Here is a 57671-nt window from a genome sequence, read left to right as displayed (position 1 = left end):
TGGACAGCGCCCACCCCGATACGGCGCCCACCCCGGTAGTCACCCCGAACGGAGTGCCCGGCCCCCAGTCCGTGACCGGTGATACCACCGCGCGCGGCTTCGTGCTATATGTCGCACTGGATGAGGGAATCGCTGCCACCTGCGGCACCACGTTGACCAAGCTGGCCCAGGACGTCAGGGCCTACGTTCGGTCCGTCGTCCCAGAGGCCCAAAGCCACGCTGCTGTGGCGCTGGCACCCGCCGACGCCGTGGGAAGCGATATCGACGTCGTCCGGCAGGCTCTCGGCGACCCCACAGTTACCCGGCGCGTCCCCGCTCAGGCGGCCCAGCCTGCCGCACCGCGACCCACGGGTGTCCTTATCGACCTGTCCCGGCGAGAGGTTCACCTCGACGGCGACACGCTCAACCTCACTTTCAAGGAGTTCGAACTCCTCAACTACCTGGTCGAAAACGCGACCCGGACAGTTGGCCGTGAGGAACTTCTCAGTGGGTTGTGGCGCAATGCCGAAGAGGTGCCCAACGAGCGCACCATCGACGTCCACATTCGCCGTCTTCGCTCCAAGCTGGGGCGGCTCGCGAACACCGTCCGAACGGTCAGGGGGCAGGGCTACCGGTTCTACGAGCACCCTGAAGTCATCGTCTGGGCCGCCCCCGAATACTCCATCTAGTCGGGTCAGCGCCTAATCGCCGCCGCCAGCCGATAGCAAAACCGCCACCAGGGGTACCAAACCGCAGCGGCAAGTGCTAACCTGTGGCAATCTCATCATCGGGGTGACTGTTGGGAGTCAGTCGCCCTCAAGATGAGATGGGCCGGGTAACCAGTGGCTGCAGAAGCGGAAGACTATACGATTCCCTGCGCCCTGGCGGGTGTTCGGGATGGTGTGTGACGAGGCGGTAGTAGTTGCCAGTTCCCATTTCCACACTCGCCACATTGGGGATAGGTATGACTGGGGACAGAACCCGCGGCCAGTTGCTTTCGCAACTGGAGGTGCTGCTTCGTCGCGGAGTGTCGGTGGTCGTCGAAGGCCAATTCGGTTCCGGAAAAACGGAGTCCCTGAAGATCGCTGCCCGGTCGCTTGAGTCCGACCGAACCATTGTGCGCCTCCGCGGAACCCCCCGAGGCACCAAGACCGCATACCTGGCGCTCGCAGACCTGGTCAGGGTCCGTCCAGGCACGGTCCCACACCCGGCCGTGATGTTCGCCCAGCTCGCCCAGCGGCTGAGGAAGCTGGCCGTTGAACGCCCGGTGATCCTCCTGATCGACAATTTCGATTTCCTCGACCCGCAGAGCAGGGCCATGTGCACCATGCTGCTGGAAATGCCCTCGGTAACCCTCCTGGTCTCCTGCAACCGGGTCGAGGACACCCCCGAACTTCGCGCGGCCGTCAACAGCCGCACCATGGAAGCCCTCACCCTTTCCTCGCTATCGGTTGCCGAGGGTAGGGAGGTTATCGAGCGCTTCCTCGGGGGCGAGGTCTCGACTTCGGTTGTTAACTCGCTGCACGCCCATTCCAGAGGCAATGCAAGGATTCTGACCATGCTCGCCGCGCATGGTCGCGAGAACGGCAACATTGCACACGTCGACGGACTCTGGCGCACCACCGCCCACTACGCCGAGCCCTTCACCAGTAGCTCATTGCGCAGCGGCCTGGCGGTGCTGCAATCGCGGCTGAACGCCGATGAACGCGCCGCATTGGAAGTACTTGCTGCGGCCGGATCAGTCCACATTGATGTGCTGGCACGCCACTGCGATATGCGGGCACTCGAACACCTGCAGCGCGAAGGCATGGTGGACGCCCGCGACGGCGGAAACACCTACTGGCTGCATAGCAAAGGGCTGGCCCACATTCTGCGGCAGACTCTGGGGGACGCCAGAAGCCGTCAGATCTGGACCGAAATCGTGGAGCCCGGGATGGCCCTCCGAGGGGTACGCCCACCGGGCGCGAACATTGTTTGGGCGCTCCAACGCGGAATCGAGGTCAATGACACGGCCCTCCTGAACGCCGCCGACGACGCGATGCGCGCCTATTCCCCCCGCATCGCCCTCGATCTGGTTTCCGCCGTGAAACGGAAGACTGAACTCTCGGCCCGGGTGCAAGCGGAAGCCCACTGGTTCCTCGGGCAGGTGGAGGAGGGCCGGCGTGCCCTGGATGGTCAGGCCGACGCGCCGGAGGCGTCGACCGCACCGGCCGTCGATGACGCGGCAATCAGCCAACTGGTCCGGTCTGTCTTCGCGGCCGATGATGTGGCCTGGGATGAGGACCCGGAGCAGCTGACCGAGGACCCGCTGCGGCAGCTGCTGATTCACCGGCGGACCGGCAACTACCCCGCCCTGTTGTACGTCTTCCGCGCGAACAGTTTTCCTTCGGGTTCGGACGCCCGCTACCTGGTCACAATGCTGGCCGCGGAGGCCTATGCCGCGTGTGGAGACTCGGCGCGGGCACGACTCATGACCATCGAATGCGGGCTCGTGGCTGGGAGCGTCCGGTCCGCCGTCGTGCGTGAACTTGGTGAAACCGCCCACTACCGGGTGCTGTTCCTCAACGGCGAGTGGCGGGTGCTCACTGACATGCTCTCCCAGCACGTACTGCGACGGCCAGGCCGCTTGTTGTTTGGCGAACAGTCGACCCTGTCGCTCCCACGCCTGATCTCCCGAGAGTCGCGGGACGGCGTCATCGCCGGAGATCGTAGTGCGGCGCGTCCCGCTGACCTGTTCGCCTGGTTTATCCAACGGTCGGCGGACCTGTTCGCCCTGCAAGGCTCAGGCCGTTCACCGGCCACCGGGTTGCAGGAATTGGCGGGGGACAGGAAGCTCACCGGCCTGTTTGGGCTGCAGCTGTTCGCGCTGGGTTCCCTGGTGCTCTTGCAGGGGGAAGGCGACACGGAGGCTGCCCTCGCTGACCATTTCAACGAACTGGACCTCAAGCGCCTCGAACGGTGCGCCCGAAACACGTCGGGCCCACTGGCTCGGCAGTTGGGGCTCCTCGCCGAAGGTCTGCTGGCCGGCGATCCAGCTACCCTCGTCCGGGCAGCGCAGGTCGCCGCCCGCCACGGAAACGTCGGACTGTCGGCCGTGGCCGCCACTCTCGCCTCGCGGGCTGCTGGCAGGATCAAACAACCCGAGGTCCAGCGGGCTGCGCAGGTACTGGTGCCTGGTTCGGATTCCCGCCCCACCATGCCTGAGGACACCTCGATGCTGACCCGCCGAGAGCGTCAGGTGGTTGATCTCGCTATGTCCCGCAGCAAGAACTCGGAGATCGCCGCAGTCCTTGGCATTTCACCGCGGACAGCCGAACGCCACCTTCAAAACGCCTACCGCAAACTGGGTGTCTCCACCCGCGAGCAGTTGCGGCTCGTGCTGCAGTCACCGGATGGCGCCGCCGAATCGGGCGGTGCGTGAAGAGGGTGTCCCCCGCCGGCAAGCTGACACGGAGCATCCTCGACGAGGTACTCCACGCCGCGGGACGGGAACTCGTCACCGCCCGCTCTGGGGGGCTGCTCCTCACGACGTCGACGGTTTTCGGCGGGGACTTCCTCCTCACGCGCGTTCTTGCGTCCGCCGATCCCTTTTATACGGTCAGTGTGCAGGGAACGGAGTCGTTTTCGGATGTTCCGTACGCGCCGCTGGCACCCTTGCTCCAGGATTCTCCGGACATCGACTTCGAGTCGGAGCTGGACGTCCTCTCCGCGGTTCGCGATCGGATCCAGCGACTGACTGGGGGGCGGAGCTGTGTTGTGGTGGTGCGTGGACCGGAGCATCTCGATTCGGCGAGTATCGCCCTGTTGACTAGGCTCGCCGAGTCGCCCTCGGTCGGCTTGCTGATCCGGAGCGGCCCCCGCAGCAAGCTACCGCTGGACCTGGAACTCGTCCTTGCTGACGGTTTTATCGAGGAGGTTCACATCCCGGTGCTGACCGCCGCCGACGTCAGGGAGTACTTCGATTCCATCCTGGGAGCCACCCTCCCGATGTTGTCCAGCACCCTGGTCTGCGACGTCATCGGTGGGAGTCCGGTCCTGCTGGAAATGGTGACCCGGGACGGCGAACTGAAGGACCTGATCCAACTGCGCGACGGCGTCTGGATCCTGCCGCGTGAACTCAGCCTGACCGACCGGATGGCCGAGCGCATTTTCAGCCTGATCGCCGATTATGCTCCGGAGGAGACCGACGTTCTCCTGACTGTTGCGCTCGCCCACCAGATACCGGTCGAGGTGGCGGTCCACTTTTGGGGGGTGGACCCGGTCAACGCCTTGTTGCTGGAGGGTGCGCTCTCCAGGGAAGAAGATGCCGGGACGATCTGGCTGCGCGCGGCGCCGCCCATCCTCGGCGCAGCTATCCGGCACCAGGTTGAACCTTTCCGGTCCCGACGGCTCTGGGAGAACGTCCACGAGCACCTCACCGACCTCACGAACACCCCGGGCATCATCCACCGGGTGCTGTGGAAACTGTCAGTCGGGGTCACCGTCGACGACCATGAGGTGCTGACCGCTGCCACGATGGCGAACCGCCTCGACCAGCCAGACACGGCGGAACTCCTGCTCCGCCGGCTACCGTCCGATGTTGCAGCGGACCACTCCGGCGTCTTTGCAGCTGCAGAGGTGCAGCGTGCACGCACCGAGTTCTATAACGGCCGAACCGACCTCGCCCTGGCGCGCCTCCGACGGCTCGTTCTCAGCGATCCCGGATCCGAGGTCCTGATCTCGGTGATCCACTTCATCTTTCAAATTAATCTCGCCACGGGGTTGGGAGCATCCGCACTCTCCGAGGCGATCCGGCGTCACACAGCGACTGGCCCGGCGGGCAAGGCCTACGAAAGCACCCTGATCGTGCGGCTGGGCCGCGAGCTGCAGCAGCTCACCGCCGGAATCATCCCCAAGAACCCGGTGGTCGAAGCAACCGGGGTGCCGCAGGATCCCCGGGAAGCGCTTTGCTGGCATCTCGTCTCGGGTGAGCTGCTCTACCGGCGCGGCGACCTCCTGGGCGCAGCAGCAGAACTGGACCTCGCGCTGGACCTGGTGCTCGATCATGAGCACCTGCGCAACCATGGCGGATACATCGTGACCCGGCTGATGTTCCTGCTGGCCGGAGGCGGCTTCTGGGACGAGCTGGCGGCACTCCAAACCAAGGTGACGGCCCGCCGGGCTCCCTGGATCAAGCGGTTCACCGGGTTTTGGGAGCTGGTTGAGGGGCTGACAGCGCTCCGGAGGGGACGGCCCCTGACCGCACTCGCGCACTTCAGGACAGCTGTTGTGGTTCTCCGGGCACGCGACATCAAGCAGTTCAGGCCCCTCGCCGCCGCGCTTGCTACCTATACGGCGTGGCTTATCGGCGATCCGAGTCTGAGCGATTTCGTGGGGGAGTACCGGAGGCTTACCCACCTCGGACCGCCGGAACGCCGGATGCTCGCCGAAGCCTACATGGCCGTGGTGGGTGAGGCTCCGGCCAGCGCCTCAACGCGTCAGCGCGGACTGATCCCGGTTGAGGCAGCAAATCCGCAGATTCGCGCCGAGCTGAGTGTCCTGCGGGTGCAGATCGGCGCCGATGACGCCGTCGACGTCGCCATCGAACGTACCGCTGGACTTTCTGATCCGCGCGCCCAAAGCCTTCACACAGTGCTGACCGCGCTCGCCTCCGGAAGCGTGAGCGAGCTGGTTGACGCAGCAGAGTTTTGCCTCGACCGGGGGCAGGACCTGTTGGTTCCGGTCTGTCTGGGGGTCCTGCTGACCCAGTCGCCGGGATCGAACAGCAAGGTGGTGCGTAGTGCCTCGAAGCTGCTCGCTCGGCTCGACCCCGAACTTCAGCGGCTACACCCCCAGCTGGCGTCGCTGCGTCACGCCACCCGCCTCACCTCGCGTGAGGCAACCATCGCCGCTGACGTCGCTGCCGGGAAGACCGCCAAGCAGATCGCCAAGCAATACGGAGTGTCGATCAGGACGGTCGACGGGCACGTGGAAAGCGTCCTCACAAAGCTGGGATTGTCGTCCCGGAAGGACATCGGAAAGCGTTCACCGTAGCGGCGGATCCAGAAAAGGAAAAAACTACGTAGCGTCTTCGAAAAGTCGGGTAGTACCTGCGTAGTGATGGTAAGCGGTTCGCAGCCTATGTTGATTACAGGGAAGAAATTCCCAGGTCGGTGCAGACACCAGCACTGAAGCTTAGAGCCGGAGGCGGCGGAGGGACTCCCCAACGAACCTCGCCGCCTCTGCCTCCGCCAGTGTGGAGGGCAGCATCGACCGAAGCGGAACACCGACCGCTGACCCACAGATCGGAGCGGTTTCCCGGGGCGAGAGCCGGGAAGCCGCTCTTTCTGTTGGATCCCTGGAAGTGGCGATCCGAGGTGCGTCACCCTGGCGGGGAAACACCATAGACTTCAGGCCATGGCATCTCACCACCTCAAACGGCTCATGCTGCTGCGGCACGCCAAATCGGACTGGCCGCGCAACGTCGAAGACTTTGAGCGTCCGCTCAGCACCCGCGGGCACCGTGATGCACCGTTGCCCGGGCTCTGGATGGTGGAAAACGACTCCGTCCCGGACCTTATTCTGTGCTCGTCCGCCCTGCGCACGCGGCAGACCTGCACCTGGGTCTGTAAGGAGCTCGGTGATAAGGCGCCGACCCCCAAACTTGAGGACCGGCTGTACTCGGCGTCTGCGGCAGCGATCCTGGCGTTGATCAACCACGTTCCCGAGACGGTCACCAGCCTTCTGGTGATCAGCCATCTGCCCGGAGTCCAGGAACTCGCCATGCGGCTGGCCTCGGTGGATTCGGACGAGGAAGCGGTGATGGACATGGCGACCCACTACCCGACGTCGGGCCTGTCAGTCCTGCAGCACGACCGACGCTGGGCGGAGCTGGATGGCCGGGACGCCGTGATGACCAACTTCGTGGTGCAGCGGGCCTAGAGGCCGTACTTCTCCAGCAGGCGTAGCCAGACTTCGCTGATGGTCGGGTAGGCCGGCACAGCGTGCCACAACCGGTCCAGTGGGACTTCCCCAGCGATCGCAATGGTCGCGGCATGCAGTAATTCAGCGACGTCCGGGCCGGCGAAGGTCATCCCGACCAGGACTTTACGATCCTCGTCCACCACCATCTGCGCCCACCCCTGATAGTTGTCGGCGTGGAGCGCGGACCCGGCCACCGCAATCTCCAGCGATGTCTCGCTGACGTTGAGGCCCGCGTCCTGCGCCTGCTCCAGGGTTCGCCCCGCCATCGCGATTTCGGGGTCCGTGAAGACCACCTGCGGGACGGCGTACTGATCAGCGGAGGCGGCGTAGGCGCTCCAGTCCTCGACGGCGTCCTTGAGGGTGCCAGCCGCACGGGCGGCGATCGCCGAACCGGTGATCCTTGCCTCGTATTTACCCTGGTGGGTCAGCAGGACCTTGCCCGCGGCGTCGCCGACGGCATACAGCCAGTCGACCCCCTGTACCCGGCCCGACGGGTCGATGACGAGCTTCTTCGGGTCAAGACCGAAATCCTCCAGGCCGAGGCCGGCCAGGGCAGGGGACCGACCGGTGGATACCAGTAGCTTCTCGGCGGTCACTGTCTCGCCACCTTCAAGGTGTACGGTCACCGAGCCGTTGTCCTGCTGCCTCACCGATTCGGTTGCAGTGTCAGTCCTGATGTCGATGCCGTCACTCTCAAGCCCCAGACGCACCAGTTTGCTGGCCGGGGCGGGGTAATTGGAGAGGAGGCCGCTGCGGGCAATAATCGTCACCGCCGAGCCGAGCCGGGCGAAGGCTTGTGCCAGTTCGGTGCCCGCGACACCGCCACCAAGGACGGCGAGGGACGTGGGGATCCGGGGTGTCGAGGTGGCTTCGCGGGTTCCCCAGAACTCAACCGTGTCCAGACCGTCGACCGGTGGGATGGTGGGCGTGGAGCCGGTCGCCAATACCACTGCAACCCGGGCGGCCAGGGGGGTGACGTCGTCGTCGTGATGCACCTCGACCGAACGCTCACCCGTGAGGCGTGCTGTGCCGCGGACCAGGGTGATTCCGCTGTCCTTCACCCAGTCGGCCTGCGACGAATCGTCCCAGTTGGATGTGAATTTGGTGCGACGATCCAGCACCTGCCCTGTGTCGAGGGAGCCGGTGACTGCTTCCCGGGAGCCGGCCACCGCCGAGGCGGCCTTTAGCGCCGTGCCGGGGCGCAGTAAGGCCTTGGACGGCATGCAGGCCCAGTAGGAGCATTCGCCGCCGACCAACTCAGCCTCGACCAGCGCCGCTGAGAGTCCCGCCCGCACCACGCGATCAGCCACATTCTCGCCGACAGCGCCAGCACCGATCACAATTACGTCAAAATCCCTGGAGTCGTTCATGCCTTGAGCTTTTCACTGCCGGTGCGCCGGGGCAACCTTTGCCTGGCAGTTATCCAAAAGCCGGCACGCAAAAGCCTGGGCAAAAGAAAACACCCCCGGCCGAAGCCAGGGGCGTTTTCTTTTTTGCTGGTGAAGCACTGTGCGCGCGAAGGGACTCGAACCCCCAACCTCCTGATCCGTAGTCAGGTGCTCTATCCATTGAGCTACGCACGCAATCTGGTCAACTTCGGCGATATGTTCAACGCATTCCTGCGTCAGTCACGCCGTTCTTGACCTTGGATAACTTTACAGCTATTGCTGAGTTACGCCTAATTCGGGGGGAAGGTAGAAGCTTTTGGGCCAGCCACCGCGACATGCGCGACCGCTCGGACTAGACCGGTCTACGTGACCTTAATCACATTGCGGGGTATTGACAGCATCTCAACACCGTGGATTCTAGGGAAATACCGTCGCAAACCCCATCCCGAGCCCGTTGATGGTGCAAGGGCTGGGAGTGACATGGACCATAGCATCGTTACACCACCCACCCAACGAAGGGACATGTTATGGGCGATCCTTTGCGCCAACTGGTTGAAGACAAGAACCTGAAGGCAACCGATCAGAGCGGCATGCCCGTAGTGCACGTCGGCGGGTTGCAAACCCCGGCACCGACCACACACCCAGCTTTAGTCGCGTGGGTGCAGGAGGTTGCCGACATGGTTCAGCCTGACCGGGTGTATTGGGTCGACGGTTCCGAGGCCGAAAACAAGGCGCTGACCGACGAGCTGGTGGACGCCGGAACCCTGCGTCGGCTTAACCCTGAAACGTTCCCCAACTCGTTTGCGGCCTTTTCGGACCCCGCGGATGTGGCTCGTGTGGAGGAGCAGACCTTCATCTGCTCCGAAAACGAGCGCGACGCTGGGTTCACCAATAACTGGATGGACCCCAGTCAGATGAAGGAGAAGCTGCGAGGCCTCTTCACCGGATCGATGCGCGGGCGCACCATGTACGTGATCCCTTTTGTAATGGGTCACCTCGATGCGGTGAATCCCAAATTCGGCGTTGAAATCACTGATAGCGCTTACGTAGTCACCTCGATGCGCATCATGGCGAACATCGGCACCGAGGTGCTGGAGCGGATGACCGAGCTCAACGCCGAGTACGTGCCGGCGCTGCACTCCCTGGGTGCGCCCCTCGCCGATGGTGAGGCTGACGTTCCCTGGCCCTGCAACTCGGAAAAGTGGATTGTCCATTTCCCGGAAGAGCGCTCAATCTGGTCGTTTGGATCCGGTTACGGCGGCAACGCCCTGCTGGGCAAGAAGTGCTATGCCCTGCGGATCGCCTCGGTGATGGCCCGTGATGAGGGCTGGCTGGCTGAGCACATGCTCATCCTCAAGCTCACGTCACCGGAGAACAAGACCTACTACGTCTCCGCAGCGTTCCCCTCGGCCTGCGGTAAGACCAACCTCGCCCTGCTCGACCCAACTATCGAAGGGTGGAAGGTCGAGACGCTGGGCGATGACATCACCTGGATGCGGTTCGGTGATGAGGGTGAGCTGCGTGCGATCAACCCCGAAGCCGGATTGTTCGGTGTGGCACCGGGTACGGGCTGGCTGACCAATCCGAACGCGATGCGCGCCATCGCCAAGGGTAATTCAGTCTTCACCAACGTTGCGCTGACTGACGATGGCGGAGTCTGGTGGGAAGGAATGACCGCTGAGGTGCCCGAGCACCTGACCGACTGGCAGGGGAACGACTGGACGCCGTCGTCGGACAAGACGGCGGCCCACCCGAATGCGCGGTTCTGCACGCCGATCGACCAGATCGACATGCTTGCCGACGAGTTCAACGACCCCAATGGCGTCGAGATCTCGGCCATCCTGTTTGGCGGCCGCAGGAAAACCACGGTGCCGCTGGTTACCCAGTCGCGCGACTGGGCCAACGGAATCTTTATGGGGTCAACCCTGTCGTCCGAGACGACGGCCGCCGCCGCTGGCGAGGTGGGTCGAGTTCGCCGCGATCCGATGGCGATGCTTCCGTTTATCGGGTACGACGCCGGTGACTACCTACGCCACTGGATCACCCTGAGCAGCAAGGCAGATCAGGAGCGACTGCCGAAAATCTTCCTGGTGAACTGGTTCCGGCGGACCGCCGACGGAGGCTTCGCCTGGCCGGGCTTCGGCGAGAATTCGCGGGTGATGAAATGGGTGATCGAACGGCTCGAGGGTACCGCCGATGCCGTCGAGACGCCCATTGGCTATGTGCCGACCGGCGCATCACTTGACCTCACGGGGCTGGATATGACGCCAGAAGAGGTGGACGCCGCGGTGCGGGTGGATCCCGAGGAGTGGGCGGCCGAGCTGCAGGGTATCGAGGAGTGGTACTCGCGGTTCGGGGAGTCACTGCCGTCCGAGCTGGAGGATCAGCTGAAGGGCCTCAAGGAGCGATTCGGGGTCTAACTTTGGTAGACCATGCACCTAGTAGACAAGTCGACTAGGTGCATGGTCATACTTTTGTATGATCCTTTCTCACGTCATTCTGGGCCTGCTCGCCGTTGCCCCAATGACGGGCTATGACCTAAAAAAACGATTCGACACGAGTGTCAACCATTTCTGGTCTGCCGACAAAGCGCAGATCTACCGCACCCTGAGCAGGCTGGTCACCGACGGCCTTGCTGAGGTGAAGATCGTGCGGCAGATTGGCCTGCCGGACCGTCAGGAGCACCACATCACCGAGGCCGGTAGAGCCACACTCGGCGAGTGGCTCGTATCTGCACCCGACGCCCACCGGGAACGGGACCCCTTTCTGGCCCGGATCTTTTTTTCGGGCACGCTTCAGCGAAGCGAGATTCTTGCGTTGACTGCGCAACGCAGAATGACCGCGGAGTCGTTGCTGAATGAGTTGTTGGCTCAGCTGGCACCAGGCGAGAGCGCCCCACAGACCCGGGCGGAGTACATGAGATTCGCAACGCTCCGGAACGGTATCAGTCATGTCCGCGCCGAGCTGGAATGGCTGGACGAAGTCGAAAAGGATTTGCCATGACGGCGCTCCAGTTCCCGGTCCTCCACCCGGCGCGAGGCAACGCCTCCGCGTCAGTCGTTTTTCTGCATGGCGGGAACGTCGCGAACTGGATGTGGCAACCTCAAGTCGAAGCGTTCAATGACTATCAGGTCATCACCCCGGACCTCCCCGGCTTCGGCGCCCGAACTGGCGAGCGGTGGATAAGCCTGGATCACGCTGCGGACGAGGTGGCTGAGTTGATCAGGGCAAAAGCCGACGGTCCAGTGCATCTGGTGGGGCTTTCCCTTGGAGGTGTCGTGGCGCTCCGTCTGTTGGCGAGGCATCCACGCCTGGTAACCAGCTCGCTGGTCAGTGGGGTGCCAGCTCTCGGCGTCGACGGCGTCACGGGCGCCCTGGCCCGAGTGCAGCTTCGATGTTGGGACTATAAATGGTTCTGGCAGTTGCAGGCGCGGGCTTTCAGGCTCCCGGCGGATAGCTATGGCGTGTTTGTGGAACACGGCCTGAGGATGCAGAGCGCCAACGCTCATCGGATGCTGGGTGAAGTGTTCGCAGGCGGCCTGCCGCCCGGGTTGGTTGAGTACCGCGGGCGGCTGCTGGCGCTCGCCGGCGGCAAGGAACCCCGGGCCATATGCGATGCGCTGAAGGTGATCGCCCGGACCGTTCCCCACGGCGTGGCTGCGGTTGTCCCGGGAATGCACCATGTCTGGAATGTCGAGGACCCTCCTCTATTCAATGAGGTCGTGCGTCAGTGGATCAACGGGTCGGTGCACGCTGGCCTTAACGTCCCGGACACGACCGCCCGGTAGGCCCTTCTACTGCCGGACCTGCCCCAAGACCTCGTCGGTCAGGGTCCCGAGAATCTGCGGGTCGATCGCTTCGGCATTCAGGCGCAGGTAAGGCTCCGTGTTCGAGGCGCGGAGGTTGAACCACCAGGACCCGTCATCAGCCGTGAAGGTGAGCCCGTCGAGCTCGTCAACGGTGACACCGTCGTTGCCAAACTCCTCGCGGACGCGGGCAACAGCGGCCGGGACGTCATCCAGGCGCGAGTTGATCTCGCCGGAGGAAAAGTACGGCTCGTACTCGCGGCCGAGGTCGGAGAGGGGGCCGGGCTGCTCGCCCAGCGCCGCGAGGACATGCATGGCAGCCAACATCCCGGTATCAGCGTTCCAGAAGTCCTTGAAGTAGTAGTGGGCTGAGTGCTCTCCGCCGAAAACGGCGCCCTCCTCGGCCATCACTGCCTTGATGAACGAGTGTCCCACCCGGGTGCGGACCGGCCGTCCACCCAGCCGTTCGATCAGCTCGGGCACGGCCCGGGACGTAATGAGGTTATGGATGACGACCGGGGCGCTCACGCCGGCGGCCTGGGCGCGCACTATTTCTCGGCGTGCCACCATCGCGGTGACGGCACTCGGCGACACCGGATTCCCAAGTTCGTCAATGACGAAGCAGCGGTCGGCGTCGCCGTCGAACGCAATCCCGATGTCCGCCTGATTGCTGAGCACTGCTGCCTGCAGGTCCAGGAGGTTCGCCGGTTCCAGTGGGTTGGCCGGGTGGTTTGGGAACGACCCGTCGAGCTCGAAGTACAGGGGGACGATGTCGAGGGGGAGGTTCGGAAGCAGCGTATCGCCCAGGACGGCGGGAGTGGTCAGCCCGCCCATGCCGTTGCCGGCGTCGACGACCACCTTCAGCGGGCGCGATCCTGACAGATCCACGAGGGAGCGCAGGTATTCGGCGTACCCGCGAAGCACGTCGCGGACCCCGATGGTGCCGGTTCGTTCCGCCGCGGGGATGTCACCGGTGTTCAGGTATCGCTCGGCGAGAGCCTGAATCTCTACCAGCCCCGTCTCGGAGGAGACGGGTACTGCGCCGGGACGGCACATCTTCATCCCGTTGTACTCAGCCGGATTATGGCTGGCGGTAAAGGTGACTCCCGCAGCGTCGAGGGTGCCACTGGCGTAATAGAGTTCGTCGGTCGAAATGAGGTCGAGGAGGACGACGTCGGCTCCGCGCCGGGTGGCGCCCTTTGCGAAGGCGTTACTGAACTCCGGTGAGGACGGCCGCATATCGCCTCCAACCAGGACAGTGCCGCCAGCGAGATCGAGTACGTCAACGAACGCAGCGCCTACCGCCTCGACAATTTCGGAGGTGATGCTCTCGCCGACGATGCCGCGCACGTCATAGGCCTTGAAGGACGCTGAAAGGTCAAAGGATTTAGTCACGGACAGAGTCTAACCGCTGGCTCCCTCCGGACAAGGGCTGTGGAGGCCAGGTCAACGGGGTTTCCCACAACCGCAGTCCCCGCAGGCACGGCTGTCAGCGGGGACTGCGATACTAGGCTCATGGTCGACACCACCACACTTCATGATCAGGCAGCGGTTATTCTGCGGACCCTCGTTGGACGAGAGGACGCCGAGTTCCACGACGGCCAGTTCGAGGCGATCGAGGCCCTGGTGGACGGTGGCCGCAGGGCCCTCGTGGTCCAGCGCACGGGGTGGGGGAAGTCGGCCGTCTACTTCGTCGCGAGCCTGCTCCTGCGCGCCCGGGGGGCGGGACCAACATTGATTGTGTCCCCACTGCTCGCGCTGATGCGGGACCAGGTCGCGGCTGCGGCGCGTGCCGGGGTGCGTGCCGAAGCGATCAACTCGGCCAACCAGACGGACTGGCAGGAGATCACCGACAAACTCGACAACAACTCGGTCGACGTTCTTCTGGTGTCACCGGAGCGGCTGAATAACCCGGCGTTCCGGGAACGCCACCTGCCCGAATTGATCCGACGCACCGGGCTCCTGGTCATCGACGAGGCACACTGCATCTCCGACTGGGGGCATGATTTCCGCCCCGACTACCGCAGGTTGCGTGACCTGATCACCCAATTGCCGGCGGGTGTGCCAGTTCTGGCGACGACGGCGACCGCCAACTCGAGGGTAGTCAGCGACGTCGAGGAACAGCTGGGGACTGACGGCACCGAAGTATTCACCCTGCGAGGCAAGCTTGCCCGCGATTCTCTGAGGCTGGGAGTCCTCCGGCTACCGAGCCCCCGGTCTCGCCTCGCGTGGCTGTTGACCCACCTTGATGACCTCCCGGGCAGCGGGATCATCTATGCACTGACCGTTTCGGCCGCCGAGGACACGGCACACCTGTTGCGGGCGAACGGCCATCAGGTCCTGGCGTATACCGGCCGGACCGACCCGGCCGAACGGGAGTCGGCTGAGGCCGCGTTGAAGAACAATGAGGTCAAGGCCCTGATTGCGACCAGCGCACTGGGGATGGGGTTCGACAAGCCGGACCTCGGATTCGTGGTCCACCTGGGGGCGCCCTCATCACCGGTGGCCTACTACCAGCAGGTGGGGCGTGCGGGCCGTGGCACCCCCAACGCCGACGTCCTGCTCCTGCCGGGCACTGAGGACCGCGAAATCTGGGAGTACTTCGCCACGTCCTCGATGCCATCGGAGGAGAAGGCAACCCGGGTGCTCGAGGCACTGCAGCCCGGCGCGGTCCTTTCCACGCCGGCTTTGGAAGCCCGGGTGAATCTTAAACGCACCCCTCTGGAACTGCTGTTGAAGGTCCTTGACGTGGACGGCGCGGTCCGGAAGGTACAGGGCGGCTGGGAAAGTACCGGCGCGCAGTGGGTCTACGACAGCGAACGGTATGGGCGGATCGCCAAGGCGCGGATCGCCGAACAGAAGTCCATGTTGGACTATGAGAACACCACACAGTGCCGGATGGAGTACCTTGCGGCAGCACTCGATGATCCGACAGCTGCGCCGTGTGGGCGGTGTGACAACTGTGCGGGCGCGTGGTTCTCGGATGAAGTGGCGCATGATGCCTCAGACAGCGCCCAGAAGGCGCTCAGCAGGGTGGGCGTCGAACTTGACCCGCGGGGTCAATGGCCCAGCGGGATGGACAAGCTGTCGGTCCCGGTCAAGGGACGGATTCCGGCTGGCCAGGCCAACGCGGAGGGCCGGGCGCTGGCCCGACTGACAGATCTAGGGTGGGGGAGTCGGCTGCGAGAACTGCTGGCTGACACGGCCGAAGATCAGCCGCTGGGCCCGCTGGCCATCGAAGCCTGCGTCTCGGTGCTCGCACAGTGGGGCTGGGAGACGCGCCCCGTGGCCGTGGTCAGTGTGCCGTCGCGTCGTCGACCGTTGCTGGTCCAGTCGCTGGCCGAGAGTCTCGCCAAGGTGGGCCGTATCCCGTATCTCGGTGCCCTGCAGACACCGCACGGCTGGCCCAGCGGGGCTCCGGGCGGCAACAGCGCATTCCGGCTTGCAGCAGTCTGGGATCGTTTCGCAGTCCCCGAGGAGGGGCGAGACTGGTTTGCCGCAAACCCGGGCCCGGTCCTGCTCGTGGACGATCTTGCAGACAGCCGGTGGACCATTACCGTCGCCGGTAAGGCGTTGCGGGACGCCGGCGCCCAGGAAGTGCTGCCGTTTGTCCTCGCCCTGAAGGCCTGACCCCGCCGGGGCATTCCAGCACAGGGCTGACCCGGCCGGGGCATTCCCGTACGGGGCCCGGGCAAAAGAAAGCACCCCCAACCGAGGCCGGGGGTGCTTTCTGAAAAACGCGGAGACGGGGGGATTTGAACCCCCGGTAGGCTTTAGGCCCACACTTCATTAGCAGTGAAGCCCATTCGGCCGCTCTGGCACGTCTCCAGCGGCTATTACTAGCCACCCAAGGCTACCTGTAAGACGCGGGCAAGAGCAAAACCGCCGGCAGCTATAGACCGCCGGTCAGCGCCTTCCACAAAAACTCCTGCGACATTACGTGCATGCGGGCCGCCTGCCGGTTATCCGATGCGCCGGCATGGCCACCCTCCAGCGCTTCGTGGAACCACACATTGTCAATCGACAGAGCCTTCATCCGGGCCGCCATTTTCCGTGCCTGCACCGGCCCAACCCGGTCATCGCTCGTCGCCGTCCAGATCAGGGTGCGCGGATAGTCGACCCCCGACCGTAGCTGGTGGTACGGGGAAAAGGTCTGGACGTACTCCCACTCCTCGGGCTTATCGGGGTCACCGTATTCGGCGATCCAGGAGTAGCCCGCCGACAGCTTCGTGTAACGACGCATGTCCAGCAGCGGCACACCGCAGGAGATAGCCCCGAACAGGTGTGGGTAGTGCGTGAGCATGTTCCCCACCAGCAGACCGCCGTTACTGCGTCCGGTGCAGCCGAGGAACTCTGGTCGAGTGACGCCGCGTGCCACCAGGTCCTCGGCGATCGCCGCGAAATCTTCGTAGGCCCGATGCCGGTTGGCGTGGAGGGCCGCCCGGTGCCAGGCCGGCCCGTACTCACCACCCCCGCGGATGTTCGCCAGCACGTACACCCCGTGCCTGCCGCTTTCGGTGGTCCGCTCCAACCATCCTCGTCCGATCACTCCCGAGTAGGCGGGAACCATCGCGTGCTCAAACCCGCCGTAGCCGGACAGGAGGGTGGGGTTTTCCCCGTCGAGTGCCAGCTCCGTCGACGCGACCTGAAAGTAGGGGACCCGGGTCCCATCCTTGGACACCGCGAAGTGCTGCTCAACCGTGAACCCGTTGTCATTGAAGAACGACGGCGTCGCCTTGACCTGTTCGTGCGCGCCGCCCACCGTGCCGCGCAGCAGGGTCGTCGGGGTCAGGAACCCGCTGGCCAGCAGCCAGTAGTCATTCCCGTCGACGTCGTCCTCGTCATCAACGGCGAAGGCGTCAACCGAATGCAGGGGCGGGCACGCATCAAGCACCTCCAACCGCCAATGTTCAGAGGGTTTCAGGACACGAATCTCCGAGGACACGTCACTGAGCAGATTCACCAGCAGATAGTCCCGCGTCCAGCTCCAGGACTGCAACGACGTCTGCGCGTCGGGCTGGAACAGGACGGTCAACGATCGGTCGCCGGCCAGGAAGGAGTCAAGATCGACGCCGAGCAGAGACCCCGAGGCGAACACCGTCCCGTCCACCTCCCAATCGGTGCGCGGCCGCAGGATCAACCACTGCCGGTGCAGTGAAACGTTCACATCGTCGGGCACATCCAGTCGGACCCACTCGCCGTTGTTGCGAAAGTGCGTGCGGCTCGAGTAGAAGTCGATTGTGTCAACGGCGATGTCCCGCTCGAAGCCCGGTGTCTGATCCCTCATCACCACCGCCATCATGTGGTGCTCGGGGATGTCGAAGTACAGCTCAGCGTCAGCCAGGGACTGCCCACGCTGCAGCGTGCGCACCGTCCGCGGATAGGAACTGGTGGTCATTGACCCTGGCCCGAAGTCGGTGGCCAGATGCAGTGCATCTGGCCCGGCCCAGCTGATCCGACTTTTGGCTGCGGGAATGTCGAAGCCATCGGCGACGAAGGTCCGGGAGACGACGTCGAATTCGCGGAACCGTCGGGCGTCACCACCGTCAGGGGAAACAGCGATCAGGGCCCGCTGATACGGCTCGCCGTCGGCGGGCCGGAGGAACATCGCCCCGCCCCACACCCATTCGACGCCTTCGTCGGCGCTGAGCCGGTCAAGGTCCAGCAGCACCTCCCACTGAGGCGATGCGGAGTTGTAGCTGTCCCAGTCGGTGCGCCGCCACAGCCCCTTCGGGTGTTCTTCATCGCGCCAGAAGTTGTAGTAGTGCCCGCCCCGTTTGGAAACCATCGGGATCCGGTCAGTGGAGTCGAGCACCTCCAGGACCCTGCGCTCCATGTCCAGAAAGTCGCCGGTGACGAGCTCTTGCTCGGTAACAGCGTTCTCGGCGTGAACCCACTGGAGGGGTGACTCACCGTAAATGTCTTCGAGCCAGAGGAACTCGTCGTGGTCGGGGATCGGACCGGAGTGCTGGTCTGTGGTGGAGGTCATATTTCCATCCTATGCACGCCTTTCCGCTGCACCCATTCCGGCACCGCCGCGCAGGTCCGGGCCCTCGACGCCGCCAGCCTGGTTCCTTCCCGTCCTGGCCCAGCGGATACCCTTATCGAATGCGCATGGGTCGGAGTCTTCGGGTAGCTGTGGTGGGTGCTGGCCCCCGCGGCACCTCGGTGCTGGAACGACTTATTTCCCAGTGGGAGGCCCATCCGCCCGACCAACGCCAACAGCTCGACATCCATGTCATCGACCCGGAAAGCCCCGGCCCGGGCCATGTCTGGCGGCCGGTCCAGTCCCGACTCTTCCTGATGAACACTCCGTCGCTGTTCCCCACGGTGGTGCCCGTAGGGGCTCCGGACCATGGGTTGGTCCCGTCAGTCGTGGGGTACTCGTTTGACGACTGGCGTGTCCTGGTGACGTCCGACCCGGTCCCCACGCTTTCCAATGCCGACCGCGAAGAGCTGTCGGACCTCGGAAGCTCCGGTTTCCCCAGCCGTGCCTTGTACGGCAGGTATCTGGAGTGGATCTATCAGCAGCTGGTCGACCGTTGCGGTGACGGCGCCACGATCACCCACCACGCCACCGACGCAAGGGAAATCTCCCGGGTGGCTCCCGGTTACCGTCTCCGGTTAGGCGACGATTCGGTGCTGGCAGCGGACGCAGTGGTGCTGGCGCTGGGACATGTTCCCTCGCAGCTCAGCCCCGAACAGGAGACGCTAAGGGACGGCGCCGCACGGTACAGCCTCAAATACTGGCCGCCCGCCGTCCCCGCCGACATCAACTGGGCAAAACTGCCTGCCAAAAAGCCGGTCCTGGTCCGGGGCCTGGGCCTGAACTTTTTCGACGCCATGATCCAGCTGACCGAAGGACGCGGCGGTCGGTTCACCCCCGACGAGGGTGGGAAACTGAGCTACCAGCCGAGCGGCAGCGAACCGCAGATCATTGCTGCCTCCCGGCGAGGGGTGCCGTACCGGGCGAAGGCACAACTGGATAGTTACCTCCCTCGCAGCGTGACCTTGCGCTATTGCACGCTACCGGCGCTGCAAACGTTCGCCGACCAGGGAATCACACCTGGCTTCGACCACGATATCTGGCCGCTGCTGCACCGTGACGTGGTGACTGCCTACTACTCCACGCTGGTGCGGGTGGCCGGCGCGGACCTGGTGGCCAACCCGGACGGATTCCTGGAGAGAGTTCACACCGCTATCGCCGTGAGCGGCCCGGAATGGACTGCTGCGCTGGACGCGGTCCTCGCCAGCGAGCTGCCCCCCGTTCACCACCTCGATGTTGAGCGGCTGTCTCACCCGTTCGCTGGGCGCAGGTTCGCCAGCGCCCAGGATTACCAGGAAGCGGTGCTTGACTACCTCGACGCCGATGTTGCCGAGTCCTTCAGGGGCGAAGATAGCCCGCTGAAGATGGCGATCGGCGCCATGAATGCTGGCCGTACTGTGATCAAACAGGTGGTCGCCGACGGCGGGCTGACCGATCAGGCCTGGCTGACCGAGCTCAGGGGATGGTTCGAACCCCTGGTGGAGGGCGTGGCCAGCGGTCCGCCAGCGATCAGGATCGCCCAACTGGCTGCCCTGGCACGGGCGGGCGTGGTGCGGTTCATCGGGCCCAACCCCCAGTTCGTTGTCGACGTCGACACCGAACGATTTGAAGCGTCGTCACCGTGGGTGGAGGGTGCCGGGGTAGCAGCGAGCTACCTGGTCGACGCGATGATGCCGCCCAACCGCGCCGCCACCACCCTGTCCCCGCTGCTGCGCCAACTACTCGGCGACGGTCTGGTCCGGCCCAAAATGATGATGGCGACCGACGGCGCGCCGGTCAGCGCGCCGGGACTTGACGTCACGCTGCCCCCCTACCGGGCAATTGACGGCTCGGGTCGCGCGCACCAGCACCTGTACGTGGTGGGTTTGCAGCTCGCTTCGGTCCAGTGGGGGACAGCAATTGCGGCCCAGGCTCACACGTCGCCTGCTGCCGGTAGCCGGACGCTCCGGGACGCCGATGACATCGCCACGGCCATCCTCGCGATCACATAGTTAACCGGAACGGCGGGCCCCGTGAGGGACCCGCCGCCGGTCTGGCTAGGTTGTCGGACTAGAGGCCTGCGGCATACCTGCCGCAGGCTCCAACCTCGTCGTCGAACCGGTTGACGAATGCTGCCATCGCGTCACGCGCCACGGGGGTGACTGGACGGTAGGTGCCGTCTCTCCAGCCCTCGGAGATCCCGGCATCCTTCAGCCAGGAGATCTCCTTCTCGAACATCGTTCCAACGGGTACGTCAGAGAACGGCGCACCCTTGGGGTTTACATAGCTCATCGCTTCCGCATCGAGGCAAACCTCGCTGGCGAGACGCATCATGAATGCTGCCATCGCGTCCCTGTTGACCGGGGTCACCGGACGGAAGGTCCGGGTGCCGTCGGTCTCAGGCCAGCCGGTCGACAGGCCGGAGGTGTGCATCCACATGATCGCTTCGAAGTGCTCAACCCGGTCCGCTTCGTCAGCGGGGAAGGCTACGTCGCTGAATGGCGACTCCTCGGGAAGCTCGAACTCTGGTTCCCCGGCCAAGCGGTACAGGAACGCCGCCATCGCGTCGCGGTTGATGCTCGCGAGTGGACGGTACGAACGGGTTCCGTCGGCTTCCAGCCAGCCGGTGGAGAGACCGTTTTCTGCCATCCACTCGATGTGGTCCTGGTGTTCGTTGCCTTCGACGTCGGTGAACTCGGCGATTTCGACGCCGATGGGCAGGCGTACCTCGGTGCCGGAGTCGGGTGCGGTCAGGTAGAACGTCGCGCCGAGGGCGTCGGCGGGAACGGTGAACGCGATCCGTGCTGCTCCGTCAGTTACGTCGAACGTGCTGATCTCCGCTGGCTCACCGTCGCCGATGGAGTAGGACAGGACGATGCTGGTGTTGGTGGGGCTGCCCAGGGACGTCAGGTCCAGTTTGGAGACGTCGAAGCTGACCTCCTGGCCGAGAACCACGTTCGTGGGTGCGCCCTGAACCTGCACCGCGCGGCGGTCGAAGGTCGGTGAGAGCGGGCTGTTGGCTTCGATGTAGTCGAACCATGCTTCCCGGTCAACCAGACCCGAGTCTAGGGTATCGGCGCCTTCGTTGAAGACCACGAAATCGTCGCCGCCCTGGATCAGGAAGTTGAAAGTGCCAACCCGGTAGTCACGGGTTGGCTCAAGTGGCGCCCCGTCGATGGTTACTGAAGTGATCCGGGAGCCTTCGGCCGCCTGGGCATCGTAGGTGTAAGTGACATTGTCAGACAGCCCCAGGTGCAGGAAGTTGGTGCGGACGCCGCCCTCGCGGGGCCACTGCTGCTCCAGCAGTTCGGCGAACTGGGCGCCGGTCAGCGTGGTGGTCGCCAGGTTGTTCAGGAAGGGCAATACCGCGTTGGCTTCAGCGACTGTGATGTCGCCGTTCTCGTCGTAGTACAGCTCGGCACGGAGCCCACCGGGGTTGGCGACGCCGATTTCGGCTCCGCCGCGCAGATCCGACTGCAGTGACGACAGCAGCGAGCCAGCGACCAGATTGCCCAGCGTGGATTCCGATCCGCGGTCATCACGCGAATCACCGGTGAACGCGGTGGTGATGTCCTCGGTGACCTTCCCGAGGACAACGCTGCCGAGCTCGTCGGCAGTCGCAATCGCTTCGTTGACGATCGTCTGGACCTCTGCCACCCGTGGGTAGTCGGCGACCAGCTCGGCGTCGTCGATCCCTGTGCGGGGTACGTTGCGGGCCTCATACTCGACGACGTCGCCGGTGAGGGTGTCGACGGTCAGCTCGATCTGACCGATGAACTCGCCATAGGAACCGGTCTGGACGATCGGACGGGTTTCGCCGGCCTCGCCGGGAACTGGAGCGTCTGAGGCGTAGAACGAGTGGGTGTGCCCGTTAAAGATTGCGTCCACCAGTGGTGTGGTCCCATTGACGATCGCATCGAATTCGCTGCCCGGGATAACTTCGGGAAGGGCTGCCGAGTCTTCGCTCGATCCGTCAGCACCCGCATGGTACTCCGCGACGATGACGTCGGCCAGGTCGCCGTCCTCGATCTCCTGCGCCACACGGTTGACGGCCTCGACGGGATCCCCAAAGTCGATGGTCTCGATGCCGCCGGGGCTCACCAGGGTAGGTGTTTCCTGGGTGACAGCCCCGATGACAGCTACTTCGATGCCATCCACTGTGAAGACTTCGTACTCATCCAACGCCGGTTCCTGGGTGCCCTTGGTGTAGACGTTGGCGCCCAGGTAGGAGAAGTCTGCGATTGGTTCAACACGCTCGGTGAGGTCCGCGAATCCGCCGTCGAATTCGTGGTTGCCGACCGCCGAGGCGCGCAACTCCAGCGCGTTGAGCACGTCGATCGTTGGAACGTCGCGCTGCGATGAGGAGGCGTACAGCGACGCCCCAATATTGTCACCGGCCGAGATGAAGAGCGTGTTCTCCGCGCCGGCCTCAGCCCTCAACTGTTCGACGGTGCCAGCGAACTTCACCGTGTTGCGGTCGATGCGTCCGTGGAAATCGTTGATGTTGAGAAGACTGATCTCGGTGGTGACGCCGGGGGCTTTGACTTCGACGTCGGTCTGTTGCGTCGCATAGGCGGGTAGTGCGGCTATCGGGGAGGCGAGTAGCCCCACCGCTAGCGTGGCACCAAGCCCGCCCTTCCATGACGAATGTTTCATCCGCTAGTTCTCCTTGGCTTTGGCTGTTGACAGCCGCGAGTGAGTCCGCCTGTGTGTGAAACACGGGCCTGGTGGCTCGAAAAATATGCTGAATGTGATCCAACTGACCTTTTGAGTCAAACCGAGCCAACCAGACCATCGTGAACGAGAGGTGACTAAAAGTGAAGAGCAGGGGGCCAGCCTTTAACGAAAGTTGGCCCCGGTTCGAAGCCGGGGCCAACTTTTCCAGGGCGGAACGCGCCGCAGGACTTACCTGCCGCAGGATCCAAACGTGTCGTCGAACCGGTTCACGAAGGCTGCCATCGCGTCGCGGGCCACCGGGGTGACCGGGCGGTAGGTGCCGTCGCCCCAGCCCTCGGAAATCCCGGCGTCCTTCATCCAGGAGATTTCCTCCTCGAACATCATGCCCTCAGGCACGTCCGTGAACGGGGGGCCGCTGGGGTCGACATACTCGATGGCTTCCTCGTTCAGGCAGGTCTGCCCGGCGAAGCGCTTCAGGAATGCTGCCATCGCGTCCCGGTTGACCGGGGTCACCGGGCGGAAGGTCCGGGTGCCATCGGTCTCTGGCCAGCCAGTGGAAAGCCCCGATTCGTGCATCCACATGATCGCGTCGAAGTGCTCAACCCGGTCAGCTTCATCGGCGGGGAAGGCTACGTCGCTGAACGGTGATTCGTTTGGAAGTTCGAACTCAGGTTCCCCGGCCAGCCGGTAGAGGAACGCGGCCATCGCGTCGCGGTTGATGCTTGCCAACGGGCGGTAGGTCCGGGTGCCATCGGCTTCCAGCCAGCCGGTGGAAAGGCCGTTTTCTGCCATCCACTCGATGTGGTCCTGGTGTTCGTTGTCCTCAATATCGGTGAACTCAATGACTTCGTCCAGATCCAGACCGACAATTACTGGATCGTGGTCGCTGGCGCGGTACTGGTCAGCGGTGTAATAGTTCACCGGGGTGTAGTTGAACCGGCTGTACTCGAGCGCCACCGATTCGACCGCATTGATATTCCAGATGTCGACGCCGGTGACAGTTGCATCGGCTTCAGGTGAGGCGAGGATGTGATCCAGTGATCCTGACTGTCCACCAAAGACGTAGGAGTACTTCCCGGTGTCGGCGCCCTGGTTGATGTACCCGGCCTCGTAGAACACCTGCATGGGGTCTTCAGCCGTGTAGGAGTTGAAGTCACCCGTGAGGAAAACCTTATCGGTGCCAGCTTCGGCCTGCATCGTGTCGGCGAAGTCCACGAGAGCTGCTGCCTGCTTTACGCGGTCAGGGTTTGAAGCTCCCTGCCCGTCGCCCTGGTCTTCATTCTCCCCGGAACCGGAGCCCTTCGACTTGAAGTGGTTCACGATCGCAAGGAACTTCGTCGACTCGCCGCCGCCAGCGACCTGGAAGGCTTGCGCTAGCGGCTTTCGGGCGTTCGAGAACGCGACGTCGTCATCGAGGATGACTGAATCACCGACGGTCTCTACCGCGGCGGGCTTGTAAATGAAGGCGTTGCGGATGACGTCTTCGTTGGCGGGCACCTCGGCGGGGGAGGGGACGAAGTCCCAGACCCCCGGCTCAACTTCGTTCAGGGCCGTGGTCAACGAAGCGAGCGCCTCGTCACGATCCTTGCCGAAGGCCGCCGAGTTCTCGATTTCTTCCAGCGAGACCATGTCGGCGTCAAGGTTGGTCAGCGCATCAACGATCTTGGCTTCCTGGCGCTCAAGACTTTCAGTGTTGGCAGCACCGCGAGCGTCACAGCCGCCCCGGACCGTGATGGGGTTGCCAGCGCGGTCGTTGTAGTAGGTGCACCCGGTCAGCTCATCACCGGTAGTGCTGAAGTAGTTCAACACGTTGAACGAGGCAATCTTGATGTCGCCGCCCACTTCCACTGGGGTGGCCGGCCGTTCGCCTGCGAAGGTGACTGGCTGAACTTCATCGGCATTATCAGGGGTGAGGTGTGTCACCGGCTGGAATCGCCATACGCCGAAGTCGAAGTCGACGATGACGTCGGAGACAAAGGTCGCTGACCCGTTGACCCGGACTGGATTCTCGACCGTCAGGTAGGGCAGGGCGCGGTCCATGTTCCGGACGAAGTCGATCGTGGCGCCGTCGTCGAGAGTGACTCCGCGGGCGCTGTTGTCTGCCTGAACGGCCGCGTTCTCCGGGGTGCCGGGAGGGGCAATTTCGGTGGGCTGAACCAGGGCGTCGGTGCCGAAGGCCAGATCAATTTCGCCGTAGCGGTTCAGGTCATAGTTGTCCGTAACGGTGAAGTCGCCGGTCGGCCTGACGAGCATGCTCTCCAGCACTTCACGCTCGGCGTTGGTTGCCGGCCAGGGCGTGATGAGGGACTTGACCTCCTCGGCTGGCTCGGTCAGCACGGTGGCCGCACCGGCCACTACCTCGATCTGGGTGACACCGAAGTTCTCCCCGGCCTCACCCGTAACCTCCACATGGTCACCGATCGCGACGTCGGCGACGGTGCCTGGGGAGTAAATGAAGATGCCGTCAGAGGCGGCACCCGCTTCGCCGCCGGTGCCTTCTGTCTGGATCACGTAGCCGTCAATGCCACCGGTGGGATAGGCGGCGGTAACAACGCCCCGGGTGGTGACCGTTTCACCCGCCAGCGGTGTGGCAGTTCCGGTGCCCTGAATCTCGTTGATGGGAACAACGTCGCCGGCGACCGGCGGTTTTGGCTCCGGTTCGGGTTCAAAGCTGCCCGTCTCGCCGTCAGCGTTCGTCGGTGTGACCGCCTCGCTGAGGGTGAAGTCGGCTGAGTTGTCGTCGGTGTCGACGAAGCCTGTCCGATTCAATGACCGGGGGTCGGAGTTGCTGTCGGGTTTGGGCGCAACAGCTGTTTCGAACGTGTTCGAGGACCCGTACCCCAACAGGTCTTCGATCGCAGGGTTGCCGGTCACCGAACCGGTGGCCAGCGGATTCAGGGCCGCGGAGTCATTCGACAGGATCAGGGTGCCGCCGCCCCCGGCGAAGCTGGCGCCTATCGTCGCGTCCACCTCAGGCAGCGCGACACCGTTGTCGGCGTTGCTGGATCCGCCGACCAGGTAATGGCCATTAGCCGGAATGGTGCCGGTCAGCGGTGCAACACCGGTTGGTGCGGCAGACCCACTGGCGGACCGGTACTGCAGGGACCAGCCGCTGATGTCCACCGGCTGATCTGTGGTGTTGTGGAGTTCAACAAACTTGTTCAGATACGGGGCATTGGCGCTTCCCCCGTTCACATAGGCCTCGTTGATCACGATGCCGTTCGGTGCCGCGTAGGCGGGAAGCACGGCTACCGGCGAGGCGAGCAGCCCCATCGTTAGCGCAGCACCAAGCCCGCCCTTCCATGACGAATGTTTCATCCGCTAGATCTCCTTGACTTTGGCTGATGACAGCCGCGAGTGAGTCCGCCCGTGTGTGGAACACGAGCCTGATGGCTCGAAAAAAGTGCTGAATGTGATCCAGCCGACCTTTTGGGCCACGCTCGAGCCAACCAGACCATCGTGAACGAGAGGTTGCGGAAAGTGAAGGGCAAGCGAGTCAGGCGTTAACGAGTGTTGGCCCCGGGAGGAAACCGGGGCCAACACTTTCTACGGGCGGAAGGTAAGAGATTCGAACTCTTGGTACGGGGTTACCGCACACTGGTTTTCAAGACCAGCTCCATCGGCCGCTCGGACAACCTTCCCAAGTGAGTAGTGTTTCACGTAGCTTCCAGTTCAACCAAAAAACCGTTTCCAGTGGAGGACCTTTTGAGAGCAGTAGTAATCACCGAACCAGGCGCACCAGAGGTGCTCAGTGTGTCGCAGGTGGCTGCGCCCCAGGCAGGGCCGGGGGAGCTGCTGATCGACGTCGTCGCCGCCGGGCTGAACCGGGCGGACGTCCAGCAGCGCAAAGGACTCTACCCTCCACCGCCGGGTGCGTCGGAGTATCCCGGGCTGGAGGTCTCGGGCAGGATTGCCGACGCCGGTGGGTCCGGTTTCTCGGTGGGTGACGAGGTGGTGGCGCTGCTGTCCGGCGGCGGGTACGCGGAGCAGGTCGCCGTCCCTGCCGGTCAGGTCCTTCTTGCGCCGTCGGGAATGGATCTGGTAGCGGCTGCGGCCCTGCCGGAGGTTGCGGCGACTGTCTACTCGAACCTGTTCCTCACCGCGCACCTTCAAGCCGGCGAGCGGGTGTTGATCCATGGGGGCGCCGGCGGAATTGGAACCATGGCCGTCCAGCTGGCGCTTGCGTTCGGGGCTATCCCGCTTGTCACTGCGGGATCGGAGGCAAAGCTCGAGGTTGCACGGGGCCTCGGCGCCGTCACCTGCATCAACTATCGGGAGCAGGACTTCGTCGCTGAAGTAGCCGCAGCCACGTCGGGTCGAGGGGCGGACGTGATTCTCGACGTCGTGGGCGCCAAGTACCTTGAGCAGAATGTTCAGGCGCTCGCCGTCGGGGGGCGCCTGGTCATCATCGGTTTGCAGGGCGGTGCCAGGGCCGAGCTGAATCTTGGTGCGCTGATGACGAAGCGCGCTTCGGTGGCCGGCACCACACTGCGTGGGCGTCCAGTGGCTGAGAAGACTGCCATCATGGCGGCGGTCCGGGACCATGTCTGGCCGCTTGTCGAGTCGGGCAAGGTCAAGGCGATGGTAGACCGCACCTTCCCGCTGGAGCGTGCGGTCGAAGCCCATCAGTACTTTGATTCCGGGGAACACACCGGGAAAGTTCTCCTCACGGTGGCTCCTCCCCACTGATCAGCAGGGATGGATGAAACGACCACTTGAATCCGCCGACTGTCTAGACCTTCCCGCTCAGCGGGCACGATCGGTGTATTTCTGTAACGGGAGGCTACTTCTCGAAGTGGGTGGTGGTTGGTGCCTGATTGGCCGAAGCCACAACCGCGCTGGCAACTTCGCGCAACTTGATGTTGCGGGCACTGGATGCGGACTTCAGGATCTCGACCGCCTCGTCCTGCGAGCACCGGTTTTGGGCCATGATGATTCCTGCCGCAAGGTCGATCACCGTGCGGGACCGCATGGCGGCTTCGAGGTGCTTGCTGGCATCGCTGAGCTGAGCCATCCGCACCGCAAGCCGCAAGGACTTGGAGGCTTCCAATGCAAAGGCTTCGGCAGCCGCGACGGCGTCGTCGTCGAACGCGTTGGTCACGGTCGAATAGAAATCGAGACCAGCCCGCGACTCGCCGCCCAGGGGGACGGGTATCCCCAACGCCGAGCGGATGCCGTGCTCGGCGACGGCGTCCCGGTAATCGGGGAACCGGGTGTCATTGGGAACATCGCGCACGTGGACCGTCACGTTTTCGCGTGCGGCCCGCAGGCACGGACCGTCGTCGAAGGCGTACTGAATCTCGTCGGTCTTCCGGGCGAGCTCGCTGCTACTGGCAACCGTCCCCATGGTGCGGGGGCGGAGGAGTGTCAGCCCACACAGCACCTCACCGGAGGCCTTCGACGTCAGCGTTTTCGCGGCCAGCTGGGTGAGCCCGGTGAGAAAAGTGCTCACGTCGTCGCTATCCATCACCATGTCCAGCAAAACGTTGTGAATATCCGACTCCACCCGCTGGGCTTCTGACATGCTGTTCTCCACTTCTTGGCGTCCTTCAACGACCCCACACCTGACGGAGTCAACTGTAATCGGTGCGAGACTCGGGCGGGTTCTGGTCGGCGATCCGGTGTTGAATAGCTGCGCCGCCCAGTCTTGCCGGGATGGGATATAGTCATAGACAGGTTGAGCAGACAGCCACGGGAACCTCTCCTCGTAAACAGGATTTCGATGGCCTTAACGCTGCACGGATTGCCCCTTCGGGCCCCGGTCAAGACACCCACATACTCCCTCTCCGCGGGCATCTCTCAGACGGCTTGTCCCTCGGCAATTCCGCGTCTGTGAGGACCGCCCTGCGTCCGGCCAGCTGGTGATGTCACCCGTTTGGCCCTGCTGCTTTGTCAGCGCCTCCTCGTATTTAGTCATCTTGGAAGGACCCCCATGACCGACACCACCCGCCTCGCTCCCGATGAGGCGTTCCCTGACGACCTGACACAGTTGGAGAGCTCCGAGGTGATGATCCTGAACAGCAGGATTCATCGCGAACTCGACGCCGAATACGTCAGGTATGGGCTACCGGACCCTGAGACCGAGGGGCGACTCGAGGAGATTACCGAGGAGCTGGATCGTCGTGAGAACCAAAGCGACCGGTCGTCGTCACCACAGGAAATCGTCGGCGACTAGCCGGGTCCTCGGCTGCAGGAAGTCCGGGGTAGCTCCACGGGGAGTCATCCGGGCCTTCCCCAGTGGCGCACCGTGAGACGATAATTCCATGAGTAAACAGCAGAGTCTTGCTCAAACAGACACCACTCCGGCCCGTCTCCTGGAGTTCGTCGATTCCCCAGCCAGACTGGCGCGCCGCTGATCGCCATGGGATTCTTCTCCGCTGCCCGACAAGGGCGCAAGGACGATGCCGAGCTCGGCACGGGCGTCTGGCGGCGTGCCCATGACCGCTTCCGCCGCGGCCTGGACCGGTATCACCAGATTCTTGAAGGCGTGGCCGACGACGAGGTCTATAACCAGCTGGCCGGACTGGCCAATGAGCTCGGGCCCCTGCTGGAACGGGTGCACACCATTTGTGTGACCGCGCAGGCGTCATCACCCAGCCAGGGGTTGGACATCCCGGGCGCGCTCACGCCAGTACACAGGGCGCTTTCGAGGGCCGGAAACTCCCTCGCGACAACGGCCGAGGCGGCCGCGATGGCGAGGCTCGACGGCGAACGCTGGGGGCTGGCATCTGCTGGCCTGGATAACGTGAAAAGGCGAGCCGACCTGGTCGAAGAAGATATTGCCGAAGCTGAACGTCAATTGGCGGCAAGCCTGAACGTCTGACAATAAAAAGGGTGCTGACGAAATAATTCGGCGTGGATAGCGGTTCACTTTAGTGACATCGCATTCATTCACACGGCGAAAGGCATTCATGACTACCTCACCGAATCTCACATTCCACGACGGCGTTAGCATCCCCCAGCTCGGCTACGGCGTATGGCAGGTCGACGACGCAACCGCGGAAGACGTCGTCGGGCGCGCCTTCAAGGCCGGGTACCGCCACATCGATACGGCGGCCGCCTACCAGAACGAAGCGGGTGTAGGCCGGGCCATTGCTGCCTCCGGTCTGGACCGCGATGAGCTCTTCATCACCACAAAGCTGTGGAACGCCGACCAGGGTTATGAGAGCACGCTTAAGGCGTTCGACGTCTCGATGGAGAAGCTTGGCCTGGAGAAGCTCGATCTTTACCTGATCCATTGGCTGCAACCGAAGCAGGGTAAGTACCTTGATACGTGGAAGGCGCTGATCGAACTGCAGAAGCAGGGGCGGGTCACTTCGATCGGGGTGTCGAACTTCACCGTCGAGGCTCTTCAGGAGATCATCGACGCAACCGGAGTCGTTCCCGTGATCAACCAGGTGGAGACGCACCCGTTCTTCAACCAGGCGGAGCTCAAGGCCTTCCATCAGGAGAAGGGCATCCTGCACGAGTCCTGGTCGCCGCTGGGTTCGGGCAAGGGGCTCCTCGAAGACCCAGCCCTGGTCGAGATCGCCTCCAAGCACAACGCCACACCGGCACAGGTTGTCCTGGCCTGGCACCTCGCGCTCGGCAACGTGGTGATCCCGAAGTCAGTCACTGAGTCTCGGATTGTCGAGAACTGGGACGCCCTGGATGTCACGCTCGACGCCGGGGACATCGACGCCATCAACGCCCTCGATAAGGGTGCCGACGGGCGTATCGGCGCGGACCCGGCAACTGCCGACTTCGCCTAACCGCCAGGCGCGTTAGCTTCACGCGCTCCGGTAAGCAACCTGGACATCGGTGTGGGAAATTCCCTCACCGGTGTCCAGGTTGCTAACGCGTGTCCGGGTTGCTCACCGGATTAAAGAAGTGGAGCCTCCTGCCAGAGTCGAACTGGCGACCTTCTCATTACGAGTGAGACGCTCTACCGACTGAGCTAAGGAGGCTGAAGCTTCAGGAGACGCGCGTGAGCACGGCCCAATCCACAAGCGTCAACTCTATAAGAGCAGCCGCGTGCAGGTCAAAAGCAGCCACGGTGGGCGCGTCAGTCGCAGCTGACACCGTCCTCGGGCAGCGTGCCGTCAACGAAATAGTCATCCACGAGGTCCCCGATGCAGTCGCCGGCCCGACCGTAGGCGGTGTGACCTTCGCCGTCCCAGGTGACGTGGACTGAGGTTTCGAGCTGATCCGCCAGCGCCAGCGACCAGTCGTAGGGCGTCGCGGGGTCTCCGGTGGTGCCGATGACCAGCATTGGTGCGGCATCGGGGGCCGACGCCGGAGCGGGCTCGAGCACCGGCCCGTACTCCCACGCGTCGCAGGTCACCCCGCCGTAGGCTAGATAGGGGCCGAAGGTCGGCGAAGCCTCGGCTAGTTCGTCGGCGTCGGCCGCCAACGCCGCGGGGTCATTGGTCATCGGGTAGTCGAGGCAGTTGATCGCGATGAACGCTGCGTTGCTGTTGGTGAGGTAGCTGCCGTCTGCTTCGCGTTCAGCACCGAGGTCTGCCAGTTGCAGCATCGCGGACGGGTCGCCCTGCAGCGCCTGGTCGAGCGCGCCGGTGAGCAGGGTCCAGTTGTTGTTGTCATACAGCGGCAGGATGAAGCCGCTGAAGAAGGTGCCGATCGTGACCAGCCGGCCGTCAGCGGCGGTCATCGGACTTTCCTCGACCGACCGGAACAGGTCCTGGATAACTGCCACGCCCTCCTCGATTCCGGCGGGAAGGGGGCAGTCGCTGGAGAGCTGGCAGTCAGCCACATAGGTGCGCAGCGCCGTCTCGAAGGCCTGGGCCTGCCCCAGCGTGATCTCTTCATTGCTTAAGGACGGGTCCACTGCGCCGTCCAGCACCAGTCGCCCGGTGTTGGCGGGGAACAGTTCGGCGTAGGCCGCACCGAGTGCCGTGCCGTAGGAGAACCCAAGGTAGTTGAGGTCCTGGTCGCCGACGGCGGCACGCAGAATGTCCAGGTCGCGGGCCGCGCTGTCGGTGTCCACGTACCCGAGCAGCTCACCGGTTCGTTCGGCGCACTGTGCGGCGAAGTCCTCGGCTTCGGCGGTGAGCGTCTCAAACGCTTCCTCGTCGGAGATCTCCGGCTCCAGATATTCCAGCCTGTCCGCTTCGCGCTCCTCGTCGGTCTGGCAGTCGACGGCCGACGATTTCCCCACCCCGCGGGGGTCGAAGCCGACGACGTCGTAAGCCTCCCGCAACCGGTCGCTGGTGACGTACGTCAGTGCGTCCTTGACGATGTTGACGCCGGACCCGCCCGGGCCGCCCGGATTGACCAGCACCGAACCCTGGGATTCGCCCGTCGCGTCGCTGCGAATCAGGGCGATATTGATCGAGTCGCGCGCAGGGTCGGCGTAATCCAGCGGGACCTGGACGGTGGCGCAGGCGAACGTCTCCTCGCACAGCTCCCAGGCCACCTCCTGGGTGTAGAAGCTTTCGAGGTCCGCGGGCACATCCCCAACGACCTCGGGGTTCACTGATTCGACCCCCGTTTCCGGACCATCGCCCGGCCCGGGGGAGAGCAGCTGGCAGCCGGACAGCGCCAGCGCGCCGGAGAGGACGACGGCGGCTGAGGCCAGACGACGGTGGGGAAAACGTCTCACGCGGTGTAATCCTTTTCGGGGAGGAGGCTGACTGCCATGGCCTCGATGGCAAGCAACGGGGCAACGTTGGTGTTAACGATCCGGTCCCGCACTTTGTTGATGGCCTCAATCCGCACCAGTGTCCCCTCGGGTGTCCCGGACCGGGCGAACGCCTCCAGCTCGGGGCGCAGCGGCTCGTTCACCAGATCGCGACCGCTGGAAACCTGCAGCATCAGCACATCCCGGTAGAAGGACGTCAGGTCGGTCAGCGCACGGTCAAAGTAGTCGTTCTTCGACCGCTTGGCCCTGCGGGTCTGGTCATCCTCCAACCGCTTGACCTGCCCCCGGATAGCCGGCGGCAGGGTGCCGCTTTCGGGCGCGCCGAGGGTAGCGAGCAGTGTGGCCTTCTCCTGGGCATCCCGCTGCTCGAAGGAGCTCTGCGCCTCGGCCTCGGCTAGTTTCACCAGGTCCGCCGCCGCCTTCATTGCCCCGGCGACGCTCTTCAGATCAAGCGGCAATCTCACGATCTGGTTCCGCCGGTCCCGGGCGCCGTCGTCGGTGGCGAGCCGTTTGGCCACGCCGATGTGGCTTTGCGCTGCCCGCGCTGCGGCTTCCGCCGTCGCCGGATCGATTCCGTCGCGGCGGACCAACAGGTCGGCCACGTCCTGCACCGGCGGCAGTCGCAGGTTGACGGCCCGGCACCGGGATCTGATGGTCACCAGCACGTCGCCGGGGCTCGGCGCGCACAGCAACCAGATAGTCCGGGGCGGCGGCTCTTCGATGGCCTTCAACAGCACATTGGTGCTGCGCTCCTGCATCCGGTCGGCGTCCTCCACGATGATGACCCGCCAGCGGCCGGTGGACGGCTTGTCCTGTGCTTTACGAACCAGTTCGCGCGCCTCATCAATGCTGATTGTCACTTTTTCGGTGGTGACGTTGGTGATGTCGGCGTGCGAGCCTGCCAGGGCGGTCCGGCATGCCCGGCACTCCCCGCAACCTCGTTCGTCCAATGCGTCCCGGTCGCAGAGCAGCGCGGCGGCGAATGCCCGTGCGGCGTTGGACCGACCCGATCCCGGTGGACCGGTGAACAGCCAGGCGTGGTTCGGTTGACCGGCAGACGCGGCGCGTTTGAGCTGCTCAACCACGGGCTCCTGACCCATCAGGAAGGTCCATACGCTCACGCCAGATGCTCCTCGACTGCTTTGAGGATGGCGTCCGCCAAGTCAGTGACCGGGTTCCGGGCCGGCAGCACCAGATATTGGGCCGGGTCGGCGGCCGCCCGTTCGAGGAACGCCCCGCGGATCAGCGCATGGAAAATGTCCGGCTCGGATTCCAGCCGGTCCTCAGCCCCGTTCTGCATCCGGCGTCCGCGCCCCTCCAACGGGTCGACGTCGAGCAGCACCGTGAGATCGGGGCGCAACCCCTCGACGGCCCACAAGTTGACCTCCAGCACGCTATCCGTCCCCAGGCCGCGCCCGGCGCCCTGATAGGCCACCGAGGAGTCGATGTATCGATCGCAGACGACGACGGCGCCCCGCTCCAGTGCGGGCAGGATCGTCTGGTGGACGTGCGCCGCCCTGGACGCGGCGAAGATGAGGGCCTCGGTCCGGGGATCAATGTCGCCCTGACCGTGATCGAGGACCAGAGAGCGGAGTTTCTCCCCAATGACCGTGCCACCAGGTTCCCGGGTGCGTATCACTTCAAGGCCGCGTTTCTGCAGCGCGGTGGCCAGCAGACCCGCCTGGGTGGACTTGCCGGCGCCGTCGCCGCCTTCGAAAGCAATGAACAGCCCGGACGTGCGGCGTGCGGATGGTGTACTCACCCGACCAGCCTATCGAGGATCACCGACACACTTGTCCTGCCGGCCGTCACCCGGCCCAGGGGAGCGGGTCACATTTCACCCGGTCGCCACGGCCAACTACCCTGAACCCATGACCCACCACGATCACCACCAGCTCGCCCCGGACACGATAGTGGTGGCCGCCGGCCGCCCCCCGCGGGAGCACGATGCCCCGGTGAACCCGCCGATCGTGCTGTCCTCTACCTTCCACGAGGCGGTGGATCCAGCGGCGGGGGACCGCATCTATGGCCGCATGTCCAACCCCACCTGGGACCCGTTCGAGGAAGCCCTCGGCAAGCTCGAGGGTGCGGCGCTGCCGGCCCTCGTGTTCAGCTCAGGCCTGGGTGCTGCTGCTGCCGCGTTGTCGCTGGTGCCGACGGACGGCAACGTTGTCATGCCCCGCCACGCCTACGCCGGGTCGCTCAGCCTCGCCGGTGATGAGGCGTCGCGCGGCCGGTTCACTGTGCAGACGGTTGACGTCGCCGACACTGACCAGGTGCTCGCCGCCCTGGCCGGCACTGACCTGCTCTGGCTGGAGAGCCCCACCAACCCCATGCTCGAAGTGGCCGACCTGCGAACCATCATCAGCGCCGCGAAAAAGGCTGGAGTCACAGTGGTGGTTGACAACACGTTCAACACGCCGCTGGTTTGCCGGCCCCTGGACTTCGGCGCCGACGTCGTGCTCCACTCGGTGACCAAGTATCTGGCAGGTCACTCCGACGTCGTCCTGGGCGCCCTGGCCACCTCCGACCCTGATCTGCAGGCGAAACTGCTCAAGCACCGCACCCTGTATGGGGCCATTGCCGGACCGTTTGAGGTCTGGCTGGCGCTCCGCGGGCTACGTACGCTGGCCCTCCGGGTTGAACGGTCCCAGGCCACGGCCCTGTACCTTGCGCGCAAACTCCAGTCCCATCCGGCCCTGACCAGGGTTCGGTTCCCCGGACTACCCGAAGATCCCGGGCACCAGCGCGCCGCCGACCAGCTGAACGGCTTCGGCTCAATTATCAGCATCGAACTGGCAGATGTGGCAGCAGCCGAGGCCCTGGTCTCGGCGGTGCGCCTGTGGCTGCCAGCAACTTCCCTGGGCGGCGTCGAATCATTGATCGAACGACGACGGCGGCAGACCGGCGAGCCGGTGACCGTGCCGGAATCCCTGGTGCGGCTCTCGGTTGGGATCGAAAACCCCGAGGACCTCTGGGCGGATCTGGAGCAGGCCCTGGCCGGGCTGGGAGAACTCGACGGTTCCACCCGATAAGCTGGACCCGTGAACATCGCTTATGACATTCGGAACTATCTGTACCTGGCGCTCGGGTTGGTGGCGGTTGGTATTGAGATCTGGGCTCTTGTCGATTGCGTGAGGCGGCCCGCCGCGAACTTTGAGGCCACGATGAAGCGCACCAAGGGCTTCTGGACCGCGATGACCGGTGGGGCTGCCGCCGTTGGCGTGCTGACGGTCCTCGTGACCGCATCCGGGCTCTTCGGCCTGCTGCAGATCGTCGCAGTGATTGCGGCGTGCGTCTACCTCGCAGACGTGAAACCGGCCGTCTCCGAGGTGCGGGGTGGCAGCGGTCCCTACGGCCCCTGGTAACCCACCGCCAGTAACAGAAGTGCACGACGGATGAACCTGAGCCTCCCATACGGCAGACTAAACCCATGACTTCCTACAAAGTGATCCTGCTCCGCCACGGCCAAAGTGAGTGGAACGAGAAAAACCTCTTCACCGGGTGGGTTGATGTGCCGCTCACCGAACAGGGCCGTGCCGAAGCCATCCGGGGCGGTGAACTGCTCGTCGAGGCCGGGCTTCTCCCCGACATCGTTTACACCTCACGGCAAAAGCGGGCCATCATCACGGCCAACCTCGCTCTCGAAGCCGCTGACCGCAGCTGGATTGACGTCAAACGCCACTGGCGGCTCAACGAACGCCATTACGGAGCCCTGCAGGGCAAGGACAAGGCGCAGACGCTCGCCGAGTTCGGTGAAGGCCAGTTCATGGAGTGGCGACGCTCTTATGACACCCCGCCGCCGCCCATCGAGGACAGCAGCGAGTTCTCCCAGGCCAACGACCCGCGCTACGCGGACCTCGGCGACGCCGTTCCCCGCACCGAATGTCTCAAGGACGTCCTCGACCGGTTCCTCCCATACTGGGAATCTGATATCGCCCCCGACATCAAAGCGGGCAAGACGGTCCTCATCGCAGCTCACGGAAATTCCCTGCGCGCGCTGGTGAAGCACCTCGACGGCATCAGCGACGCCGACATCGCGTCGCTGAACATCCCCACCGGCATCCCGCTGATCTACGAGCTGGACGAAAACCTGGTGCCAGTCAAGGCCGGCGGCACCTACCTCGACGCTGACGCCGCAGCCGCAGCGATTGAAGCCGTCGCCAACCAGGGCAAGCACTAACAGTCAACCAACGACGACGACGGCCGGTCCCCCTCACGGGGCCGGCCGTCGTCGTTCAGGCCTGGGGGCTAACCCGGCGATATGTCGTTTTAGATCAGTGGTGCGCTGGGCTGCCATTCACCGGTCACCAGGTAGGTGACCTTACGTGCAACCGAGACGCCATGATCGGCGAATCGTTCGAAGTACCGGCTGGCCAGGGTCACATCGACAGTGATGGGAGCTGAAACATCCCATTCGGGTGAGGCGAGGGCCTTGAACACGCCAGCGTGCAGTTCGTTGATCCGCGCATTGTGGGCATAGATTTCGTTGCTCAGCTGGAGGTTGCGGGTCTCCAGCAGATGCTTCACCTTAATGGCGATCTGCTGATCCAGCTGGGCCATCTCCTCGAAGGTGGGTCGGATCGCCGCCGGAATTACGTGGTCCGGGTACCGGAGCCGGGCAAGCTGTGCCACGTGGCGGGCCAGATCCCCCATGCGTTCCAGCGAGGCGCTCATTCGAAGCGCCCCCACGATCATCCGCAGGTCGCTCGCAACCGGGCCCTGCAGGGCGAGAATGTCGATCGCGCGCTCGTCGAGGTCGTTCTGGAGGAAATCAATGCGTGCGTCGGCTGCGATCACATCCTGGGCAAGTTCGGTGTCAGCGGTTTCAAACGCGATGGTTGCTTTGTCCATCGCGTTCGCAACCAGCTGCGATATTTCGATGAGCTGTTCACCTATCTGGTGAAGCTCTGCCTGAAAAACCTTCCGCACGGGAGGCATCCTTTCCATAGAGATGACTGCGTACGTCTATGCACAGTCCCACACAGCACATTCTCAGTTGGTGATGAACTGTTATGCACCTTTGAGTGAACGTTAGTTGAACCACTTCCCTATTGCCACCGGAAGACTCAACCCCACACCAAAGGTGCGCATAAGCTAGGCATGTGGATCCCGTTCTTCTTATTCTGATCGCTGGGCTGGTGGGCGTCGCCGTGGGCACCTTCGGCATGGCTGCCTTCAGGCTGAGCGAAATCCAGCGGCGTTCCCTGCTCTTCGTGGACGAGCCGACCCTTCCCGAAGGGGCAGCGGAGGTGCTGTCGATTATTGGCCGGGCTTATGTGGTGGTGGATGCCATCGACGGTGTGGTGCGAGCCAGCCCCGCGGCGTACGCCTTCGGCCTGGTGCGCGGCCACACGGTGGTCCACGCCGAGCTGCTCGAACTGACGGCACGGGTGCGCCGGGACGGTGTGATCGAGCAGAAACAGCTTGAACTACCCCGCGGACCGCTGGGGCAGGGCACCATTATCGTGCTCGCCCGGGTGGCTTCACTGGGCGAAGAGTACGTCCTGATCCTCGCCGATGACCGCACGGAAATCACCCGCACCGAGGAAATCCGCAACGACTTCGTGGCCAACGTGTCACACGAGCTCAAGACGCCCGTTGGCGCCATTTCACTGCTCGCTGAGGCCCTGGACGACGCGGCCGAAGACCAGGAAGCGGTCCGGCGGTTCGCCCGCCGAATGCACAAGGAATCGGCCCGGTTGTCGGCCCTGGTCCAGGACATCATTGAACTCTCACGGCTGCAGGGCGCCGACGTCGTGCGGCGCGGTCGCCCTGTGGATATCAACACGGTGATCGCCGAGGCGGTGGACCGAAACCGGCTGCCGGCAGAAAGCAAGCAGATCGACATTGTGGTGGGAGGGCGGATCAACGAGCCCGTCTACGGCGACCCGGATCTGTTGATGACCGCCTTCCGCAACCTGATCGACAACGCCATCCGGTACTCACCCGAGCGCACCCGGGTCGGGGTCGGTCTGCGGTCCCGCGACGGACTCGCCGAAATCTCGGTCACCGATCAAGGAATCGGCATCACCGCTGAGGAGCAGGAACGGGTGTTCGAGCGGTTCTATCGGATCGACGCAGCCCGATCCCGTCAGACAGGGGGCACCGGACTGGGGCTCAGTATTGTCAAGCATGTGGTCTCGAACCACGGTGGCGAGGTGACCGTCTGGTCCCAGAACGGCCAGGGTAGTACCTTTACCGTCCGTCTCCCCGAAATGGAGGCCGACGCCGAAACGGCGGAGGAGCGTGTTGTCTCCGGCGACAGGCGAAGCGCCAAATCGCCAGGTAAGCCAGGCGGAAAATCCGATGAGAAGCCGGGCGGAAGCTCCGCCCATGAACAAGGAGTGAGCGTTTGACCCGCATCCTGATCGTGGAGGACGAAGAGTCCTTCAGTGACCCCCTGTCCTATCTGCTCGGCAGGGAAGGGTTCGAGGTGGCGGTGGTGGGAGACGGGATAGAGGCCATCGTCGAATTCGACCGGGCCGGCGCCGATCTGGTGCTGCTTGACCTGCAGCTACCAGGCCAGTCCGGCACCGAGGTCTGCCGGCAGCTGCGCCAGCGTTCAAGTGTTCCGGTCATCATGCTCACCGCCAAGGACGCCGAGATCGACAAGGTGGTTGGCCTGGAGCTTGGCGCCGATGATTACGTCACCAAGCCTTATTCGTCCCGTGAGCTCGTGGCAAGGATTCGCGCTGTCCTCCGCCGGCAGGCCGAACCCGAAGAACTTATTTCCAGCACCGTGCAGTCGGGCCCCGTGCGGATGGATATTGAACGGCACACGGTCAGTGTCAACGGTGATCCGGTATCCATGCCGCTGAAAGAGTTCGAACTGTTGGAGATGCTCCTGCGCAATGCGGGCAGGGTGCTGACCAGGGGCCAACTCATTGATCGGGTCTGGGGTTCGGACTACGTCGGCGACACCAAGACCCTCGACGTGCACGTCAAACGGCTCCGGGGAAAGATCGAAACCGACCCGTCGAACCCAAGCCACCTGGTGACAGTGCGTGGCCTGGGCTACAAATACGAGTCCTGAGGGTTACTCTTCCTCTTCGCCGGTCTCTTCCGGCGTTGGGGTGGGCTCAGGGGTGTAACCACCCGGGACGTACTCCCGGTATTCCGCGAGGGTCCCGTCCAGGACAGGCACCCGCAGCTCGACGCTCTCCGAGTTGACGACAAAGTTCAGATCTACCAGGGCGCCGGGGATTTCGCTGACGCCCTCGAGCACTCCGTCATCGGTGGTCTCGTCTTCAAAGACCCATTTGCCCTCTGCGGGGACAGTGACGTCGACCGACGAGTTTTCGCCCTCGATGGTGAGCTGCACCGCTGAGTCTGAGGGATTGAACACCGTTCCGAGGATGGTGCCCGGCTCCCCTTCTTCGGAGGTGATGATCAGGATGTTGCGGAGTTCAAGCGGGCCCACCTCGTCGACGATCCCATCCGATGCTGCGTACTGGATGGTGGTGGCTTGCTCGCTCGTCACGCTGCAACCGGTGGCACCAAGGACAGCGACCAGAGCCGCACCGGCAGCCAGGCTTCGCTTCGCCCGGATGTGCTGCAGGGGATTGATTCGGTCACTCTTCACAGCGCAAACTCCTACGGGGGTCGATCAGCATGGGGGAACAGCTAGTTGAATCTCTCCCTACAGCCTATCGGGAAAATCGGCCCGATGATGGAGCACTGCAGCACCCGGACAACTCTTTCAGAGCGACGTGGATCACTTAAAGCCTCATTCGTCAAGGGGCGAATCATAGCCACCTATTTCCATAAGTCCCGGCTGACCTGCGAAAACACGCCTTGGGCGTGTCGAATTCGTGATAAACTGATCTGCGGGAAAGGGGAAAGTCCACATGGTTTTTGAGGTCGGCGAAACAGTAGTTTATCCTCACCACGGCGCAGCGAAGATCGAAGAGATCAAGATGCGCGTGATAAAGGGCGAAGAGAAAATGTATCTCAAGCTCAAGGTGGCGCAGGGTGATCTAACCATTGAAGTTCCAGCAGAAAACGTAGACCTCGTTGGGGTGCGCGACGTAGTGGGCAAAGAGGGTCTCCAGCATGTGTTCGATGTGCTGCGGGCCGAGTTCACTGAAGAGCCAACCAACTGGTCACGCCGCTACAAGGCAAACCTTGAAAAGCTTGCCTCGGGTGACGTGATCAAGGTTGCGGAAGTAGTCCGCGACCTGTGGCGCCGTGATCATGACCGTGGGTTGTCCGCAGGGGAGAAGAGGATGCTCGCCAAGGCGCGGCAGATTCTGATCTCCGAGCTGGCACTCGCAGAGAAAACCGACGAAGAGAAGGCCGCAAGCGTTCTCGATGAGGTTCTAGCTTCCTAATCGGTCTAACAACCGGGTTTGTTGAGGGGCCGCCCTGGTGGGCGGTCCCTTTTTCATGTCCTGGCATAGGGTAATCAGGTGTCAGAAACCAGTTCCCAGCTCGAATCCGCCCACGCGCAGGTCGGGGTCATCATTGTCGCCGGCGGCGCCGGACAGAGGCTGGGCCGCGGCATTCCCAAAGCCCAGGTGAAGTTTGCTGGCCGGAGCATCCTTGAACACGCACTCCAGGGGGTCCTCGACGCGGAGATCGCCGCCGAGATCTGTGTGGTCGTCCCAGCCGGAGACGTTGAGCTCCGCGCCGCCGTCGTCGGCGTCTCCTCCGAGACTCCCGTGCGAGTGGTTGACGGGGGTGCTTCACGACCCGATTCGGTGGCGGCCGGCCTCTCAGGTTTGGGATCAGGCATCGGCCTGGTCCTGGTCCATGACGCCGCCCGCGCGCTCACCCCGCCGATAGTTTTCCGCCGGGTGGTCGCCGCATTACGCGACGGCGCCGAAGCGGTTATTCCCGTCATCCCCGTGGTCGACACCATCAAAACTGTCGACTGCGGATTGGTCATCGACACCCCACCCCGCGACACTCTCCGCGCAGTCCAGACACCCCAGGGTTTCAACCTGGACACCCTCCGTCGCGCCCACCAGCAACCGGGGGCAGCAGTGACCGACGATGCCACGCTGATGGAACGGCTGGGCATCCCGGTACGGGTGGTGGAGGGGGCGGACGCCGCATTCAAAGTGACCACTGCCCAGGACCTCCTCCTCGCGGAAATTCTTGCCCAGACCCCGACAGGGAAGACCACACCATGATCCTGCCCCGCACCGGCATCGGCGTTGACGTGCACGCGTTTGCCCCCGTGGATGCACCCCGGCCGCTGTGGCTCGCGGGTCTGCTCTGGGACGGCGAACGTGGTCTGAGCGGCCATTCCGACGGCGACGCCGTGGCTCACGCCGCCGCGGACGCGCTCTTCTCCGCCGCGGGAGTCGGTGACCTCGGCACCCATTTCGGCACCGATCGCCCCGAATTCGCCGGCGCTTCGGGGGTCAGCCTGCTGACCGAAGCCGCGCGGATTGTGCGGGACGCCGGATTCGAGATCGGCAACGTTGCCGTGCAGCTGGTGGGGAACCGGCCCAAGTTCGCACCCCGCCGGGCCGAGGCGGAAGCAGTGCTCAGCGCCGCGATGGGGGGACCCGTTAGCGTGTCGGCAACCACCACCGACGGGCTCGGATTCACCGGAAAAGGCGAGGGCATCGCCGCGGTGGCGACCGCCGTCGTCGTCCGGGCGGGGGACGGCACCAGATCGGCCGCAGGGTGAAGCAAGCCACCGCGACCGGCTAATCTGGAGCGGTGAGCCTGAGATTCTATGACACCGCAACCGCCCAGACCCGCGACTTTATCCCCGTCAAGCAGGGCGAGGTAGGGCTGTACTACTGCGGTGCCACAGTGCAGGGGATGCCCCACGTAGGACATATCCGCTCGGCGATCGCATTCGACCAGCTCTCCCGCTGGCTGACCGCGAGCGGCTACCGGGTCACCACGGTCCGCAACGTCACCGATATCGACGACAAGATCCTGGCCCGCGCCCAGGAATCCGAGCACGACGACGCCCTCCCGCCCCAGTTACGCGGCGAACAGTGGTGGGCGCTGGCGTACCGCTACGAACTGGAATTCCAGCGGGCGTATGACACCCTCGGGGTGCGCCGCCCGACCTACGAACCACGCGCCACCGGTCACATCCCCGAAATGCACTCGTTGATCCAGTTGCTGATCGATCGGGGTCATGCCTACCCGGCGAACGACGAGTCGGGCGACGTCTACTTCGACGTTCGATCCTGGAAAGGGTACGGCTCGCTGACCCGGCAGAACATCGACGACATGCAGAGCGCCACGGATGTCGAGCCTGAGTTCGTCAACCGGAAACGGGATCCGCGCGACTTCGCCCTGTGGAAGGGGTGGAAGGAAGGCGAGCCCGAAACCGCTGCCTGGCCCAGCCCCTGGGGACTCGGTCGGCCGGGCTGGCACCTTGAATGCTCAGCGATGGTCACCAAGTACCTGGGTACCGAGTTCGACATCCACGGTGGCGGCCTGGACCTGCGGTTCCCGCATCACGAAAACGAGATGGCCCAGTCGCAGGCCGCCGGCCACACGTTTGCCAGGTACTGGATGCACAACGGCATGGTCACTTTCGAGGGCGAGAAGATGTCCAAGTCGATCGGCAACACGGTGAGCCCGGCTGACATGCTCGAACTGGCGAGCCCCCGCGTGGTCAGGTACTACTTGGGGCAGGCGCACTACCGGTCGGTGCTCGACTACCGTCCCACCTCCCTGCAGGAAGCGGGCGCCGCCGTGGAGCGCATCGACGGGTTCCTGGCGAAGGCCGCCGCCCGGGAGTTCCCGAACGGGCTCGGGTTCGTTTCCCCCGGTGCACCGGAAGCCTTCAGCGCCGCAATGAACGACGACCTCAACGTGCCCCAGGCACTCGCGGTCCTCCACGACACCGTGAGGGCCGGTAACACTGCCCTGGCCGCCGGGGACAGCGAAGCCACCAGAACGGCGTTCGTCGATGTGATGACCATGACCGGAATTCTGGGACTCGACGATGTTCAGGACCCCGGCAAGGGCCCACGCAGTCCCGAGCACAAGGCGCTGGACACCCTCATCACATCGCAACTGCTGCAGCGAACGATTGCCCGCGAAACGAAGGACTGGGCGCAGGCCGACGCCATCCGCGACGCCCTCACCAGTGCTGGCATTGTCATCGAGGACACCGCCGACGGTGCCGCCTGGACCCTGAAAAACTGACCAATCGCTTCGTCTCCCGGGTGACGGTGAAGTCTGCGGCGTTCCCCGCGTAAACTGAGGTGACAAATCTTCTACCCAAAGGTGTTTTCCCCATGGCCACTCACGGACGTCCCGGCGCTGTGCGCAAGAGCAAGAAGGGCCCCTCGGGCGGAACCGGCGGCCTAGGACGCAAGGCGCTTGAGGGTAAAGGTCCCACCCCAAAAGCGGAGGACCGGCCTTACCATAAGGCTCACAAGAGCAAGCAGCTTGCCGAGCGCTCAGCAGCCAAGCACTCCGGCAGCCGCAATCCGGGGTCGGCCCGCAACGCACGCGGCAAGGGCACCGAGGAGATGGTCACCGGACGCAACGCCGTGGTCGAGTCGCTCCGCGCCGGCATCCCAGCCAAGGCATTGCACGTGGCCATCCGGATCGAGATGGACGAGCGCATCCGCGAATCGCTGAAGCTCGCCACCGAGCGCGGCATCCCGCTGATGGAAACCGGCAAGACCGAACTGGACCGGATGGCTGACGGATCAGTGCACCAGGGCATCATGCTCCAGATCCCACCCTACGAATACGCTGACGCAGTCGATCTGGCCACCGAGACCATCCAGAAATGGAAAAAGGGCCACATCAACAACGCACCGTTGTTCGTCGCCCTGGACGGCATCACCGACCCCCGCAACCTCGGCGCGATCATCAGGTCCCTCTCTGCGTTCAGCGGCCACGGCGTCATCGTTCCGGAGCGCCGCTCGGTGGGGATGACCGCATCAGCATGGAAGACCAGTGCTGGCGCCGCAGTGCGTGTGCCAGTGGCGAAGGCCGGAAACCTGAACTCAACCCTCAAGTCGTTCAAAGAGAAGGGCATCTTTGTGTTGGGCCTCGACGGCGACGGCGACGTCTCCCTCCCGGATCTGACGCTTGGCCGCGAACCAGTGTGCCTGGTCGTCGGCTCCGAAGGTAAGGGCCTGTCACGGTTGGTGCGCGAGAACTGCGACCAGATCGTTTCAATCCCCATTGACTCGGCGATGGAATCGTTGAACGCCTCGATGGCTGTGGGCATCAGCCTGTACGAGATCTCGCGCCAGCGCTCCGCCTGACAGTCGCACGGACGGTATTCATAGATCATGAGCGTCTCCCTCGAAATCAGCCCTCCGTCCAGTGAGTTTCCCTTGGGCGTACACCGGTCCCGAGCGCCGCACAACCTGAACGTTGCGGTGTACGCGCCCGGCGTGTCAGCGCTTGCAGTGCACTTCCAGTCGCAGGACGGCAGCTGGCACGATGTCCCCCTGACCGATTACACCCACGGGGTGCACCACGGGGCAGTGGAGGGGCTCGCCGACTCTGTGAGATACGGTTTCTGGCCGGCCGGAACTGGCCAGCCGGAAACAGGTCAGCTGCTGCTGGATCCTTACGCCCGGGCCATCGACACCGTCGATACCGTCGATGGGCCGGTGTACTGGTCGGTCTACGTCGAGGACGGCGGATTCGACTGGGGTTCCTCGGCTCCACCGCGCACGCACTGGCGTGACACCGTGGTGTATGAGGCGCATGTCAAGGGGCTGACCCAGTTGCACCCAGACATTCCGGTCGAGCTCCGCGGCACCTATGCTGGCCTGGCACACCCGGTCATGATCGGCTACCTCAAGGCCCTAGGGATCACCGCAGTGGAACTGCTGCCGGTCCACTTCCATATCGACGAACCCCATCTGGGGCCCCTCGGGCTGACCAACTACTGGGGCTACAACACCCTCGGGTACTTCGCCCCGCACCCCTCCTACGCGACTGAGGCAGCCCGCAACGCCGGCCCACGGGCGGTCCAGGACGAGTTCAAGGGCATGGTCAAACTGCTCCACGAGGCTGGCCTCGAGGTCATCCTCGACGTGGTGTACAACCACACGGCCGAGGGTCCGCCAGACCTTCCGGCGCTGAGCTGGCGTGGACTGGGCGACGAGCAGTATTACCGGCACGGCGACCACGGCCGCTACCTGGACACCACGGGTTGCGGCAATACCCTGAATTTCGCGCACCCACGGGTCATCGCCCTGGCCCTGGACTCGTTGCGATACTGGGTGGAGGAATTCCACGTGGACGGATTTCGCTTCGACCTGGCAGTGTCGATGGCCCGGGACGAAACGCACACCTTCACCCCACGTCACCCCTTCCTGGTCGCTGTTGGCGCCGACCGCGCGCTGCGCGGTGTGAAGCTCATCGCCGAACCCTGGGATATTGGCATGGGCGGATGGCAGACCGGCAACTTCCCGCAGGGCTGGGCGGACTGGAATGACCGGTTCCGGGACACGGTCCGGGACTTCTGGCTCACCGACCAGGCCAGCCTGGCGGCGGGCGGCGCCGCCGGATCGGTGGCGCGCCTGGCTGGATGCCTGAGTGGATCGGCCGATGTGTTCGGGCCTTCAGGACGCACGTCCATTTCCAGCGTCAACCTGATCACCGCCCACGACGGGTTTACCCTCGCCGACCTCTCCTTGTACAGCCGCAAACACAATGAGGCCAACGGGGAGGAGAACCGTGACGGCCACAACGACAACCGCAGCTACAACCACGGCATGGAAGGCCCCACCGACCAGGAAGGCATCATTGCGGCGCGGGCCCAGACCTCCCGCAACCTTATGGCCACCCTCCTGTTGTCCCTCGGCGTCCCCATGATCACGGCCGGCGACGAGTTTGGGCGGTCCCAGCGCGGCAACAACAACGCCTACTGCCAGGACAACGAGCTGGCCTGGCTGCATTGGGGTCACGACGACGACGCACGCCACCTCCTCGACCACACGCGTTCCCTGCTCCGGATCCGTAAGGAGTTCCTGGCCCACCAGCCGCACAGCTATCCGGCCCGCGACGACAGCTCCTACCTGCACTGGTTCAACCCGGCCGGCACCACCATGACTGAGGAGCAGTGGCGTGACGAGGGTTCCCGGATCGTGCAGCTCCTCCTCGGCTCACCCAACGGCATCCTGGATGGCCTGGTGGTCATCAACGGCAGCAAGGATGACGCCAAGATCACCCTGCCAAGGCGGGAGGCACTCCAGGAGAGCGGGCTTCCCTCCATCACCAGGTTCGAGCTGCGCTACACCACCGCAGCGGACCAGGACCGTCGGCGCGGGGCGCAAATCGGCTCTGGGGAGACCGACGTCGTCCCCGCCAACTCGATCAGCGTCTACCGGGTCTAGCCGGCCACGCAAAAGCGGCAGCCACCCCAGGAAACTCTGGTGTGACTGCCGCTGATGCTAAGCAGGCGGTTAGCCTGCAAGCTGTGATTGCCCGAGCGGGCTGCTACGCGTTGGCGACCAGACCGAGCTCGGACTTCGACGCCAGGCTAACGTGCTTGGGCAGCACCCGCACCGTGTACCCGAAGGACCCCGAGTGGTCGATCGTGACGCCACCCGAGAACAGGTACCGTCCCGCGCCAAGGTTCTCGGACACGTCGAGGTCGGCCAGGGCCACCTCGCTGAGCTCGTCATTGTCCAGGGCCCGACCGTAAGCCACCTCGACGGCGACGTCGTCGGGGGATAGCGCGCCAAGTGAGACGTAGGCGTTGACCGTCAGCGGGTCCCCGATCTGTGGATCCTCGGCCACGCCAACCGAATCTACGTGCTCCACCTGGACAGCCGACCAACCGTCGTTGATCCGTGAACGCCAGGCGGCGGTGTGCTTGGCCGCCGTGTAGTCCGACTCAGCCGCCAGGCAACCGGCACGCCAGGCGGGCTGGTACAGGTGGCTGACGTAGTCCTGCAGCATCCGCTCAGCGGATACGGCCGGGCCAAGGTTGGCCATGGTGTGCTTGATCATGGCCACCCACTGGTGTGGCACCCCATCATGGGACAGCTCAGACGGTCCGGCAGCGCCGGCGCCCTCCGAACGTACCGTGCTGTAGAACCGGGGAGCCACCTGCTCCTCAAGAAGGTCATACAGGGCCGAGGCTTCAATGTCGTCGCGTTCCTCGGGGGACGCGTCGTTGTTCGCCGTGGGGATGGCCCAGCCGTTGTCGCCGTCGTACATTTCATCCCACCAGCCGTCAAGAACCGACAGGTTAAGGCCGCCGTTGATGGCCGACTTCATGCCCGACGTGCCGCAGGCCTCCAGCGGACGCAACGGGTTGTTCAACCAGACATCGCAGCCGGGGAACAGGGTGCGTGCCATGGCGATGTCGTAGTTCGGGAGGAACACGATCCGGTGCCGTACCTCCGGGTCGTCAGTGAACCGGACCAGATCCTGGATCATCCGCTTGCCCTGCTCATCAGCCGGGTGGGACTTGCCAGCGATGACCAGCTGGATGGGGTTGTCCGGGTGAAGCAGCAAGGCCTTGAGTCGACCCGGGTCCCTGAGCATCAAGGTCAACCGCTTGTACGTGGGTACCCGGCGGGCAAAACCAATGGTCAGCACGTCAGGATCGAGTACGTTGTTGGTCCATGCCAGCTCGGCGTCGGCCGCGCCACGCTTCTTCCAGGAGGAGCGGAGCCGCTGACGGACGTCGTCGATCAGGTTCGAACGCAGGCGGCGGCGGAGCGCCCAGATATCAGAGTCTTCCACGTCGTACACCTTGGACCACTGGGGATCCAGGACCGACTCGGCGCCGAAACGCTCCCGGGCGAAGTCAGCGATCAGCGGGTCAACCCAGGTGGGCACGTGCACACCGTTGGTGACCGACGAGATGGGGACCTCACTGGTGTCGAATCCTGGCCACAGCCCGGAGAACATGCCACGGGAGACCACGCCATGCAGTTTGGCGACGCCATTGGCGCGCTGTGCCAGGCGCAGGCCCATCACCGCCATGTTGAACTTGTTCGGATCGCCGTCAACGTAGTTCTCGGCCCCAAGGGTGAGGACCTTCGCCGTCGGAACCGACGGTGCCAGACCGGCGTCGAAGAAGTGCTCAATCTGGGATTTCTCGAACCGGTCGATTCCCGCGGGAACCGGGGTGTGCGTGGTGAACACCGTGCAGGACCGGCCCGCGGTGAGCGCTTCCTCCCAGCTCATCGGCGACGCGCTCGAGGGATCCATCAGTTCACGGATGCGCTCGATGCCGAGGAACCCGGCGTGACCCTCATTGGTGTGGAACACCTCGGGGGCCGGAGTGCCGGTCAGCCGTTCAAAGATACGCAGCGCTTTCACGCCACCCATGCCCAGCAGAAGTTCCTGCTGCAGACGCTGGTCGCCGCCGCCGCCGTACAGCCGGTCGGTGACGTTCCGGGCGGCCTCGTCGTTGCCCGCGACGTTGGAGTCAAGGAGCAGAAGTGGAACGCGGCCGACGTCTGCCCGCCAGATATGGGCGATCAGTTGGCGGCCAGCGGGAAGCGGCAAGACTACCTTCGCCGGGGTGCCGTCCTCCTCGCGGAGCAGGGTCAACGGCAGGCCGTCAGGATCGAGGACCGGGTAGGTTTCCTGCTGCCACGCATCCCGGGACAGCGACTGCTTGAAGTAGCCGGCCTGGTAAAGGAGTCCGACGCCGATCAGCGGGACACCAAGATCCGAGGCTGCTTTGAGGTGGTCGCCGGCGAGGATGCCGAGGCCACCTGAGTACTGGGGGAGGACGGCGCTGATGCCGTACTCGGGGGAGAAATAGGCGATGGACCGGGGTGCGTCGGCGCCGAGCGACTGGTACCAGCGGGGCTCGGAAAGGTACTGGTCCAGGTCGTCGCCGAGTTCCTGGATCCTCGCGACGAGACGTTCGTTGTCGGCGAGTTGGCTGAGCTGCTCACGGGTCACCGAGCCGAGGAAAGCGACGGGGTCCTGGCCGCTTGCCTCCCAGGCTGCTGGGTCAAGATCGTGGAATAAGCGGGTGGTCGGAAGATGCCACGACCAGCGCAAGTTGCCTGCTAGCTTGCCCAACGGGGCGATGCTTTCAGGGAGGACGGTACGGACTGTAAATCTGCGGATTGCCTTCACCGGGAAAGGCTAGCGTATTTTTCCCGGCGTAGGACCGCTGGAGGGTTCCGATGAGAGCAAGTGAGAGTAAACGTTTGCGTTGAGCCCCAACTCGACTGCAAAAAGCACTGATGTTACGTCCGCGCGCCTTAGCAATCTCGGCAAATACTCGCTAACGTCTAACGTGTGACGACTTCAATAGAGCCACCACGTAAGGGACGCACCGCCAGGAAGCCGATAGACAGGGCTGATCTGCGGTACGGACGAATTCCAATTACCAATATTTCTCCGGTTGTCGATGGTGGGGCCTTCCCCTCCAAAGCGATCCCTGGATCAGATATTGCGGTGGGCGCTACAGTCTTCCGGGAAGGGCACGACCAGCTTGGGGTATCAGCGGTCCTGCTCTCCGGTAAAGGCAAGGAAGTCCAGCGGGTGCGCTTGGCGCCGGTGGGCCAGGGGCTGGACCGGTATGAAGGTCTCCTCCGCCCCCCAGCTGTCGGCAACTACACCTTCGTCATCGAAGGGTGGGGTGACCTGTACGGCACCTGGCACCACAACGCTGAGGTGAAGATCGCGGCTGGAGTCGACGTCGAGCTGATGCTCGCCGAGGGCGCAGCCCTGTTCACTAACGCTGCGACGACCCGTAAGAGGAAGGACGCGGTGGTCTTCACCGAGGCCGCACGGGTCCTCGCCGACACTGAGCTCCCGATCGACGAGCGGCTTGCCGCAGGTGAGTCGGCGGCTATCCTCGCGGCCATCAGCCGGGAGCCCCTGCGTGACCTGGTGACCGTATCCCAGCCTTATCCGATCAAGGTCGAACGCGAACTTGCGGGACGTGCATCCTGGTACGAGTTCTTCCCCCGGTCCGAAGGCGCCACTTACGAGCCGGGGTCGGGCGCGTGGACCTCCGGCACCTTCGTCACCGCAGCCGACCGGCTACCCGCGGTCGCTGACATGGGATTCGACGTCGTCTACCTCCCGCCCATCCACCCGATCGGGCGCACCCACCGTAAGGGGCCCAACAACACCCTGACGGCTGGCCCCGAGGACCCGGGGTCGCCCTGGGCTATCGGCGCCGCTGAAGGTGGCCACGACGCGATCCACCCCGACCTCGGCACCTTCGATGACTTCGACGCCTTCGTGGCGCGGGCCAACGAACTGAACCTGGAAATTGCACTGGACCTGGCGCTTCAGGCTTCCCCTGACCATCCCTGGGTCACTTCACACCCAGAATGGTTCACCACTCGGGTGGATGGGTCGATTGCCTACGCGGAGAACCCTCCGAAGAAGTACCAGGACATCTACCCGATCAACTTCGACAACGATCCCGATGGCCTCTCCCGCGAAGTCCTCAGGATCGTCCTGCTGTGGATCAGCCACGGGGTGAAGATTTTCCGCGTCGACAACCCGCACACCAAACCGGTGGTGTTCTGGGAATGGCTGATCCGCGAAGTCAACCGGAAGCATCCCGACGTCGTTTTCCTCGCCGAGGCTTTCACCCGCCCGCCGATGATGCACGCCCTGGGCCGTGCCGGCTTCCAGCAGTCCTACACCTACTTCACCTGGCGCAACACCAAAACTGAGCTCGAAGAGTATTTCACCGAAGTCAGTAAGGTCAGCGCGCCATATTTCCGCCCCAACTTTTTCGTCAACACCCCCGATATCCTCACCGAGTTCCTTCAGTACGGCGGACCCGCGGGCTTCAAGATCCGTGCGGCCCTGGCAGCGATGGCCAGCCCACTCTGGGGTGTCTACGCCGGATACGAACTGTTTGAGCACGTGGCCAGGCCCGGTGCCGAGGAGTCGATCGACAACGAGAAATTCGAGTATCGTCCCCGCGACTTCAAGCGCGCCGAAGCCGAAGGCAGGAGTCTGGCGCCGTACCTCACCAGGCTGAACCACATCCGACGGGACCACCCGGCTTTGGGCGATCTCGAGAACCTGACCATTCACCACAGCTCGGACACGGAAACCCTGGTGTTCTCCAAGCACAAGGAGAACGTCGGCGGCGACAGTACAGTCAAAGACACCATCATCGTGGTGGTGAATCTTGACCCGCACGGGGCCAGGGAAAGTACAGTCTCCCTGAACCTCGATGCGCTGTCCCTCGATCCCGAGGACTGCAATGAGGACGGTACCTTCTGGGTGGACGATCTCATCACCGGCCAGAGTTGGGTCTGGGGCACCCACAACTACGTCAGGCTGGATCCGCATGTGGAACCAGCACACATCCTTTACCTCAGGAGGAAGCCCTAGTGGCCAACCCGTTTCAACTCAACGCACCCGGTCTCGCGCATGACCCACACTGGTACCGCAAGGCCGTATTTTACGAAGTTCTGGTGCGCGGGTTCGCGGATGCGAACGGCGATGGCTCTGGCGATTTCTCCGGACTGATCGACAAACTGGATTATCTGCAGTGGCTTGGCGTCGATTGCCTGTGGCTGCCACCGTTCTTCAAGTCGCCCCTGCGCGACGGTGGCTACGACATCGCCGACTACTACAACGTCCTCGATGAGTTCGGCACCATCAGTGATTTCAAGCGTCTGGTCGCCGAGGCACACGCCCGCGGCGTCCGCGTCATCATCGACCTGCCGCTGAACCACACCTCGGACAAGCACCACTGGTTCGAGGAGTCCCGAAACGACCCCGACGGCCCCTACGGCGACTTCTACGTCTGGAGCGACACCGACGAGAAGTACGAGGACGCGCGGATCATCTTCGTGGATACCGAGGAGTCCAACTGGACCTTCGACCCCGTCCGCCGGCAGTTCTTCTGGCACCGGTTCTTCTCCCACCAGCCGGACCTGAACTTCGAAAACCCCAAGGTTATCGAAGCGCTCTTCGACGTGGTGAAGTTCTGGCTGGACCAGGGCATTGATGGTTTCCGCGCGGATGCCATCCCTTACCTCTTCGAGGAGGAAGGGACCAACTGCGAGAACCTGCCGCAGACCCACGCCTTCCTCAAGGACCTGCGCACCATGGTCGACGAGAACTATCCCGGCCGGATCATCGTCGCCGAAGCAAACCAGCTGCCCGAGGAGGTTGTCGAGTACTTCGGCGACGCCGAGGGGCCGGAATGCCACATGTGCTTCCACTTCCCGATCATGCCCAAGCTCTTCTACGCCCTGCGGGACCAGAAGGCCGGACCAATCATCGAGACGATGGCCGAAACGCCGAACATTCCCGCTGGCGCCCAGTGGGGTACCTTCCTCAGGAATCATGACGAGCTCACCCTCGAAATGGTCACCAACGAGGAACGCGAAGCGATGCTCGGTTGGTACGCGCCGGACTCAAGGATGCGTGCCAACGTCGGTATCCGCCGTCGTCTGTCGCCGCTCCTGGACAACTCGCGGGCCGAAGTTGAACTGATTCACGCACTGCTGCTGTCCCTGCCTGGCAGCCCGTTCCTCTACTACGGGGATGAAATCGGGATGGGCGACAACATCTGGCTTGAGGATCGTGACGCGTCGCGGACCCCCATGCAATGGAACCCCGACCGTAACGCCGGGTTCTCGACGGCTGACCCCGGGAAGCTCTACCTCCCCGTCGTCCAGTCGCTGGTCTACCACTACAACCACGTCAACGTTGAGGCACAGCTGGCCAGTTCAAGCTCGCTGCTGCACTGGATGCGCCAGATGCTTGCAGTGCGCCGGACCCGCCCGGCCTTCGGCCTGGGTTCGTACCGCAACGTGCCCACCGAAGCTGAGTCGGTGCTGGCCTTCATCCGTGAGGTGGAGGTCGATAATGCCGAAGGCGAGCAGCCAGAGGTGCTGTTGTGCGTGTTCAACCTGTCGCAACACCCGGTTGCCGCGCAGCTGAACCTGCCGGAATATGCCGGACGGGGTCTGCGGGACCTCTTCGGTGGCACGCCGTTCCCGACCTTCGGCGACGACGGTGCACTCACCCTGACGCTCGGAAGCCACGATTTCTACTGGCTCCGTCTCCGCTCAGCCAGCTCAAACACTGCTTCACCGCTTACTGAAGCCCTGCCAATAATTCAAGCCCCGGAGGCCGTAAAGTAATGCCCAAACTGACGCCGACCTTTCCAGAACTCCTCACTTCATGGCTACCGAATCAGCGGTGGTTCCCTGCCAGAGGCCGCGAGTTTGAACTTCGAAGGGTCGGCGGCATCCGGCTGGAGGATCCAGCCGGTGCGGTGGGCCTTGACGTTCACCTGATTGCCGTCGATTCCGGCCACCGGAGGGACATCGTCCAGATCCCGTTGAGCTACCGCGACGCACCCTTGAAAGGCGCGGAAGATGCGCTGATCGGCGAGGCGGAGCACACCGAATTGGGGCACCGCTGGATCTACGACGCCACCCATGACCCGGTATTCGTGACGGCCTGGGTTGAATTGATGCGCTCGGGCGGTGTCACCGAGGACGGCCGGACCAGGGGTTACCCGATGGAATCGTTCGCCTCGGCTAAACGGTTCGACAAGCCACTTCCGCTGACCGTTCTCAAGGGCGAACAATCAAACACCTCTGTCGTGGTGCGTACGCCGGCCGGCTCGATGATCGTGAAATTCTTCCGGGTGCTGGCACCGGGGGAAAGCCCCGACGTTCAGGTCAGCGCCAAGCTCACCGATGCCGGATCCGTCGATGTGCCCACCACGTTCGGGTGGGTCACCGGCAGCTGGGAGGACACGGGAGCCGGGGAGAAGCAGTGGTTGACCGGTCACCTCAGCGTCCTGCGGGATTTCATCGACAACAGCACCGACGCCTGGCGGACCGCCTCGGTTGCGGCCGCTTCGAACACCGATTTCACTGCGGAGGCGTCCGAACTGGGCCGGGTGACCGGGCGTATCCACGCGCAGTTGGCCGCTGCGTTCGGAAGCCGGGCAGCAAGCGACGTCGAACGCGGCGAATTCATCGAGACCCTGGTGCAGCGCATCGAATGGGCCTGGCAGGAAGCACACGACGTCGTTGGGCCGCTCGAGTCCGAGGTGGCCAAGGTTATTGAGCGGGTCCGCAGTGTGCAGACGCTCCCCGATCTTCAGCGCATCCACGCCGACTACCATCTGGGACAGGTTCTCAACGCACCTGACGGGTCTTGGCTGGTGCTCGACTTTGAGGGCGAACCACTGCGTCCCGCCGCGGAGCGCAGCGTCCCCGATGTGGTGCTGCGCGACGTCGTCGGGATGATGCGTTCGCTCGAGTATGCCGGTGCGGCAGCAGCCCATGGCAACGACGCCGCGACCGCCGACGCCGACCAGTGGACCGCGGCCGCGGGTGCCGCTTTCGCGGCTGGTTATCAGGACCAGACCGGGACGCTGGTTGACCCAGCAGATCCGCTCTTCCTCGCACTGTGGCTGGATAAGGCCCTGTACGAAGTGGTCTACGAGCTACGCAACCGGCCGGACTGGGTCGACATCCCGGTCCGTGACGTGCGCCGCGCCCTGACCGGGTCCACCAGCGCCACGCAGGAAACGCCATCATCTGCCGTTTCGCCGCCGCTAACCGCGGGGCCCGTGGACCCGGTAGTGGCCGTCGACGCCGTCGTTGGTTCTGATCCAGTCTTTAGTTCTGACACGGTCGCCGGTACGGACGCCGTCACCACCTCACCGGGGCGGATCGAACATTCAATCGACATCCTGCAACCAGTGTCGGAGGGCCGCTACCACCAGCCGCATGCTGTGCTGGGCGCACACCTCGACGGGCACGGGCTGGTCACTATCCGCACCCTCCGACGTCTCGCGCAGCGCGTCACCGTGGTGACCGGCAGCGGTCGCGTCGAATTGGAGCATGAACACAACGGCATCTGGGTTGGCACCCTTGCAGCGGAGATCGCCGGGCACGTCCCGGACTACCGCCTCGAAGTGACGTACGACGGTGAGCCGCAGATTGTCGATGATCCGTACCGGTTCCTCCCCACGCTGGGCGAAATCGACATGCACCTCCTGGCGGAGGGGCGGCACGAAACGCTGTGGACTGCGCTCGGCGCGCACGTCCGCCACTACACATCCGTGCTGGGCGACATCAATGGCGTCAGCTTCGCCGTTTGGGCGCCCAATGCCCAGGCCGTTCGCGTCAAAGCGGACTTCAATGGGTGGGACGGCTCAATCAACGCGATGCGTGCGCTGGGCAGTTCGGGGTTCTGGGAGATCTTCATTCCCGGGGCTGTCGCGGGTTCGCGGTACAAGTTCGAAATCCTCGGCAGCGACGGGCATTGGCGTGAGAAGGCCGACCCGATGGCCCGCGGTACCGAAATCCCGCCCCTCACCGGCTCGCGTGTGGTCGAGTCGAGGTACACCTTCCAGGACGACGAATGGATGACCGCGCGGGCTGCAGCAGATCCGCACAACGGTCCCATGAGCGTCTACGAGGTGCACCTTGGTTCCTGGCGGGTGGGTCTTGACTACCGGGAATTGGCCGAGCAGCTCACCGAGTATGTTCAGTGGCAGGGCTTCACCCACGTTGAAATGATGCCCGTCGCCGAACACCCCTTCGGTGGCTCCTGGGGTTACCAGGTGACCTCGTACTATGCGCCGACGTCGCGCTTCGGTCACCCCGACGACTTCAAGTACCTGGTGGATAAACTGCACCAGGCCGGGATCGGCGTCATCATGGACTGGGTTCCAGCGCACTTCCCCAAGGATGAGTTCGCGTTGGCGAAGTTCGACGGCGGGACCCTTTACGAGCACGGCGATCCCTTCCTTGGTGAGCACCCCGATTGGGGAACCCTGATCTTCGACTTCGGTCGTCGCGAAGTACGGAACTTCCTGGTCGCCAATGCCCTCTACTGGCTAGAGGAATTCCACATTGACGGGCTGCGCGTGGACGCCGTCGCATCGATGCTTTATCTGGACTACTCCCGCGAAGAAGGCCAATGGACGCCGAACCGTCTGGGTGGCAGGGAAAACCTTGAAGCGATTGACTTCCTTCAGGAGGTCAATGCAACCGCCTACAAGCGGGTGCCTGGCGTCGTGATGATCGCGGAGGAATCGACGTCCTTCCCCGGGGTCACCCGCGCCACCAGCGGAGGCGGCCTCGGATTCGGGCTGAAGTGGAACATGGGCTGGATGAATGACTCGTTGGAGTACATGGCTGAAGACCCGGTAAACCGTGGCTACCACCACGGCAAGGCCACCTTCTCCATGGTGTATGCCTACACCGAGAACTTCCTGCTGCCGATCAGCCATGACGAAGTTGTGCACGGCAAGGGATCGCTGCTGCGGAAGATGCCGGGTGACCGGTGGCAGCAGCTCGCCAGCGTGCGCGCCTACCTGGCGTTCCAGTGGGCGCACCCCGGTAAGCAGCTGATCTTCATGGGCACTGAGTACGCCCAGGAATCTGAGTGGTCGGAGCAGTACGGTCTCGATTGGTGGCTTTCGGACACCCCTGCGCACAAGGGCGTCCAACATTTGGTGCGGTCCCTGAACGGGATCTATCGAAACACGCCGGCGCTATATGTCCGGGACAACGATCCGTCAGGGTTCCAGTGGATTGATGAGAACGACGGCGCCCGCAACACCCTGTCCTTCATCCGCTGGGATGGCCAAGGCAATCCGCTGGTTTGCATTGCTAACTTCGCCGGAGCGCCCCATGAAGGATTCAGGGTGGGGCTGCCCTGGTCGGGGGACTGGGAAGAGGTGCTCAACACGGATGCTGAAGAGTTTGGCGGTTCAGGTGTTGGCAACCTTGGCGGAGTAACAGCTGTCGAAGGACCATGCAGCGGGCAGCCTGCTTATGCTGACCTGCGGGTTCCACCGTTGGGCGTCGTGTATTTGGCTCCAAAAAAGCCTTAGATCCGCGCGGGGCCGGGCATTTTGCACCCGGCCCCGAGGGCGATTTACAACTTCGGCAGAAGGGTGCTAGAGTTTATATCCGCGCTGGTCGAGGGAATTGACCGGCTGACAACCACCAGAACTACGGTTCGTCTCTAGCGCAGTATGGCTCAGGGATTGGAAGATCAGCCGATTTGACCTGAAGATGATCAGCCGGTAAGTTTGAAAAGTTGCTCCGGAGCGATGATGGAACTGTTTGGTTCTGTTTGGTGCCGGGTGTGTCTGTTGTTTGAGAACTCAATAGTGTGCCATGTTTGTTGATACCGATTGTTTTATTGATTGGTTGAATTTGGCTGCATAGCATCACCCCGTGGTGTTGTGTGGTTGTTTTTGGCTGGTTTCGAATTTTGCGCGTGCCTGTTTACTGGTTTTTCCTGGTGGTGGGTGCGTGTCTGTAATGCATTTACGGAGAGTT

General features: G+C 63.8%; 39 protein-coding genes and 4 tRNA genes (1 of these 43 running past the window's edge). 27 read left to right on the top strand and 16 right to left on the bottom strand.

Annotation, left to right across the window (positions count from 1 at the left end; genetic code table 11):
- The 4 genes from ACX80T_RS14765 to ACX80T_RS14750 all read left to right on the top strand — a co-directional run.
- A protein-coding gene (locus ACX80T_RS14765) for a winged helix-turn-helix domain-containing protein (RefSeq protein WP_019482336.1) crosses the window boundary here: on the top strand, positions 1–668 show its 3' portion. The gene continues 172 nt to the left of window position 1, outside the view; the window shows 668 of its 840 coding nt (coding positions 173–840); its start codon lies off the left edge, out of view; it ends in the stop codon at positions 666–668.
- Positions 669–943: 275 nt separating this feature from the next.
- Positions 944–3400, top strand: coding sequence for a helix-turn-helix transcriptional regulator (locus ACX80T_RS14760; protein WP_459304812.1), 2457 nt, complete (start codon positions 944–946; stop codon positions 3398–3400).
- Positions 3397–6012 (top strand): helix-turn-helix transcriptional regulator, encoded by a 2616-nt coding sequence (locus ACX80T_RS14755; protein ID WP_133185459.1) that lies wholly within the window; start codon positions 3397–3399, stop codon positions 6010–6012. Before ACX80T_RS14760 ends, ACX80T_RS14755 begins: the two co-directional genes overlap by 4 nt.
- 363 nt (positions 6013–6375) lie before the next feature.
- Positions 6376–6900, top strand: coding sequence for a SixA phosphatase family protein (locus tag ACX80T_RS14750; protein WP_019482339.1), 525 nt, complete (start codon positions 6376–6378; stop codon positions 6898–6900).
- Here ACX80T_RS14750 and ACX80T_RS14745 read toward each other — a convergent pair.
- Together ACX80T_RS14745 and ACX80T_RS14740 are read right to left on the bottom strand one after the other, a co-directional pair.
- Positions 6897–8312, bottom strand: coding sequence for a dihydrolipoyl dehydrogenase family protein (locus ACX80T_RS14745; RefSeq protein WP_024475471.1), 1416 nt, complete (start codon positions 8310–8312; stop codon positions 6897–6899). The two genes, ACX80T_RS14750 and ACX80T_RS14745, sit on opposite strands and share 4 nt — an antisense overlap.
- A gap of 140 nt (positions 8313–8452) precedes the next feature.
- Positions 8453–8525: transfer RNA gene (locus ACX80T_RS14740), tRNA-Arg, on the bottom strand.
- A 395-nt stretch (positions 8526–8920) separates the two neighbouring features.
- Between ACX80T_RS14740 and ACX80T_RS14735 the strand changes: the two genes are divergently transcribed.
- From ACX80T_RS14735 to ACX80T_RS14725, 3 genes are read left to right on the top strand one after another with little or no spacing between them, the layout of a single operon-like run.
- A complete protein-coding gene (locus ACX80T_RS14735) occupies positions 8921–10750 on the top strand; it encodes a phosphoenolpyruvate carboxykinase (GTP) (protein ID WP_083850859.1) in 1830 nt (609 codons plus the stop codon).
- 58 nt (positions 10751–10808) lie between these two features.
- Positions 10809–11333, top strand: a complete 525-nt coding sequence (locus tag ACX80T_RS14730; protein ID WP_024475472.1) for a PadR family transcriptional regulator — start codon at positions 10809–10811, stop codon at positions 11331–11333.
- Positions 11330–12118: an alpha/beta fold hydrolase gene (locus tag ACX80T_RS14725; RefSeq protein WP_459304810.1), complete on the top strand. Its 789-nt coding sequence runs from the start codon at positions 11330–11332 to the stop codon at positions 12116–12118. The genes ACX80T_RS14730 and ACX80T_RS14725 overlap by 4 nt, the downstream gene beginning before the upstream one ends.
- Positions 12119–12124: 6 nt before the next feature.
- On the opposite strand, the gene ACX80T_RS14720 is transcribed toward ACX80T_RS14725, so the two are convergent.
- Positions 12125–13531, bottom strand: coding sequence for a phosphomannomutase/phosphoglucomutase (locus ACX80T_RS14720; RefSeq protein WP_459304809.1), 1407 nt, complete (start codon positions 13529–13531; stop codon positions 12125–12127).
- Between the two features lie 120 nt (positions 13532–13651).
- On the opposite strand from ACX80T_RS14720, the gene ACX80T_RS14715 reads away from it, so the two are divergent.
- Positions 13652–15766: a RecQ family ATP-dependent DNA helicase gene (locus tag ACX80T_RS14715; protein WP_116778379.1), complete on the top strand. Its 2115-nt coding sequence runs from the start codon at positions 13652–13654 to the stop codon at positions 15764–15766.
- 110 nt (positions 15767–15876) lie between these two features.
- On the opposite strand, the gene ACX80T_RS14710 is transcribed toward ACX80T_RS14715, so the two are convergent.
- A tRNA-Ser gene (locus ACX80T_RS14710) sits at positions 15877–15964 on the bottom strand.
- Positions 15965–16028: 64 nt separating this feature from the next.
- Positions 16029–18125, bottom strand: a complete 2097-nt coding sequence (locus tag ACX80T_RS14705; protein ID WP_459304808.1) for a prolyl oligopeptidase family serine peptidase — start codon at positions 18123–18125, stop codon at positions 16029–16031.
- Positions 18126–18244: 119 nt separating this feature from the next.
- Between ACX80T_RS14705 and ACX80T_RS14700 the strand changes: the two genes are divergently transcribed.
- Positions 18245–20173, top strand: coding sequence for an FAD/NAD(P)-binding protein (locus ACX80T_RS14700; protein ID WP_459304807.1), 1929 nt, complete (start codon positions 18245–18247; stop codon positions 20171–20173).
- 58 nt (positions 20174–20231) lie between these two features.
- On the opposite strand, the gene ACX80T_RS14695 is transcribed toward ACX80T_RS14700, so the two are convergent.
- The 3 genes from ACX80T_RS14695 to ACX80T_RS14685 all read right to left on the bottom strand — a co-directional run bounded on the left by ACX80T_RS14695 (position 20232) and on the right by ACX80T_RS14685 (position 26479).
- A complete protein-coding gene (locus ACX80T_RS14695) occupies positions 20232–22817 on the bottom strand; it encodes a bifunctional metallophosphatase/5'-nucleotidase (protein ID WP_459304806.1) in 2586 nt (861 codons plus the stop codon).
- Between the two features lie 249 nt (positions 22818–23066).
- Positions 23067–26156, bottom strand: coding sequence for an ExeM/NucH family extracellular endonuclease (locus tag ACX80T_RS14690; protein WP_459304805.1), 3090 nt, complete (start codon positions 26154–26156; stop codon positions 23067–23069).
- Positions 26157–26391: 235 nt separating this feature from the next.
- Positions 26392–26479: transfer RNA gene (locus ACX80T_RS14685), tRNA-Ser, on the bottom strand.
- A gap of 64 nt (positions 26480–26543) precedes the next feature.
- Here ACX80T_RS14685 and ACX80T_RS14680 point away from each other — a divergent pair.
- Positions 26544–27527, top strand: a complete 984-nt coding sequence (locus ACX80T_RS14680; RefSeq protein WP_459304804.1) for an NAD(P)H-quinone oxidoreductase — start codon at positions 26544–26546, stop codon at positions 27525–27527.
- A 94-nt stretch (positions 27528–27621) separates the two neighbouring features.
- On the opposite strand, the gene ACX80T_RS14675 is transcribed toward ACX80T_RS14680, so the two are convergent.
- Complete coding sequence (locus ACX80T_RS14675) at positions 27622–28362, bottom strand: GAF and ANTAR domain-containing protein (protein WP_019482351.1); 741 nt, start codon at positions 28360–28362, stop codon at positions 27622–27624.
- 408 nt (positions 28363–28770) lie between these two features.
- Here ACX80T_RS14675 and ACX80T_RS14670 point away from each other — a divergent pair, with 408 nt between their 5' ends.
- The 3 genes from ACX80T_RS14670 to ACX80T_RS14660 all read left to right on the top strand — a co-directional run bounded on the left by ACX80T_RS14670 (position 28771) and on the right by ACX80T_RS14660 (position 30589).
- Entirely contained in the window at positions 28771–29013 is a 243-nt protein-coding gene (locus ACX80T_RS14670; RefSeq protein ID WP_459304803.1) for a hypothetical protein, read from the top strand.
- Positions 29014–29199: 186 nt separating this feature from the next.
- On the top strand, positions 29200–29661 hold the full coding sequence (locus ACX80T_RS14665; protein ID WP_024475480.1) for a hypothetical protein: 462 nt from the start codon (positions 29200–29202) through the stop codon (positions 29659–29661).
- A gap of 88 nt (positions 29662–29749) precedes the next feature.
- On the top strand, positions 29750–30589 hold the full coding sequence (locus tag ACX80T_RS14660) for an aldo/keto reductase (RefSeq protein ID WP_459304802.1): 840 nt from the start codon (positions 29750–29752) through the stop codon (positions 30587–30589).
- 119 nt (positions 30590–30708) lie between these two features.
- Here the strand turns inward: ACX80T_RS14660 and ACX80T_RS14655 are convergent.
- The 4 genes from ACX80T_RS14655 to tmk all read right to left on the bottom strand — a co-directional run bounded on the left by ACX80T_RS14655 (position 30709) and on the right by tmk (position 34240).
- A tRNA-Thr gene (locus ACX80T_RS14655) sits at positions 30709–30784 on the bottom strand.
- A 98-nt stretch (positions 30785–30882) separates the two neighbouring features.
- Positions 30883–32439 (bottom strand): alpha/beta hydrolase, encoded by a 1557-nt coding sequence (locus ACX80T_RS14650; protein ID WP_024475481.1) that lies wholly within the window; start codon positions 32437–32439, stop codon positions 30883–30885.
- Positions 32436–33599 (bottom strand): DNA polymerase III subunit delta', encoded by a 1164-nt coding sequence (locus tag ACX80T_RS14645; RefSeq protein ID WP_024475482.1) that lies wholly within the window; start codon positions 33597–33599, stop codon positions 32436–32438. Before ACX80T_RS14645 ends, ACX80T_RS14650 begins: the two co-directional genes overlap by 4 nt.
- Positions 33596–34240, bottom strand: a complete 645-nt coding sequence (tmk, locus tag ACX80T_RS14640) for a dTMP kinase (RefSeq protein ID WP_019482357.1) — start codon at positions 34238–34240, stop codon at positions 33596–33598. The genes ACX80T_RS14645 and tmk overlap by 4 nt, the downstream gene beginning before the upstream one ends.
- Before the next feature lie 109 nt (positions 34241–34349).
- Between tmk and ACX80T_RS14635 the strand changes: the two genes are divergently transcribed.
- The 3 genes from ACX80T_RS14635 to ACX80T_RS14625 all read left to right on the top strand — a co-directional run bounded on the left by ACX80T_RS14635 (position 34350) and on the right by ACX80T_RS14625 (position 36661).
- Positions 34350–35513, top strand: coding sequence for a trans-sulfuration enzyme family protein (locus ACX80T_RS14635; protein WP_459304801.1), 1164 nt, complete (start codon positions 34350–34352; stop codon positions 35511–35513).
- A 9-nt stretch (positions 35514–35522) separates the two neighbouring features.
- On the top strand, positions 35523–35846 hold the full coding sequence (locus ACX80T_RS14630) for a DUF2516 family protein (protein ID WP_019482359.1): 324 nt from the start codon (positions 35523–35525) through the stop codon (positions 35844–35846).
- A gap of 65 nt (positions 35847–35911) precedes the next feature.
- The gene (locus ACX80T_RS14625) at positions 35912–36661 is read left to right on the top strand and encodes a phosphoglyceromutase (RefSeq protein ID WP_459304799.1); all 750 of its coding nucleotides are present in this window, start codon (positions 35912–35914) and stop codon (positions 36659–36661) included.
- An 89-nt stretch (positions 36662–36750) separates the two neighbouring features.
- Here the strand turns inward: ACX80T_RS14625 and phoU are convergent, their stop codons facing one another.
- Positions 36751–37410: a phosphate signaling complex protein PhoU gene (gene phoU / locus ACX80T_RS14620; protein WP_019482361.1), complete on the bottom strand. Its 660-nt coding sequence runs from the start codon at positions 37408–37410 to the stop codon at positions 36751–36753.
- 236 nt (positions 37411–37646) lie between these two features.
- On the opposite strand from phoU, the gene ACX80T_RS14615 reads away from it, so the two are divergent.
- Complete coding sequence (locus tag ACX80T_RS14615; RefSeq protein WP_459304830.1) at positions 37647–38837, top strand: sensor histidine kinase; 1191 nt, start codon at positions 37647–37649, stop codon at positions 38835–38837.
- Complete coding sequence (locus ACX80T_RS14610; protein ID WP_019482363.1) at positions 38834–39514, top strand: response regulator transcription factor; 681 nt, start codon at positions 38834–38836, stop codon at positions 39512–39514. Before ACX80T_RS14615 ends, ACX80T_RS14610 begins: the two co-directional genes overlap by 4 nt.
- Before the next feature lie 3 nt (positions 39515–39517).
- On the opposite strand, the gene ACX80T_RS14605 is transcribed toward ACX80T_RS14610, so the two are convergent.
- Entirely contained in the window at positions 39518–40063 is a 546-nt protein-coding gene (locus ACX80T_RS14605) for a hypothetical protein (RefSeq protein WP_019482364.1), read from the bottom strand.
- 265 nt (positions 40064–40328) lie between these two features.
- Between ACX80T_RS14605 and ACX80T_RS14600 the strand changes: the two genes are divergently transcribed.
- From ACX80T_RS14600 to glgX, 6 genes are all read left to right on the top strand, one after another.
- On the top strand, positions 40329–40811 hold the full coding sequence (locus ACX80T_RS14600) for a CarD family transcriptional regulator (protein WP_019482365.1): 483 nt from the start codon (positions 40329–40331) through the stop codon (positions 40809–40811).
- A 78-nt stretch (positions 40812–40889) separates the two neighbouring features.
- Complete coding sequence (gene ispD / locus ACX80T_RS14595; protein WP_459304798.1) at positions 40890–41615, top strand: 2-C-methyl-D-erythritol 4-phosphate cytidylyltransferase; 726 nt, start codon at positions 40890–40892, stop codon at positions 41613–41615.
- Complete coding sequence (ispF, locus tag ACX80T_RS14590; RefSeq protein WP_459304797.1) at positions 41612–42121, top strand: 2-C-methyl-D-erythritol 2,4-cyclodiphosphate synthase; 510 nt, start codon at positions 41612–41614, stop codon at positions 42119–42121. The genes ispD and ispF overlap by 4 nt, the downstream gene beginning before the upstream one ends.
- 32 nt (positions 42122–42153) lie before the next feature.
- Positions 42154–43608 (top strand): cysteine--tRNA ligase, encoded by a 1455-nt coding sequence (cysS, locus tag ACX80T_RS14585; RefSeq protein WP_459304796.1) that lies wholly within the window; start codon positions 42154–42156, stop codon positions 43606–43608.
- A gap of 92 nt (positions 43609–43700) precedes the next feature.
- Entirely contained in the window at positions 43701–44687 is a 987-nt protein-coding gene (gene rlmB, locus ACX80T_RS14580; protein WP_459304795.1) for a 23S rRNA (guanosine(2251)-2'-O)-methyltransferase RlmB, read from the top strand.
- A gap of 27 nt (positions 44688–44714) precedes the next feature.
- The gene (gene glgX / locus ACX80T_RS14575; RefSeq protein ID WP_459304794.1) at positions 44715–46775 is read left to right on the top strand and encodes a glycogen debranching protein GlgX; all 2061 of its coding nucleotides are present in this window, start codon (positions 44715–44717) and stop codon (positions 46773–46775) included.
- 103 nt (positions 46776–46878) lie between these two features.
- Here glgX and glgP read toward each other — a convergent pair whose 3' ends face one another.
- On the bottom strand, positions 46879–49491 hold the full coding sequence (gene glgP / locus ACX80T_RS14570; RefSeq protein WP_459304793.1) for an alpha-glucan family phosphorylase: 2613 nt from the start codon (positions 49489–49491) through the stop codon (positions 46879–46881).
- 177 nt (positions 49492–49668) lie between these two features.
- Here glgP and ACX80T_RS14565 point away from each other — a divergent pair, with 177 nt between their 5' ends.
- From ACX80T_RS14565 to glgB, 3 genes are read left to right on the top strand one after another with little or no spacing between them, the layout of a single operon-like run.
- On the top strand, positions 49669–51726 hold the full coding sequence (locus tag ACX80T_RS14565; protein WP_459304829.1) for an alpha-1,4-glucan--maltose-1-phosphate maltosyltransferase: 2058 nt from the start codon (positions 49669–49671) through the stop codon (positions 51724–51726).
- The gene (treS, locus tag ACX80T_RS14560) at positions 51726–53492 is read left to right on the top strand and encodes a maltose alpha-D-glucosyltransferase (protein ID WP_019482373.1); all 1767 of its coding nucleotides are present in this window, start codon (positions 51726–51728) and stop codon (positions 53490–53492) included. Before ACX80T_RS14565 ends, treS begins: the two co-directional genes overlap by 1 nt.
- A complete protein-coding gene (gene glgB, locus ACX80T_RS14555) occupies positions 53492–57217 on the top strand; it encodes a 1,4-alpha-glucan branching protein GlgB (protein ID WP_024475704.1) in 3726 nt (1241 codons plus the stop codon). The genes treS and glgB overlap by 1 nt, the downstream gene beginning before the upstream one ends.
- Positions 57218–57671 lie beyond the last annotated feature (454 nt).

Source organism: Arthrobacter sp. Sr33, assembly GCF_054511195.1.
Note: the sequence above shows the minus strand (reverse complement) of the source record. Positions and strands in the feature narration are given on the sequence as shown.

Coding starts and splice junctions, on each gene's coding strand:
- ACX80T_RS14750 (WP_019482339.1), top strand. CDS start 6,376: ATGGCATCTCACCACCTCAAACGGCTCATGCTGCTGCGGCACGCCAAA.
- glgX (WP_459304794.1), top strand. CDS start 44,715: ATGAGCGTCTCCCTCGAAATCAGCCCTCCGTCCAGTGAGTTTCCCTTG.
- ACX80T_RS14600 (WP_019482365.1), top strand. CDS start 40,329: ATGGTTTTTGAGGTCGGCGAAACAGTAGTTTATCCTCACCACGGCGCA.
- ACX80T_RS14735 (WP_083850859.1), top strand. CDS start 8,921: ATGCCCGTAGTGCACGTCGGCGGGTTGCAAACCCCGGCACCGACCACA.
- ACX80T_RS14665 (WP_024475480.1), top strand. CDS start 29,200: ATGGGATTCTTCTCCGCTGCCCGACAAGGGCGCAAGGACGATGCCGAG.
- ACX80T_RS14690 (WP_459304805.1), bottom strand. CDS start 26,156: ATGAAACATTCGTCATGGAAGGGCGGGCTTGGTGCTGCGCTAACGATG.
- ACX80T_RS14730 (WP_024475472.1), top strand. CDS start 10,809: ATGATCCTTTCTCACGTCATTCTGGGCCTGCTCGCCGTTGCCCCAATG.
- glgB (WP_024475704.1), top strand. CDS start 53,492: ATGCCCAAACTGACGCCGACCTTTCCAGAACTCCTCACTTCATGGCTA.
- ACX80T_RS14705 (WP_459304808.1), bottom strand. CDS start 18,125: ATGACCTCCACCACAGACCAGCACTCCGGTCCGATCCCCGACCACGAC.
- ACX80T_RS14660 (WP_459304802.1), top strand. CDS start 29,750: ATGACTACCTCACCGAATCTCACATTCCACGACGGCGTTAGCATCCCC.
- ACX80T_RS14635 (WP_459304801.1), top strand. CDS start 34,350: ATGACCCACCACGATCACCACCAGCTCGCCCCGGACACGATAGTGGTG.
- ACX80T_RS14670 (WP_459304803.1), top strand. CDS start 28,771: ATGACCGACACCACCCGCCTCGCTCCCGATGAGGCGTTCCCTGACGAC.
- ACX80T_RS14760 (WP_459304812.1), top strand. CDS start 944: ATGACTGGGGACAGAACCCGCGGCCAGTTGCTTTCGCAACTGGAGGTG.
- ACX80T_RS14615 (WP_459304830.1), top strand. CDS start 37,647: ATGGCTGCCTTCAGGCTGAGCGAAATCCAGCGGCGTTCCCTGCTCTTC.
- ACX80T_RS14695 (WP_459304806.1), bottom strand. CDS start 22,817: ATGAAACATTCGTCATGGAAGGGCGGGCTTGGTGCCACGCTAGCGGTG.
- ACX80T_RS14700 (WP_459304807.1), top strand. CDS start 18,245: ATGCGCATGGGTCGGAGTCTTCGGGTAGCTGTGGTGGGTGCTGGCCCC.
- ACX80T_RS14725 (WP_459304810.1), top strand. CDS start 11,330: ATGACGGCGCTCCAGTTCCCGGTCCTCCACCCGGCGCGAGGCAACGCC.
- ACX80T_RS14745 (WP_024475471.1), bottom strand. CDS start 8,312: ATGAACGACTCCAGGGATTTTGACGTAATTGTGATCGGTGCTGGCGCT.
- ACX80T_RS14675 (WP_019482351.1), bottom strand. CDS start 28,362: ATGTCAGAAGCCCAGCGGGTGGAGTCGGATATTCACAACGTTTTGCTG.
- ACX80T_RS14715 (WP_116778379.1), top strand. CDS start 13,652: ATGGTCGACACCACCACACTTCATGATCAGGCAGCGGTTATTCTGCGG.
- rlmB (WP_459304795.1), top strand. CDS start 43,701: ATGGCCACTCACGGACGTCCCGGCGCTGTGCGCAAGAGCAAGAAGGGC.
- ispF (WP_459304797.1), top strand. CDS start 41,612: ATGATCCTGCCCCGCACCGGCATCGGCGTTGACGTGCACGCGTTTGCC.
- ACX80T_RS14625 (WP_459304799.1), top strand. CDS start 35,912: ATGACTTCCTACAAAGTGATCCTGCTCCGCCACGGCCAAAGTGAGTGG.